This window comes from Streptomyces sp. NPDC060035 (assembly GCF_042736635.1).
Classification (GTDB): domain Bacteria; phylum Actinomycetota; class Actinomycetes; order Streptomycetales; family Streptomycetaceae; genus Streptomyces.
The window spans coordinates 1-55047 of the sequence record NZ_JBHWVO010000030.1; the positions used below are offsets into that span (position 1 = coordinate 1).

The following is a 55047-nucleotide window of genomic DNA, read 5'->3' on the forward strand; positions in this document are numbered from 1 at the left end:
CCCCCCCCCCCCCCCCGGCCCCCCCGGGGGGGGCCCCCCCCCCGGGGGGGGTTTTAGCGGTTCCCGCCGCCCCCGCCCTGGCGGCGGGCGGGGCGCGGCCCGGACACCCACTGGGTGTCCGGCCCTCTCCCGTTCCGGTGTCTCAGAGTCCCTGCCACGCCGGCTTTGCCGCGTATGTGGCCCGGAAGTAGTCGGCGAGCTTCAGCTTCGACGCCGCTGCCTCATCGACGACCACCGTGGCGTGCGGATGCAGTTGCAGGGCGGACGCCGGCACGATCGAGGCGACCGGCCCCTCCACGGTCTGGGCGACCGCATCGGCCTTTCCCTCTCCCGTTGCCAGGAGGATCGGGTGGCGGGACTCCAGGATCGTGCCGATGCCCTGGGTGATGACGTGGCGCGGCACCTGCTCGATGTCGTCGTCGAAGAAGCGCGCGTTGTCGACGCGGGTCTGCTCGGTCAGGGTCTTGATGCGGGTACGCGAGGCGAGCGAGGAGCACGGCTCGTTGAAACCGATGTGCCCGTCGGTGCCGATGCCGAGCAGCTGGAGGTCGACTCCGCCCGCCTCGGCGAGCGCCTTGTCGTAGGCCTCGCAGGCGGCCTGGACGTCCTCGGCGGAGCCGTCCGGGCCCATGAAGGACTCCTCGGACAGGCCGAGCGGTGCGACGACCTCGCGCAGCACCACGGAACGGTAGGACTCGGGATGGCCGACAGGCAGCCCGACGTACTCGTCGAGCTGGCAGACGCGGGCGCGTGAGGCGTTCACCGCACCGGAGCGGACCTCGGCCGCCAGAGCCTGGTAAATGGGCAGCGGGGTCGAGCCGGTGGCAACGCCGAGCAGGGCGTCGGGCTTGCGGCTCAGCAGGGCACCGATGGCCCTCGCGATGAGCTCGCCGCCTGCCGTGGCGTCCGGGACGATGACAACTTCCACGCTGTGCCTGCCGATCTGGAGAGTGGCGTCATGTGGTATAGACCAATCGAAGGCCAATCTAGCAGAAGCGGGTAGTCCGGAGGTGAACCGTCCGCGCGTGGAGATTCCCGCATCGCCCCGCTGGCGGAGGTCCGGTATGTCGTGTTCGACTCGTGCGAGCCAGCACCGACCGGGAGGTACCGTCATGTCCGATCGTCCGGGTGTGATCATGTCCGCAGAGATGGCCGAGCAGCCCGAGGTGCTACGGCGCATTCTGGGTCGGGGGGCCGGCCGAATCGGGGCTGTGGCAGCCGAGATCGCGGCGAGGAAGCCGCGCTTCGTCCTGCTCACCGCACGCGGTACGTCGGACAACGCGGCGCTCTACGCGAAGTACCTCCTGGAGATCCGGCTCGGCCTGCCGTGCGGGCTGGCCTCGATGTCCACCACGACGGCGTACGGCGCGAAGCCGGATCTGACGGACGTCCTGGTGATCACCATCAGCCAGTCGGGGGGCTCGCCGGATCTGGTCGCCTCCACGAAGGCCGCGAGGGAGGCCGGTGCGGTCACTCTCGCCGTCACCAACAATCCGGACTCGGCACTGGCCGCGGTCTCCGAGCACCACATCGACATTCTCGCGGGCCCGGAGCGGGCCCTGCCCGCCACGAAGACCTACACCGCCTCGTTGCTGGCGCTCTATCTCTTCGTGGAGGCCCTGGGCGGTGGGGACGGGGCGGCCGCCGCCGGAGTGCTGCCGGACCTGGCCGACGAGATCCTGGGCCGCAGGGCCGAGGTCACGGCACTGGCCTCGCGCTACCGCTTTGCCGAGCGCATGGTCATCACCTCGCGCGGCTACGGCTATCCCACGGCCAAGGAGGCTGCCCTCAAACTGATGGAGACCAGCTACATTCCCGCTCTGTCCTACTCGGGCGCGGATCTGCTGCACGGTCCGCTGGCCATGGTCGACAACATCTCCCCGGTGATCGCCGTGGTCACCGACGGCCGGGGCGGGAAGGCCCTCCAGCCCGTGCTGGACCGGCTCCGTGGCCGCGGCGCCGACCTCTTCGTCGTCGGCCCCCAGGCTCAGGTCGAGGCGGCGTCCGCGGGCTTCGTGCTGCCGACGGCCGGGGTGGCGGAGGAGCTGCAGCCGGTCCTGGAGATCCTGCCGTTGCAGCTGCTGGCGTACGAAGTGACCATCGCCCGGGGGCAGGATCCGGACGCCCCGCGCGCCCTCGCCAAGATCACCGAGACCCGTTGACGCCAGGAGTCGGTTGCGGGGCGGTTCCGTCGGATATCCCCGGAGACACCCGCGGGCCGCGGCGCCGGGACGGGACCCTCGGCCCGTCCGGCACCGCAGCCCGGAGCTACCTGGCCGGCGGTGTGCGGTGCCTCCGGCCACTGGAGACACCGGCGCAGTCAGGGCAGAGAGCGCCGGGTGCCTCGATCCGCTCTCCTGTGCGGGGAGAGCGGAGGTCTGTCTTGTGCGTGACGTTCATGTTCCATGATGTTCGTACCTGGTGCATTGTGGACTAGACCAATAGTCCGTGTCCATCCGCGGGTGCGGACATTTCCGTGCCCGACCGCTCCACCACAGTGTCACGCATCGGCGGGCGGATCGGTTCGGAACCTGTGCGTATCCACAGGTACGCTCGCCCTGTGCCCTCCATGAACGACCTTGTCCGCCAGCACACAGCCCTGAGTGACACCGACCTCGAGTGGCTCCATTTGCTGGTCTCGGAGTGGCAGCTGCTCTCCGACCTGTCCTTTGCCGACCTGGTCCTGTGGGTGCCTACCCGCGACGGGACCCGCTATGTGTCCGTGGCGCAGATGCGGCCCAACACCGGCCCCACCTCCTACCAGGACGACATGGTCGGGCATCTGGTGCCGCGGGGCCGCCGCCCCCTGCTGGACGCCGCCCTGGACGAGGGGCGGATCGTGCGCGAGGGCGACCCGGAATGGCGCGAGGAGGTCCCCGTACGGGTCGAATCGATCCCCGTACGCCGCGAGGGCCGGGTCCTCGGGGTCATCGCCCGCAATACGAACCTCCTCACCGTGCGTACGCCGTCCCGGCTGGAGCTCACCTACCTCCAGTCCGCATCCGACCTGGCCCAGATGATTGCCGCCGGGTCCTTCCCCTTCCCGGGCCAGCAGGTCGACATGGATGCTTCGCCGCGGGTCGGTGACGGGCTGATCAGGCTCGATGCCGACGGCGTCGTCCAGTACGCCAGCCCCAACGGCCTCTCCGCCTACCATCGCCTCGGCCTCGCCTCCGATCTCGTCGGCCACCACCTCGGCGCGACGACGGCCGAGCTCGCCCCCTCACGCGGCCCGGTCGACGAGGCCCTGGTCAAGGTGGCGAGCGGGTACGCACCCAGGGAGTTCGAGGTCGAGGGCGAAGGCGGTGTGATTCAGCTGCGGGCGATTCCGCTCAAGCCCAAGGGCACCCGCATCGGTTCGCTGGTACTCCTCCGCGATGTCACGGAACTGCGGCGCCGCGAGCGGGAGTTGATCACCAAGGACGCCACCATCCGGGAGATTCACCACCGGGTGAAGAACAACCTCCAGACGGTGGCCGCCCTGTTGCGCCTCCAGGCCCGCCGGATGGACTCCGAGCAGGGCCGCGAGGCGCTCAACGAGGCGGTACGGCGCGTCGGTTCGATCGCCATCGTGCATGAGACGCTGTCCCAGAATCTGGACGAGCGGGTCGAGTTCGACGAGATCGCCGACCGTGTCATCGCGATGGTTTCCGAGATCTCGCCCGGCAAGGTCACCTGCCGGCGCACGGGCCGCTTCGGAGTTCTCGATGCGGAAGTGGCCACTCCGCTCTCGATGGTGCTCACCGAAGTGCTGCAGAACGCACTGGAACACGCTTTCACCCCGACCGAGAGCGGCACGGTGGAAGTGTCCGCGGTACGGGGCGGGTCACCGGCGGAGGGGCGGCTGCTGATCACCGTGGCGGACGACGGGTGCGGCCTGCCCGAGGGATTCGACCCGCAGCGGGCCGGCAATCTGGGTCTGCAGATCGTGCGGACGCTGGTGGAGGGCGAGTTGGGCGGCACCTTCGGCATGGTCCCGGCGCCCGGGCGCGGCACACAGGTTGTCCTCGACCTCCCGGTCCGCCACGACAAATAGCGGCACAGCACAGAGCAGTGGGCCCGGACCGTGGTAACGGTCCGGGCCCACTGCGTGGTGCTCACGGTGCGATGCGCTTCGGGGGTACTGCGCGCTGCGACTCGAAGGCGGGGCTGTGCGTACGCTCTGTACGCGCCGCCTGGCTGAGGCTCGTCGTGCGGGGGGCGTCGGTCAGGCGCTGGCGTTACGCGCCCGGTTGCGAGCGGCGCGGCGCTTCATTGCGCGGCGCTCGTCCTCGCTGAGGCCACCCCAGACGCCGGAGTCCTGACCGGACTCGAGCGCCCACTGCAGGCACTGCTCCATGACGGGGCAGCGACGGCAAACGGCCTTGGCTTCCTCGATCTGCAGCAGCGCAGGACCGGTGTTGCCGATGGGGAAGAACAGCTCCGGGTCTTCCTCACGACAAACGGCGTTGTGACGCCAGTCCATGGCTGCTACCTCTCCTTGGTATTACATGCGGATGCTTGTGAATGTGAACGCTTTCACGAATCCCCCCGCAGACGAAGGTCCGACTCCCAGATGAACTGGTTGTGGTCCTGTTGTGGTGAGGAGGGGTTCTGGCTCTCAGTGGAGGCCGATGTTGCGGGCCGTCCCGATCGCCATGTAGAGATTCGCAAACCTCGGCGGCGGATACAACCCCTTCTGGAAAGTTTTTTTTGATTCCTCGGTGTCGACTAGGTCACAGCCGTACTTCTAAGGGGTGGGGGCCAGCCCAAACGTTCGAGTTAAAGGACTTTGAGCCCTTCCACTCACACAATCACACGCAGTGCACGGCGTACGCCTGTGAACGTCACGCTCGTACGCAGTCCCAGGTGGTCACCGTCCATCTGGAAGGGCAGTGGAGCCTTTGAATGCAAGGTGAAGTCGGTGAGGTCATGGAGGGAGACTGCGTGCTTACCGTGCGGGCCCTTCTCGGGGCTCGAGGTGAGCAGCTGGGTGGCATACCTGGCCACCGCGGGTGTGGTGAGGCGCTTCAGGCCGAGGATGTCCAGGCCGGTGTCGAAGGATGCCTTCGGAGCGGCGTACATCGGACGATTCCCCAGGTAGGTCCAGGGTGCGGTGTTGCAGATTATGGACAGCGCAAGATCCGTGACCGGGTCCCGGCCGGGCACGTCCAAGGTGATCAGGCCCTTGCGCCGGTGCGGTTCCTCGATGAACTGCCGGACCACCTGGCGCACGTACAGCGGATGTGTCGAACGCTTGCCGCGCTCGCGTTTCTGTTCGACCCGGCCGAGGACGCCCGCGTCGAATCCGAGTCCGGCACAGAAAGTGAACCAGCGCTGCGGTACGGCTTCGTCCGCCGTGCCCGGGGTGCCGGCCGCGAGGCCGAGACCCACCGTGCGCTCGCTGCGGTCGGCGAGGGCATCCAGGATGGCGCCGGTCGCTTCAACGGCATCGTTCGGGATGCCCAGGGCGCGTGCGAACACATTGGTGGAACCGCCCGGAACCACGGCGAGGCTCGGCAGGCTGTCCACATCGGGCCCCTTGTGCAGCAGCCCGTTCACGACTTCGTTGACCGTGCCGTCGCCGCCGAGGGCTACCACCAGGTCGATGTCGTCGGAGTCGGCTGCACGTCGCCCCAGGTCCCGGGCGTGGCCGCGGTACTCCGTGGTCACGGCCTCGAGTTTCATCTCGCTCGCGAGGGCGTGGATGAGGACATCACGGGTCCGCGCACTGGTAGTGGTGGCAGTTGGGTTGACCACGAGAAGTGCGCGCATGCCCGCCAGAGTACCTACCGCGCGGTACCGCCCTGAAGTCCTGATCCCATCGGTCCGCATTCCGTGACGGACAGTGATCGACACCGTGCCGGGTTCCGGCACCGGCCCGGCCGGACCCCGGCTCCGGTCGCGGCGCTCGTCCCGGGCTCCGGCGCGGTTCGACCTCGACTCCGGTCGCCGTTCGACCCGGCTCCGGTGGCGGTTCGACCCTGGTTTCGGTCGCGGCGCTCGACCCCGGCTTCGCGTTCGGCGGGCCGGGATGCCAACCTGAATGGCGTGAGCACTCAGCAGAACACGCCCTCCCCGTCGCCCTCGGCCGGCCCGGAGAGGCCGGGCCGGATCGCCGTCGTGGCCGCACTCAGCGCCCTGGAAGGGGCAGCGCTCGCCATCGGCGGGATCTACATGCTGGTCATGGGGCTGCTCGGACGGCCCGAGAGCCCTCAGCAGGCCGAGATGGGCGGACTCACGCTGCTGGCGCTCGGGCTGATTCCGTTGTTCGCCGCCCGCGGACTGCTGCTCCGGCGCAGTTGGAGCCGCGGCCCCGCGCTCATCACCCAGCTCATGGCGCTGCCGGTCGCCTGGACGCTGCTGCGTGCGCAGGGCGCCCTGATTCCTGCCGGGATCGCCCTGGCCGCGGTCGCCGTGACGGCGCTCGTGCTGCTGCTCAACCCGGCGACCACGCGGGCCCTGGGCATCCGGGGGCCGCGGACGACCCCCGAGGCCTGAGCTCCCGGACTGTTTCGCCCTCCGACACCGCCGGCGCCTACTCCTCGACGAGCAGTCGCTCGCGCAGCTGTGCGAGCGTGCGGGCCAGCAGGCGGGAGACGTGCATCTGGGAGATGCCGACCTCCTGTGCGATCTGCGACTGGGTCATGTTGCCGAAGAATCGGAGTAGGAGAATCCGCTTCTCGCGGGGCGGGAGGTCCTCGAGCAGCGGCTTGAGCGATTCCCGGTACTCGACGCCCTCCAGCGCCTCGTCCTCGGAACCCAGCGTGTCCGCGACCGCGGGGGACTCGTCGTCCGTGTCCGGAACGTCCAGTGAGAGCGTGCTGTAGGCATTGGCCGATTCAAGGCCCTCCAGGACCTCTTCCTCGGAGATGCCCAGACGCTCCGCCAGCTCGTGCACCGTCGGGGAGCGGCCGTGCTGCTGGGAGAGCTCCGCGGTGGCCGTGGTCAGCGACAGTCGCAGCTCCTGGAGGCGGCGGGGCACCCGCACCGCCCAGCCCTTGTCGCGGAAGTGCCGCTTGATCTCGCCGACGACCGTGGGAGTCGCGTACGTCGAGAACTCGACACCGCGGTCCGGGTCGAACCGGTCCACGGACTTGATCAGTCCGATCGTCGCGACCTGGGTCAGGTCGTCCAGCGGCTCGCCGCGGTTGCGGAATCTGCGGGCCAGGTGCTCAACGAGCGGCAGGTGCATGCGCACCAGCCGGTTGCGCAGCTCCGCCTTCTCCGGCGAGCCGTCGGCGAGCTCGCGCAGCTCGATGAAGAGTGCCCGCGCTCCGCTGCGGTCACGTGGATCGTGGTGCCCGTGCTCGCTCATCTGGCCCGCCCGCTCTGCCTGCGACTGCTCCACCGCGACCGTACGGCCTTGGGTCCCGTCCGCACCGTCCACCGGATGCGGCCGGGCCTGTTGCTCCGGGATGGCTGCTGGGCGCACCACCCCGGGTCGGATCGTCTCGTCACGCACAGGACCGTCCCCGTTCCCGTTGCTCACGCCGGCCCGGGTCCCGCGCCGCGCTGTTTGTAGAGGCTGATGCTGACCGTACGGTCGTCAGCGACCGTGGAGTCGACCTTGCCGGCCAGTGCGGAGAGCACCGTCCAGGCGAAGGTGTCGCGCTCGGGAGCGCGGCCGTCCGTGGTCGGGGCCGACACGGTCACCTCGAGGGAATCATCGACGAGGCGGAAGACGCAGCTGAGGACGGAACCCGGCACGGCCTGCTGGAGCAGGATCGCGCAGGCCTCGTCGACCGCGATGCGAAGATCCTCGATCTCGTCGAGAGTGAAGTCCAAACGCGCTGCGAGACCGGCCGTGGCCGTACGCAGCACCGACAGGTAGGCACCCGCAGCGGGCAGCCGGACCTCTACGAAGTCCTGATTCCCGGGCTCGCCTGCGATCTGGGACACCCTCACCTCCAAGGTGGCACAAACTCATTCGAGGCTCCGGGACGAGTGCCCGGAACCATGCGGTCTGTCGTCGGTTCTGTGGTGCGGCGACGCTATCGCGATCCATGATGCCGTGTCGCCGAGACCCCATCCCAAGACCGTCACTCATGGTAAGCCCATGAGTACACACAGTGGCTAGGGGTCTGCGGCAGTCAATTGCGAAGAACCGGCGCCGGTTTGACGTACCCAGACGTCAGACGATCGAACCGTCCTCGAAGCACCAGCGCCAGTTGTCGCCGCATTCGTAACTTCGCATCAACGGATGACCTGTCTCCTTGAAGTGCGCCGTGGCGTGCTTCAGGGGCGACGAGTCGCAGCAGCCGACGTGTCCGCAGGCGAGGCAGAGCCGCAGTTGCACCGGATGGCTGCCCGCGGCCAGGCACTCGAGGCAGGTTTCGCTGAGCGGGGCGGGCTCGGGGCGCGGCATTTCGAGAACATGCAGGCACTCACTCATGATGGCCACGTTACGACGGATGCGAGGACGGTGAGATGGACGCGTTGCCGCTGGTGGCACTCGTAGCGGCCAGCGCGGCGGTTGCGGGGGCCGCGCGCCGGACGCCGGTGCCGGCCCCGCTGCTGTTGGTGGCCGCAGGGCTTCTGGCCGCGTACCTGCCGGGTGTGCCGGACTACACCCTGGACGCGCACGTCGTGCTGCCGCTTCTGTTGCCCCCGCTGCTGTACACGGCCGCGGTCGACAGCTCGTACCTCGATCTGCGGGCAAATCTGCGGCCGGTCGCGCTGCTCTCCGTGGGGTACGTGCTCTTCGCCACCGTCGCGGTGGGCTGGCTGGCATATCTGCTCGTGCCCGACCTGCCGCTGACCGCCGCACTTGTGCTCGGAGCGGTGATCGCCCCGCCGGACGCCGTCACGGCCGCCGCGATCGCCCGCCGGGTCGGGCTGCCCACCCGGGTCACGACCATCCTCCAGGGCGAGTCCCTGGTGAACGACGCCACCGCGATCACCGCCTTCAAGGTGGCCCTTGCCGCCGCTGTCGGCGAGGGCGTGGGCTGGGGCGAGGGGATCGGTGAGTTCCTGCTGGCGGCGGTCGGCGGTGTCGGCGTCGGCCTGGTGCTGATGGTGCCGCTGCACTGGCTGCGTACGCACCTCAAGGAGGCATTGCTGCAGAACACCCTGTCGCTGCTGATCCCCTTCGTGGCGTACGCGGCCGCGGAGCGGGTGCATGCCTCCGGGGTGCTGGCCGTGGTCGTCGTCGCGCTCTACCTGGGACATCGCTCCTGGCAGGTCGACTTCGCGACGCGGCTCCAGGAGGCGGCGGTCTGGAAGATGGTCGCGTTCATCCTGGAGTCCGCGGTCTTCGCGCTCATCGGGCTGCAACTGCCCTTCGTGCTGAGGGATCTCGGCACCTACGGCGTCATGGAGTCCCTCTGGTACGCGGCCGCCGTGTTCGTCGTGGTGGTCGTGGTGCGCTTCGTCTGGGTCTACCCGGCGACCTATCTGCCCCTGTGGCTGTCCCGACGCATCAGGGAACGCGAACCCGCCATGCCGTGGACCTCGCCGCTGATCGTGAGCTGGGCAGGGATGCGGGGCGTCGTCTCGCTCGCCATCGCGTTCTCCATCCCGCTGGTCATGAACGACGGGGAGGACTTCCCGGCCCGCAACCTGGTGCTCTTCCTGACCTTCACGACCGTCATCGCGACCCTGGTCATCCAGGGCCTCACCCTGCCGCTCCTCGTGCGTGTGTTGAAGCTCCCGGGGCGTGACGTGCAGACCGAGACGCTGGCCGAGGCCCAGGCGCAGAGCGAGGCGTCCACGGCTGCGGAGACGCGCCTGGACGAGCTGCTGTCCGACCCGCGCAACGCGCTGCCCGACCCCCTCACGGAACGTCTGCGGACCGTCATGGAACGGCGCCGCAACGCCGTGTGGGAACGACTCGGAGCGGCCAATCCGATCACCGGGGAGTCGGCGGACGAGACCTACCGGCGGCTCGCCAGGCAGATGATCGAAGCCGAGCGCGAAGTGTTCGTGCAGCTCAGGGACGAGCGGCGGATCGACGACGAGATGCTGCGCGCCCTGCTGCGCCGGCTCGACCTCGAAGAGGCCGCGGCCTACCGGGAGTCGGACGGGGGCTGAGGGCCCGGCCCCGGGGGCCTGTCAGTCCGGGTGCCCGGTGATCACGGCGGTCACCGTGGATCCCGGGGCGAAGGCGCCCTCTTCGGCCAGTGCGGTCAGTGCGTACAGCAGTTTGGCCACGTAGAGCCGCTCGACGGGCAGACCGTGGCGGTCCTCGAAGTCGTCGGCGAAAGCGTGCAGCTCCGGGGGTGTACGGGCGTAGCCACCGAAGTGGAAGCGGTCGTCCAGGGACCACTGCCCGGCCCGGGCGCCGAACGCCTCGTGCTGCAGGGCCAGCACCGCGTCCCCCAGGAAGCCGCCGCGCAGCACAGGAATGCCCAGGCAACGCTGCCCCGGACCGAGTCCGGCTGACAGTCCTGCCAGGGTGCCGCCGGTTCCGCAGGCCACGGCGACCGTGTCACCCTGCCCGCGCAGCTCGTGGCCGAGCGCTGTGCAGCCCTGTGCGGCAAGCGCGTTGCTGCCGCCCTCCGGGATGACGGTGCACGCCCCGAAGAGGCTCAGCAGCCCGTCCAGGACGTGAGGAGCGGTCTTCGAGCGATACGTCTCCCGGTCCACGAAGTGCAGACGCATGCCGTCGGCCGCGCATCGGGCGAGGGAGGGGTTGAGGGGGCGGCCGGCCAGTTCGTCGCCGCGTACGACCCCGACGGTGGGGAAGCCGAGCAGCCGTCCGGCGGCGGCCGTGGCGCGCAGGTGATTGGAGTAGGCCCCGCCGAAGGTGAGAACGGTGCGTCCGGCGGCGGCCCGCAGATTGGGGGCGAGTTTCCGCCACTTGTTGCCCGGCAGGTCGGGGTGGATCAGATCGTCGCGCTTGAGCAGCAGCGTCACGCCGTGACGCGCGAAGCGCTCGTCCTCGGCCGGCTGCAGGGGCGAGGGGAGAACCGGCTGCAGCCGGGAGAGGTCGAGCGCTTCGTGGTGCATGCATTCATTGTGCGGCCGGTGCGGCCTGCGCGGCTTGCCCGCCCCTGCTTCAGCTGGTGGTGGATCCGGGCGCGCACGCCCGTCGTCGAGACGCCGCGAGGGTCGACCTTGCCCGGCTGCCACTTCCGAGTCGTTCCGGACAATTCCGCGAGCGGCGGGGGCCGTACCCGACGGCGGTCAGCTCCGGGCGAGCCAGAGGTCGGGGCCGAACACCTCGTAGTGGATGTCTGCTGCGCGCACGCCCTTGGCCAGCAGCTGGGAGCGTACGGCGCGCATGAAGGGCAGCGGGCCGCAGAGATAGGCGCGGGTTCCGGAAGCGATCGGAAGGACGGTCAGGTCGACCGTACCGGTGTGCCCCTCGGGGTGGCCCGGCTCCGGGTGCTCGTACCAGAAGTGCGCCGTGGCGTCGTGGAGCTTGCCGGCGAGCAGGGCGTGGTCCGTACGCAGGGCGTGGGAGGTGGCCGAACGGTCGCCGTGCACCACGGTGACGGGGGAGCGGTGGTCCCGGGCCGCAAGGTGTTCCAGCATCGACAGCATGGGGGTGCAGCCGATGCCCGCCGAGGCGAGGAGCAGCGGGGCGGCGCTGTCGTCGAGCACCAGATCGCCGTACGGGGCCGAGACGCGCAGGCGGTCGCCCTCCCGTACATGTGCGTGGAGGTACTGCGAGACCTCGCCGTCGGGGGTGCCTTGGCCGCGCACCCGCTTGACGGTGAGGGAGCGCAGGGCGGAGCCAGGTGCGCAGGAGAGGCTGTACTGGCGTATCTGGCGCGCCCCGTCGGGGAGTTCGATCTGGACGGAGACGTACTGGCCCGGGCGGAATTCCGGAGCCGGAGCGCCGTCGGAGGGCGCGAGACGGAACGTGGCGACGTCCCTTGTCTCATCGGTCCGCGAGGTCACCGTCCACTCACGCCACACGTCACCTGCGACAACGCCCTGCTGGGCGTACAGCCGGCCCTCGATGGCGATCAGGGCGTTGGCCATCAGCCAGTAGACCTCGTCCCAGGCGGCGGCGACCTCGGGCGTGACCGCGTCGCCGAGTACCTCGGCGATGGCCGCGAAGAGATGAGTGTGCACGACCTCGTACTGCGGGGGCGTGATGCCGAGCGATGCGTGCTTGTTGGCGATGCGGCTCAGCATCGCGTCGGGGCGGGTGTCCGGGTGTTCGACCAGATGGGAGGCGAAGGCGGCGACGGAGCCCGCGAGGGCCTGGCGTTGTGTGCCGGACGCCTGGTTGCCGCGGTTGAACAGGTCGCGGAGCAGCTCGGGGTGGTCGTCGAACAGCTTTCGGTAGAAGAGGTCCGCGATCTCGCCGATTCCTGCCCCGACGGCGGGGAGGGTGGCACGAACGGTGGCGGTCGACGTCTCGGAGAGCATCGGCTGACTCCTCAGGTGTGGAGAGGGGCGGGAGGTGGCTCGGGGCGTACGGGCAGGCACCCCGGCCCTGAAGTGGTATATGAGATGTGTATTTTCGGGCGACGAAATCGGCGCGCGGTGGAGTGCGCGCGGAATCAGCCGGGATCGGGACGGCTGCCGCTGATGCCGAGCAGCAGGGGGCCGGTGGGGGAGGAGGTGAGATCGGTGACGGTGATCGGATCGAGCGAGGCGTAGAAGGCCTCTTCCGCCACACGCAGTGCGGAGCGCAGCCGGCAGGCGGAGCGCAGGGGACAGGGGGTGCTGCCCTCGCAGTCGACCACCTCGCCGGGGCCTTCCAGTTGACGCACGAGACCGCCCACCGATGCGGACCGGCCGGCTCCGGTGAGGGTGAGGCCGCCGCCGCGGCCGCGGCGTGCGTCGACCAGGCCGAGGTGCTGGAGCCGGGCGACGACCTTGGCGGCGTGCGTGTACGGCACCTGCATGGTGGCCGCCACCTCCCGGGTGGTCGGCGGGTCCTCGCTCTCCGTCGCGACAGCCAGGCGCATGAGTACGCGGAGTGCCACGTCGGTGAATCTCGTCAGACGCATGAGCTCAGGGTAGGTAAGTTGCATAAGGGATGCAAATTAAACGGGCTGCGTGGCGACAGGGGGCAACGTGCCCCGACATGAGCCCGAATAGTCACACTCTTTTGTGTAATAGCGCGTCGTGTCCCCGGCTGAAAGGCTTCTTCTCGCAGGTCAGTCCATGATCGAGAGGATGTCGGATGTCCGTTGGTGAAGAGGTTCGCGACACGCAGCCGCCGCAGCAGAGTCTCGGCACAGCGGCTGCGCGGAACCTCGCGACGACGACCAAGTCCGCCCCGCAGATGCAGGAGATCACCTCGCGGTGGCTGCTGCGCATGCTGCCCTGGGTGCAGGTCCAGGGCGGGACGTACCGGGTGAACCGCCGGCTCAGCTACTCGGTCGGAGACGGACGGTTGACGTTTATCCAGACCGGCGACCGGGTCACGGTCATTCCCGCCGAGCTCGGCGAGCTGCCCGCCCTGCGGGACTTCGGGGACGAAGAAGTGCTGGCCGAACTGGCGCGCAGGTGCGAGCAGCGCGATGTGGCGGCCGGCGAGGTACTCGCCGCGACGGGGGACGCGGCGGACCGCGTCTTTCTGCTGGCGCACGGCAAGGTCGAGAAGGTCGGCTCCGGACCGTACGGCGACGAGACGGTGCTCGGAGTCCTCGCCGACGGTGCCCACTTCGGCGACCAGGCGCTGATCGACGGCGACGCGGCCTGGGAGTACACAGCCCGGGCCGTCACCGCCTGCACGCTGCTGACGCTGCGCCGTTCGGATGTGCTCAACCTCGCCGCCCGCGCCGACTCGCTGCGCGATCACCTCGCCGGACTGCTCTCCATCCCGCACCAGCGGACAAACCGCTACGGCGAGGCGGAGATCGACCTGTCCGCCGGGCATGTGGGGGAGAGCGTCGTCCCGCACACGTTCGTCGACTACGAGTCGGCGCCACGTGAATACGAGCTGAGCGTCGCCCAGACCGTGCTGAAGGTGCACAGCAGGGTCGCCGATCTCTACAACCAGCCGATGAACCAGACCGAGCAGCAGCTGCGGCTCACTGTCGAGGCACTGAGGGAGCGCCAGGAGCACGAGCTGATCAACAACCGCGAGTTCGGACTGCTCAACAACTGCGACTACGGGCAGCGGCTCCAGCCTCATGACGGGGCTCCCGGCCCCGACGACATGGACGAGCTGCTGTCGCGTCGACGCGGGTCGAAACTCTTCCTGGCCCATCCTCGGGCCATCGCAGCGTTCGGCCGCGAGTGCAACAAGCGGGGTCTGGTGCCGGAGAGCGTGGAGGTCGGTGGGCACCATGTGCCCGCCTGGCGCGGGGTTCCGATCTTCCCGAGCAACAAGATTCCCGTCACCGATGCCCGCACCACATCGATCATCTGCATGAGGACCGGTGAAGCGGACCAGGGCGTCGTCGGACTCCAGCAGAGCGGCATCCCCGACGAGATCGAGCCGAGTCTGTCGGTCCGTTTCATGGGCATCGACGAGCAGGCGATCATCTCGTACCTGGTGACTGCCTACTACTCCGCCGCCATCCTGGTGCCGGACGCCCTCGGTGTCCTGGAGAACGTCGAGGTCAGCCGCTGGCGGTGAACCGCCCCGGGCCCGGGCGCCCGCCCGCCCGGGCCCGTACGCGCGGGGCCGCGACAGAGGTGCCTCCGGGGCACCCGGAAGGAGTGACCGTGACCATGACGAGTACGGATGCCGCGACGGATGGGCACGAGGCTGCCGCGCTCCTGGAGCGCACCCGCAGCGTCGTCGATCCGCACTTGCGAGCTGCCGTGGAATCGCTGCCCGGAGGCATACGCCAGGTCGCGAAGTACCACTTCGGCTGGCAGGACGCGGACGGAAGCCCGGCCTCGGAACAGGCCGGCAAAGCCATCAGGCCCGCTCTGGTCCTGGCCGCCGCACGCGCGCTGGGCGGCGATCCGGATCACGCTGTACGGGCAGCCGTGGCCGTGGAACTGGCACACAACTTCACCCTGCTTCACGACGACGTGATCGACGGGGACGCCACTCGCAGACACCGGCCCACGGCCTGGGCGGTGTTCGGTGTGCCGGACGCCGTCATCACGGGGGACGCCATGCTCGCCCTCGCCCAGCGGCTGCTGGGCGACGACCCGCACCCGGCATCCGCACGAGCGTCGGCCCGGCTGTCCACCTGCGTCATCGAACTGTGTGCGGGGCAACAGGCCGACTGCGCTCTGGAGAAGCGCGGCCCCGACGATGTCACGCTGGACGAGTGCCTCACCATGGCCACGGCCAAGACGGGTGCCCTGCTCGGCTGCGCCTGTGCCCTCGGCGCCCTGTACGCGGGAGCCGGGGAGCGGGCCGTGGGGGCCATGGACGGCTTCGGGAGGGAGGCGGGCCTCGCCTTCCAGCTCATCGACGACCTGATCGGAATCTGGGGGGACACGAGCCGTACGGGCAAGCCGGTCGGGGCGGATCTGGCAGCCCACAAGAAGTCCTTGCCGGTGGTTGCCGCTCTCACCTCGGGAACCCCCGCCGCCGCCGAACTGGCCGCGCTCTACCGGGGAGCCATGAACACTCCGGGCGAGGTGAGCAGAGCGGCCGGCGCGGTGGACCGGGCGGGTGGCCGGGACTGGGCACAGATGTGTGCGGCGGACCGGATGGCCCGGGCGGTCCACCACCTGTCCCGTGCGGTGCCCGATCCGGCCGGCGCCGGGGACCTGCTGGCCCTGGCCGAGTTCGTCACCCGCAGGACGTACTGAGTCCGGGCCTCCGTGACCGGCGCCCCGGTTCAACTCTAGGATCCCGAAGGTCGGTTGGGATCATCACATCGGGGACGAAAGGGCGGAGCCGGTCATGGGCGTACGCATACGGCAGGCGGACGAGCGGGACAGGGATGAGGTCGTACGGATCCTGGACGAGGCCTTCCACAACGACCCGGTGAGCAGCTGGGTCTTTCCGGACGAGGAGCATCGGCGCGCCGTGCACGGGAAGTTCCTCGGTGTCTTCGCCGACATCACGCTCGAGGGCGGCCGGATCGACCTGCTGGAGGACGGTACGGCCGTGGCTCTCTGGCTCTCCGTGCCTGCGGGAGCACCCGAGGGAGACGGCGGCACACCCGCACTCATGAGAGAGACCGCGGACCCCGACAACGAACGGGCCGAACTGATAGGGAGACTGACGGGCGCCGTCCATCCGCACGACCGCGCACACGAGTATCTGCTGATGATCGGCGTCTCGCCGGAGCGTCAGGGCGAGGGGATCGGAGAAGCGCTCATCGCCGAGGTCCTGGAGCGGTGCGACCGCGATGGTGTCCCGGCCTATCTGGAGGCGAGCAGCGAGCGCAGCCGAGGTCTCTACGAGCGACTCGGCTTCACCTTCATGGGGCGGACCGTGGACCTTCCGGACGGTCCCTCCATGTGGCCCATGTGGCGCGATCCGTCCACAGGCTGAACAGCGGTCAGGTTCCGGAGCGGAGGAAGGGGAGGGTGCCACAGGGGCGGCATCGGGCACGGGCTACAGTCCCTGCTCATGACAGAAGAGTCGTGGGCAGGCTGGTACCGGGACCGTCACGGTTCCGAGGCGGTCATCCTCACCACGGACGGACAGCAACTCCGGATCCGCGTCAGGGGCGCCGACTTCGAGGGCGAGAGCTTCGACAGTCTGAGCCCTGTGGCGGGGGTGCCGCCCGAAGGCGGGGTGTTCGACCTGGTGGACGGCGCGCTCAGCGACTGCGTACTCGAGTGGGACCTGCCGCTCCCGGTCCTCGTGTCCGGCACGGTCCGCCAGGTCACGCTCAGTTGCCTGCTGTCGCTGCGCCGCGCCGACCCGGACCTGTACCTCGCCCTCCATCTGGACGGGGCGGTGTACGAATCGAACCGGGCCGAGAGCGACTTCGCGTCCGCCCTGGCGACCATCCAGCGCATTCTCCCGTCCGGGATCCATCTGCAGACGTGCATAGCCTGTGCTTTCTCGGACTACTTCCCCGTACCGGTCCGTGGGCTCTCCGGTGGGCTCGCCTGCTTCCGCGGGGCGAAGGACGCGTACCGCGACGCGGCAGGCGGCGGAGATGTCGCCGACCTGTGGGACAGGCGGACGGGACTGGTCCAGGAGATATGGAGCTGCCAGGAATTCGAGCCGCGTCCGGCCGAGGGGGCGGGCACCGGCCACCGTGGTGCCTTCCCGCTCGAGCTCGCCTGATTCCCGCCGTCCGGCATGCGCGTAGGGGCCGCTCCGGAGCGGCCCCTACGGCACTGGCCTGCCGGTGTCAGGAGGCGACGCGGGCGAGCGCCGCTGCGAAGCCGTTCTGCCACAGGGTGTTCACCCGCGAGCGCTCGTTCCCGTTCGGGTAGGCGTTCGTGCAGGACGTTCCGGGGCCACCGCCCGACATGAGCTCACTGCACGGTCCGGTGTAGTGGTCCGGCAGCCCGAGCACGTGCCCGGTCTCGTGAGCGGTGACACGGGTCGAGTTGTACTGCTGGTTCTGGGCGTAGTCGAGGAAGATGTAGCCACTGCCGTGCCCGTCGGTGCTCGCGTAGGAGCCCCGCGAGTCATTGCCCTCGTAGTAGGTGAAGTCGGCGTTGGAGCCCTCCTGCAGCCTGACGTTGCTGACCGAGCTGTTCCATATGCTGGTGCTGCTCGCTATCTGGCTGCGGAAGCTGGGGGCGTTGGCGGCGCTGTAGACGACGGTGACCGCTTGGGCGCCCGGGTTGGCAGCGCGCTTCTCGGCGACCGACTTCATGACGGCGTCGAAGAAGGCCTTGTTCGCTGCGGTGTTCTCGCTGGATCCGGCGTACGCGGCGTAGCCGGACTGGGCGGCCGTCACGGAGGCGGAGGGCGCGACAGGGGCCGGAGCGGCGACCGCGGGCGTGGTGCCCAGTGCGGCGGCAAGGATGAGGCCGAGACCGGCCACAGCCGACATGACGGCTGTCCTGGGGTGTCTCATGGGGGGTTTCTCCTACCTGTCCGATGAACCCCGTCCGGCGGCCGGACGGGGAACGGGTGGGGGGTACGGAGAGAGTGTCGGCGCAGCCGGGCCGCAGCGGATGATGTCAACCAGCGATAGCGCCGCCTTATCGCCCGCACAGCACCAGCACAGCAACCGCACATGCAGAGCGCCCCAACACTCCCTGAATTGCGGTCGTTTAGTGGGGTTGAGTCGTCTGGTGCACGGCATACGGACAGCCATACGCTCCTCGCCATGGAGCTCGAGGTGAGACACCTCAAGGCGCTCTGCGCCATCGCCGACACGGGCAGCCTGCACCAAGCGGCCCGGCGGCTCGGTGTGAGCCAGCCCTCCTTGACCACCCAGCTGCAGCGGATCGAGAAATCCCTGGGGGCGGAGCTCTTCCGGCGTGAAAGGACCGGCTGCCGGCCGACTTTGCTCGGACGCGCCGTCCTCAGCAGGGCCCGCCCCCTGGTCGACGGAATGACGGCTCTGGTCGGAGCCGCCATGGCAGAGGCCGAAGCGGCCCGCGCGGAAGGCCCCCGGCTCCGCATCGGTTCCACCGCGAGCCGGGTGATCGGCGGCTGGCTGCGCAGACTGCGGGTGCGGCTGCCCGGCACGGACATCTCCCTGCGCGTCGATGTCTCCGCCCGGACTCTGCTGCGTACGGTCGCGGCGGGCCGTCTCGACGTCGCGTTCGTGCACGAGGTGGAGGGCTTTCCACTGGACATTCCGCAGGGTCTGGACCGGCGCGTACTCCTCGACCGGGAACCACAGTTCATCTCGTTGTCCCGCGACCACCCCGCGGCGGGCAGCCCGGTGGTGGACCTCGGCGACCTGGCCGCCGATCGCTGGATGGTCGACCCGTCGGTGGACGGCGAATGGGACGGAGTGCGCCGCGTACTCGGCGCCGCCGGCCTCGACCCGCCCGTCCTGCACGGCGATTACCTCACGGCGGCCTCCCTGGTCGTACTCGGCGAGGCGGTCGCTCCCTGCCAGCCCACCTCGGGCCCGCGCGACGACATGGCGATCCGTCCCCTGCGCGGCGACCCGCTCGCGGTGCGGCTGATGCTGGTCTCCCGGGCGGGTGCCGACACGGACGTGGTGTACGGGGAGCTGGAAGCGGCGTACCGCGACGCGGCCCAGCGGGCGGCGGGCTACCACCAGTGGCTGCTGCGCCACCGCAGCCCGCTCGCGCGCACGCCCTGAGCCGCGGAGTTCCCCGTTCTGCCGACAGCGAGGAACTGTTTCTCGTCAAGGCCCTCACGGGCAAGATCACCCCATGAGAATCCTGATGCTGGGCGGCACCGAATTCGTCGGTCGAGCCGTCACCGACGCGGCACTCACCCGTGGCTGGCAGGTCACGGTGTTCCACCGCGGCCGCCACGCACCACCGCCGGGTGTGCGGGTACTGACCGGCGACCGCACGACGGGCGAGGAGGGCCTCGCCGCCCTGGCCGACGGCACCTGGGACCTGACCGTCGACACCTGGAGCGGCGCCCCATCGGCCGTACGGGACGCGGCCCGTCTGCTGGCCGGCCGGACCGGGCACTACACCTATGTCTCCAGCCGTTCCGTGTACGCATACCCCACTCCGGCCGGACTGCCCGAGGACGGCCCACTGGTGGTCGGCGCATCTCCCGACGCGGGCGCGGACGTCCCTTACGCCCTGGCCAAGCGCGGCGGTGAACTGGCAGCGCTCGACGCCTTCGGCGACAGGGCGCTGCTGGCCCGGGCAGGCCTGATCCTCGGCCCCGGCGAGAACATCGGCCGGCTGCCGTGGTGGCTCGGGCGGACAGCCCGCGGCGGCCCGGTCATCGCCCCGGGACCGCGGGATGCCGCTCTCCAGTACATCGACGCCCGCGACCTTGCGAGCTGGCTCCTGGACGCCGCGGCGAGCGGCCTGGGCGGCGCGTACAACACGGTCAGCCACCCAGGTCACACCACGATGGGTGAGCTGCTCGACGCCTGTGTCCGGGTCACCGGCTCCCGTGCCGAACTGCGCTGGACCGACCCGGAGGTTCTCCTCGCCGCAGGAGTCGAACCCTGGAGCGACCTGCCGGTCTGGCTCCCCGCCGGCGAGCTCTACGACTCCTTGCACCGGGGTGACGTCACCAAGGCGCATGCAGCCGGGCTGCGGTGCAGGCCTGTCGGCGACACGGTGGCCGACACCTGGGAGTGGATGCGTGAGTGGGGCGGCAAGGCCCCGCAGCGGCCGGACAGGCCGCCGGTCGGCCTCGACGCGCGGACCGAGGAGAAGCTGCTGGCGGCAACCGACAGCCCTTAGCGTGGCCCGATGACCGAACAGCTGCTGCACCTCGCCGAAGAGCCCCTGTGGCAAGCGGCCCGCGGGACCGGGACGTACGAGATGTCCACCCGCGGACGCACCCTGCGCGAAGAGGGATTCATCCACTGCTCACTGCCGCACCAGCTCCCCGGTGTCGCGCGGATGCTGTACGGCTCCGGCGACCGGGACCTGGTGGTGCTGGTCATCGACCCGGACCGTCTCCACGTCCCCGTGCGGTACGAAGCCATGAAGCCCGGCGGCGAGGAGTTCCCGCACATCTACGGACCGCTCCCGGTGAGCGCGGTCGTGGAGGTACGCCCCTGGACACACCCCACGCCGCAGAAGGAGGGCGAGGCACTGTGATCGGCCCCCTCATCGCGGTGACCGGTGCGAGCGGAGCAGTGGGCGGCCGGGTCGCCGAGCGGCTCGCCCGTACCGGCGGCCCGGTACGCCTCCTCGGACGTGATCCGTCGCGGCTGCCCCGGCTGCCCGGTGCGGTCCTCGCGCCGCCCGCCCCGTACGGTGACGCGGAGGCCATGCGCCGCGCACTGGACGGCGCGCACACGCTGTTTCTCGTCTCCGCCCATGAGAGCCCCGAGCGGGTCCACGAGCACACCACGGCCGTCGACGCGGCGGTAGCCGTAGGGGTCGAGCGCATCGTGTACGTGTCCTTCCTCGCCGCCGCACCTGCCGCGACCTTCACCTTCGCGCGCGACCACTGGCACACCGAGGCGCACATCCGGATGACCGGGGTGCGATACACCTTCCTGCGCGACAGCTGGTATCTGGCGGGGCTTCCCGCGATGACGGGCACCGACGGGATCCTGCGCGGTCCGGCCGGAGAGGGGAAGGTTTCGGCTGTGGCTCACGAGGACATCGCGGACGCCGCGTCAGCCGTCCTGCTCGGCGAGGACGCCGACCACGACGGTGCGACGTACGACCTCACCGGTCCGGAGGCCTTCACCCTTGCCGAGGCGGCCCAGGAGCTGAGCCGCTGCACGGGCCGCACGATCCGCTACGTCCCCGAGACCAGGGAGGAGGCCTACGCCTCCCGCGCCCGCTACGGGGCCGAGGACTGGGAGGTGGCCGGCTGGGTCACGTCGTACGAGGCCATCGCAACCGGCGAAATGGCAGCGCTCTCGGACGCCGTCCCCACCCTCACGGGGCACCCGGCCAAGAGCCTGGCCACCTACCTCCAGGAGAACCCGGACAGCTACCGCCACCTCCTTCCCGGAGCCTGACCGGGCGGGCGGGCGGTGCCCGCGCCTGCGGCCCACCCCGCGGGCCGTCAGTACCCGTGCCGGGCAAGGCGGTTCGCTGCAGGGCGGGTGGGATGTCGGACCGCCTCGCTACGTTGTCCCCATGGCGAACTTCGTACTGGTGGCGGGAGCATGGCTCGGAGCGTGGGCGTGGGACGAGGTGGTCCCGGAATTGCGTGCTGCCGGGCACAGCACCCACCCGTTGACGCTCTCCGGCCTCGGAGACAGGAAGGGTCTGCCGGCCGGGCAGCAGACCCACGTCAGGGACATCGTCGACGAGGTGGAACGCCACGATCTGCACGACGTCGTCGTTGTCGGGCACAGCTACTCGGGCATTCCGGTGGGCCAGGCCGCCGAGCGGATCGGGGACCGGCTGGCCTGTGTGGTCTTCGTCGACTCCAACATCCCGGCACAGGGCGAGTCCTTCGCCTCCCGCTGGTGGCAGGGCAGCCCGGCCCTGGAATCCGCGATCGACAAGAACGGTGGTTTCTGGGCGCCCCTGGCCGCCGACGACTACGACGGTCAGGGGCTCACCGACGATCAGATCCGACGGATCGTGAGCGGCTCCACGCCGCACCCGGGCGCCACGCTCACCGAGCCGGCCGCTCTGGAAAGGCCGCTCGGTGAGCTTTCCGCGACCTATATCAAGTGCCTGCTCGACGGGCCCGAGCCGACCGACGACGTGGCCGCGCTGTTGACCGGCAAGCGCTGGGAGCTGATCGAGATGAACACCGGGCACTGGCCGATGTTCTCCGAGCCGCGCGAGCTGGCACGGATTCTTCACCGTGCGGCCTCGGAGTCCTGAGCCCGTCGAATCGACCGCACCCGGTCCGCAGGGCCTCCCGTGGGAAGACGTTCGGGCCGGGTACGGGCACAGCGAACTGCGGAACCGGCGACCGCCATTCAGGAAGTTCTCCACGCAGGACGAAGCTCTGGGTCGTGTAGGCACCGGTCGGTTTCGTCGCGGAAGCCGTGCTCGGGCGGCTGCGCCGCCTCGCCCATCGGGTCGGGCATGAGGCCTGGTTCCACGCCTCGGCGGCCCGGCCCTGGATCCGTCCCGGGGCGCCCAGCAGGTCTTCGTCCGTCGACCGGGAGCGGGCCGGTCGACGCGCAGGTAGGCGGTGCGTTCTGCCGGTCGGGGCAGAGAATGAACAGGCCCTGGCCGAGCGACGAGCACGACCAGCCGCTGCTCCGGCGCGTCTGTCGGCAACCGTGGCCGGTTGGGAAAACAACCGCACCCGGTCCGTGACGGACGCCGTTGTTCGGCGGCCTGCGGACCGGGTGCGGACAGCCAGGTGACCTGACCCATGAAAGGGCAGGTCAGGCCACCTAGGCAGAGATCAAGCCTTCTTGGTCTCCCAGAAGATCTTGTCGATCTGGGCGATCAGGTCCAGAGCCTTCTGGCCCGTCGCCGGGTCGTTCGAGCCCTTGGCCGCGGAAAGCGCCTTCAGGGTGTCGTTGACCAGCTGGTGCAGCTCCGGGTACTTCTCGAAGTGCGGGGGCTTGAAGTAGTCGCTCCAGAGCACCGAGACGTGGTGCTTCGCGAGCTCGGCGCGCTGTTCCTTGATCAGAACGGCGCGCGTGCGGAAGTCCGCGTCCTCATTGGCCTGGTACTTCTCCTGGACGGCCTTGACGGACTCCGCCTCGATGCGGGCCTGGGCCGGGTCGTACACGCCGCAGGGCAGGTCGCAGTGGGCGCTGACCTTCACCTTGGGGGCAAACAGGCGGGAAAGCATGGAGCTGTCCTTCCTCGTGATCGTCTTCTCAGGTGGGACATTACTCCGTGGGGGGCTTGTTTTTGCGGCTGCCCCCATGGGCTTAGGTCAAAAGTCCAGGGTGACGACGGGACCAGTGGCCGAATGTACGGAGCGGTGCGCGCAGCGGTGTACTGGAGGATGGACCGGGAGGTGCCACAGATGCCGGAACTGACGCAGGATCCGGGAAACGGGCGGGCGGCGCGGGGCTCGTTCCAGGTGGTGGAGGTGACGGGGCCGTCGATGGTGCCCACCCTCTACCACGGGGACCTGCTGCTCGTGCAGCACGGCGCGCCCGTGCGCCCGGGGGACGTGGTGATTCTGCGTCACCCGTTCCAGCAGGACCTGCTGGTCGTGAAGCGGGCGGCCGAGCGTCGCGGCAGCGGCTGGTGGGTGCTGGGCGACAACTCGTACGCGGGCGGGGACAGTACGGACTACGGGGCGGTGCCCGAAGAGCTTGTGCTGGCCCGGGTGCGGGCCCGCTACCGGCCGTTGAAGAAGGATCAGCGGTCCGTGCTCGGTGTGCTGGGCTGGGCGGTGTCCGCGTTGCGGCCCGTCTCCTCGGACCGTTCCGTCTCCAGGCGTTTGCGGGCCCGGTAGGCCGCCACATTGGCCCGGGTCGCGCAGCGGTCGGAGCAGTAGCGCCGCGAACGGTTGGTGGAGGTGTCGAGGTAGGCGTTGCGGCACGGTGCCGCCTCGCACAGGCCGAGGCGGTCCACGCCGTGCGCGGTGAGATGGAAGGCGAGGCCCATCGCCGCGATGGCGGCGAAGCCGGCTGTCGCGTTCGAGGGGTGGTCGGCCAGGTGCATGTGCCAGTCCGGCTTGCCGTCCTCGTCACGGGTGTCGTGCCCGGAGATCTGCGGGCTCACCGGGAACTCCAGCAGCAGTGAGTTGAGCAGGTCCACCGCGAGGGTCTCGTCGCCGCCGTCGGCCGCCTCGAAGACCGCGCGGAGCCGTGCCCGTACGGACCGGAAGCGGGTCACGTCCGCGTCCGTGGCGCGGCGGGCCGCCTGGGCGTTGGCGCCGAACAGGTCGCGGACGGCCTCGACCGCCGTGAGGGAGTCCTTGTTACGGGCCGGCTCCTCGGTGTTGACCAGACGCACGGCGTAGTCCGAGTAATAGGCCAGTTCCACTTGTAGTCCTTACGGCGTCGGTCTAGAGTCGTTGTATCGGCCAGTGTAATGGGTGGTCGTCAATAGTGGGTATTACGTGGAGGTTCTGGTGACGGAGACGGCGACGGGCACCGGCTGGCAGTCCTGGCAGGAGAGCTGGGACCGGCAGCAGGAGTGGTACATGCCGGACCGCGAGGAGCGGTTCCGGATCATGCTGGACATGGTCGAGGCCGTCGTAGGGCCCGAACCGAGAGTGCTCGACCTGGCGTGCGGTACGGGAAGTATTACGGACCGGCTCCTCAAGCGGTTCCCGAAGGCCACCAGTACCGGTGTCGACCTCGACCCCGCGCTGCTCGCCATCGCCCGCGGCACCTTCGACGGCGACGACCGGGTCACCTTCGTCACCGCCGACCTCAAGGACCCCCACTGGACCGAGCGGCTCCCGCACACCTCGTACGACGCCGTCCTCACCGCCACGGCCCTGCACTGGCTGCACAGCGAGCCGCTCGCCGCGCTGTACGGACAGGTCGGGCAACTGGTCAGGGACGGAGGCGTGTTCATGAACGCCGACCACATGATCGACACCGACACCCCTCGGATCAACGCCGCCGAACGTGCCCACCGGCACGCCGCCATGGACCGCGCCCGGGCGGACGGGGCCGTCGACTGGTCCGAATGGTGGGCCCTGGCTGCCAAGGACCCGGTCCTCGCGGGACCGACTGCGGAGCGCTTCACGATCTACGGCGAGCACGCGGACGGCGACATGCCCTCCGTCCAGTGGCACGCACGCACTCTCCGCGAGGCCGGCTTCGGGGAGGCGCGCGCGGTCTGGTCCTCGCCGTCGGACAGCCTGGTGCTTGCGGTGAAGTAGGACGGCGGAAGCGGAAACAGAAGAGCAGAAGAGGGGCGGCCGCGGCCGCCCCTCTGCGTTCAGTCACCGCTGCAACCTGTCGACCGCCCCGGCGCACTGGAAGGGTGAGACGGTCCGCGCCCGCGGACCGGGAGAGGGGGCGCCGACGATGCGGATCGATGACGACGCCACGCTGTACGCCTTCGTCGAGGACCGACGCACCGCGCTGTTCCGCAGCGCCTACCTGCTGTGCGGCGACCGGCACGAGGCCGAGGACCTGGTCCAGACGACGCTGGTCAGGGTCGTCCTCGGCGGGAGGCGTCACGGGCGGCTCGACAACATCGAGGCGTACGCACGCAAGACCCTGGTCAACACCTTCATAGCGAGCCGCCGCCGGTTCTGGCGGCGCGAGCAGGCATACGGAGAGCTGCCCGACCATGCGGGCGCCGAGGCCGACACGGATACCGGCCTGATGGTCCGGGCGGCGCTCGCCCGGCTCACGGCAAGGCAGCGGGCCGTACTGGTGCTGCGCTACTGGGACGACCTGAGCGTCGAGGCCACGGCCGAACTGCTCGGGATGCGGAAGAACACGGTCAAGAGCCACGCGGCTCGGGGGTTGGCGGCGCTGCGCGCCGAAATGGCGGAGGAACTCGTATGAACAACGTGCACGAACTGCTCGAGCGGGCCGCCGAGGGGGCCGGCCGACCGGACGTCTCCGTCTCCACCGAGGCGGTGTACGCCCGGGCCGCGAGGGTCCGGTTCAGGCGCCGCGCCACCGTGGCGGCCGCAGCGCTCACGGTCCTCGCCGCCGGAGCGGTCACGCTGCCCGGGTTCACGGACGGGACGAGGACGGAGCAGTCCTCGGTGGCTTCGGCGCCGGTGGGGCAGACCGGCAGGACCGGGAAGGCGGAGCGTCTGGCGGCGCTCTTCCCGGCCGGGGTGGGAGACATCGAGCAGGTCTCACTGGCCGTCCTGCTCAAGCAGGAGACACCCGCGCAGGCCAGGACGGAGTACGTGGGTCCGCTGGACGGGCAGTACGCGGTCCGCAGGGACGGCGGCGTCGGCTACCTCGCCCTGTTGTTCATGGACCGCGTTCGGGTGGCCAAGAAGTTCAGCGGGTCCCCCATGACTGACCTCTGCGCGACACGCGGGCAGGAGCCGCCCCGCGACGACTGCCTCCGTGAAGAGCTTCCGGACGGCAGCGTGCTGACGATCTGGAGCGACTCGATGGACTACGGGGACGGTGGTACCCCTCGGTGGGGCCCCGAGTTCGCCGGTCGGCTCGAGCTGAAGGACGGCTCGCTGCTGGCCGTCCGGTCCAGCCCGGGCTACACCGGAGACCACTCCCAGGGGCCGCTGCTCAAGAGCCCCCCGCTCAGCCGCGAGCAGGTGCGCACGCTCCTGCTGAGTCCGGAGGTGCTGCCGAAGAAGTAGGACGCACCCATGCGGAAGGGCGGTACGGGCCCGAGGCCCGTACCGCCCTTCTCCGTGCAACTGAGGGTCTACAGCACCTTGGACAGGAACGACTTCGTCCGGTCGTGCTGCGGGTTCGTCAGTACGTCGCGCGGGTGGCCCGACTCGACGACCACGCCGTCGTCCATGAAGACCAGCGCGTCGCCGACCTCACGGGCGAAGCCCATCTCATGGGTGACGACGATCATCGTCATGCCGTCCTCGGCGAGACCGCGCATCACGTCCAGGACGTCGCCGACCAACTCCGGGTCGAGCGCCGACGTCGGCTCGTCGAAGAGCATCAGCTTCGGCTCCATGGCCAGCGCACGGGCGATGGCCACCCGCTGCTGCTGTCCGCCCGAGAGCTGGGACGGGTAGTTCCTGGCCTTGTCGGACAGGCCGACCCGGTCCAGAAGCCGCTCCGCACGGGCCCTGGCGACGGCCTTGGCCTCGCCCTTGACCTGGATCGGCGCCTCCATGACGTTCTCGAGGGCCGTCATGTGCGGGAACAGGTTGAAGCGCTGGAAGACCATGCCGATGTCCCGGCGCTGCAGCGCGACTTCGCTGTCCTTGAGCTCGTAGAGCTTGTCGCCCTTCTGCCGGTAGCCGACCAGGTCGCCGTCGACGTACAGCCGCCCGGCGTTGACCTGCTCCAGGTGGTTGATGCACCGCAGGAAGGTCGACTTGCCGGAACCGGACGGGCCGATCAGGCAGAAGACCTCACGCGGGGCGACCTCCAGGTCGATGCCCTTGAGGATGTGCGCGGCGCCGAAGGACTTGTGGACACCCTCGGCCTTCACCATGGCGGTCATGCGGAAACACCCCCCGAGGGACGGTTGCTGAAGGAGGCGAGGTTGACCTTGATCCGCTGCAACGGGGTGAGCGGCAGACTGCGCAGGTTGCCCCGGGCGTAGCGACGCTCCAGGTAGTACTGGCCCACGCTGAACACGCTGGTCATGACGATGTACCAGATCGAGGCGACGAAGAGCATCTCCATCACCGCGTAACTGGTCGAGCCGATCTGCGACGTGGAGCGCAGCAGTTCGTTGTAGGTGACCGCGTAGACCAGGGACGAGGTCTTCAGCATGTTGATGAACTCGTTGCCGGTCGGCGGGATGATCACCCGCAGCGCCTGCGGGAGCACCACACGGCGCATGGTCTTCGCCTGGGTCATGCCCAGCGCGTGCGAGGCCTCGGCCTGGCCCTCGTCGACCGACTGGATGCCCGCCCGGACGATCTCCGCCATGTACGCGGCCTCGTTGAGCGCGAGGCCCAGCAGTGCGCACATGAACGGGGTCATCACATCGGTCATCTCGTCCTTGTAGAGGAACGGGATGTTGAGGACCGGGAAGATCAGGGCGAGGTTGAACCAGAGCAGCAGCTGGACGTAGACCGGAGTGCCGCGGAAGAACCAGATGTAGAGCCAGGCGACCCAGCTGGTCACCGGGTTCTTCGAGAGGCGCATGACGGCGAGCACCACGCCCAGGATCACACCGAGGACCATGGCCAGCACGCTGATCAGCAGCGTGCGGCCGGCGCCCGCCACGACGGTGTCGTCGAACACCTTGTCCTGGACTGCCTGCCACTGGATGTTGCCCTGCGAGAAGGCGTACACGAGGGCGGCGAGCAGGCCGACGACGACCACGCCGCTGATCCAGCGGCCGTAGTGCCGGACGGGAATGGCCCTGATGGTCTCCGGTGCGACGGTGGTGGCCTTGGAGACGGGTGCGGTGGCGACCGATGGGCCGCCGGGCACCTTGTCGAACTTCTCAGTCACGGTGACTGCCCTTCGGTGGTGCGACGGTCACTTGCCGCCGTTGACGGCGGCCTTGTCGATCGCTCCGGTGCCGGCGCCCCACTTGTCGAGCACCTTCTTGTAGGAGCCGTCGGCGATGATCGCGTCCACGGCCTCCTTGAGCGCGTCACGCAGTTCGGTGTTCTCCTTGTTGACCGCGATACCGAACGGGCCGGCGTCGACCTGCTCGCCGACGACCTCGAAGTCGTTGCCGCCCCCGGCCTTGCGGGCCAGGTCGACCGCGACGGGGTAGTCGTTGACACCGGCCACGGCGCCGCCCGACTTCACGCGGGTCTGGGCCTCCGTGTCGTTCTCGAAGGACTCGATCTTGATGGCCTTCTTGCCGCCGTCCGTGCAGGCCTTGGACTGCTTCTTCAGGGCCTCCTCGTACGTGGTGCCGCGCTGGACAGCCGCGACCTTGCCGCACAGGTCCTCGATGGACTTGATGCCCTCGGGGTTGCCCTTCTTGGTGTAGACCGCGGTGCCGGCCAGGAAGTAGTCGACGAAGTCGACGCCCTTGCCGAGCTTCTTGCCCTTGTCGTCCAGGCCCTCCTGGCGCTGCTTGTTGTCCGTGATGGACGAGATGGCAACGTCGTGGCGACCGGTGTTCAGGGCGGTGATCAGGCCGTCGAACGAGCCCGAGGTGAACTCGAACTTCACGCCCAGCTGCTTGCCGAGGGCCTCGGCGATGTCGGGGTCGACGCCGACGATCTTGCCGTTCTCGACGGACTCCATCGGGGCGTACTCGGCGTTCGTGCCGACCTTGATGACCCCGGACTTCTGGTACTTCTCCGGGAGCTTGTCGAAGAGGGGGGCACCGTTCTTCGACGCGGCGCCGTCACCGGCCTTCGTCGAGCCGCTGTCGGTCTGGTCGCCGCAGGCGGTCAGCAGCAGGGTGCCCGCGACCGCGACAGCGCAGACCGCGGCAATCCGGGACTTCGCAGTCGTACGACACGTGGTGCTTGCGGTCATGGTCGGAATCCTCCGGCGGTGAGGGGAACGCTGGTCAAGTGGGTTTGCACGCACCATCGGGTGTCGCAACCTTGTGTGATTACGGCATCTTGCCATTCGGGCTAGCCCATTCAGGGGGCCCGGCATGTCAAAATCGGGTAACGGGCGACCCCCGAACCCCAACGGGCCGGTACTGCAAGGCCGGACCATCTGTTGGAATCCCAGCATTCCTCCGGAGAATCTCCGGTGCGTCTCGACCTGCGGACGACCTTTGTGGCCCTTAGTGGACTTGTCCAGATATTCGACTATGAGTCATGTCACCGCGACGATATGGACTCGTCCGGGGCCCCGTCCGTCCGGTAAGAAAGACCTTTACACCCCTCATCCGGGGCTCAGGGCGCGTGTGCGGCGCGCCCGCGCGTACGTATCTCCCCTGCCGGAGCGGGCCAACCGCTCGGTGCCGGGAACGTATGCGGTGCCCGCCCACCCCTCCTCAACCAGGAGTGGCCACCCTCAAATGATGAAGACTTAAGGGGTCAACACAATGGCAGCGGAGATCGTCAATCCTCGCAGCGACCACAGCAAGACGCACGGTGCGGCCAGTGCGGACGACATCAGCAGTGCGGACGAGCCCTTCGATCCGGCCTTCGCCCTCCACCGCGGCGGGAAGATGGCCGTGCAGGCCACCGTGCCCATCCGCGACAAGGACGACCTGTCCCTCGCGTACACGCCCGGCGTGGCCAAGGTGTGCAGCGCCATCGCCGAGAATCCCGAGCTTGTCCACGACTACACCTGGAAGTCGCAGGTCGTGGCCGTCGTGACGGACGGCACCGCCGTGCTCGGTCTCGGGGACATCGGCCCCGAGGCGTCCCTCCCGGTGATGGAGGGCAAGGCGATCCTGTTCAAGCAGTTCGGCGGCGTCGACGCGGTGCCGATCGCGCTCGCGACCACCGACGCGGACGAGATCATCGAAACCGTGGTGAGGCTCGCGCCGTCCTTCGGCGGGGTCAACCTGGAAGACATCTCGGCCCCCCGGTGCTTCGAGATCGAGCGCAAGCTCCAGGAGCGCCTGGACATTCCGGTCTTCCATGACGACCAGCACGGCACGGCCGTCGTGACGCTCGCGGCCCTGCGTAACGCCGCGAAGCTCTCGGGACGGACCCTCGGTGATCTGCGCGCTGTCATCTCCGGCGCCGGTGCGGCCGGGGTGGCCATCGCGAAGTTCCTGCTGGAGGCGGGCATCGGTGACGTTGCCGTCGCCGACCGCAAGGGCATCGTCAGCCGGGACCGCGACGACCTCACGGACGTCAAGCGCGAGCTGGCGGAACTGACGAACAGGGCGGGCCTCTCCGGTCCTCTGGAGACGGCCCTCGCGGGCGCAGACGTCTTCATCGGGGTCTCCGGCGGTACGGTCCCCGAGCCGGCCGTCGCCTCGATGGCGCCCGGCGCGTTCGTCTTCGCCATGGCCAACCCGAACCCCGAGGTCCACCCCGACATCGCGCACAAGTACGCGGCGGTGGTCGCGACCGGGCGGTCGGACTACCCGAACCAGATCAACAACGTGCTGGCGTTCCCCGGCATCTTCGCGGGTGCGCTCCAGGTCCGGGCCTCCCGGATCACCGAGGGCATGAAGATCGCCGCGGCGAATGCCCTGGCCGATGTCGTCGGCGACGAGCTGGCGGCGGACTACGTGATCCCGTCCCCGTTCGACGAGCGGGTCGCCCCGGCGGTCACGGCCGCGGTGGCCGCGGCTGCGCGGGCCGAGGGCGTGGCGCGCCGCTGACGCGGTGAAGTGGGGCAGGGGTGGGTCGGGGTGCGGGTCCGCTGTGCGGGCTGTTCCCCTGCCCGCCCCTTCCCGAACCGGGGCTCCGCCCCGGGTACCCGGCCCTCGAGCGCCGGGCGGGCCGGGAGTGTGCCCTCGAACGCCGTGCGAGCTCTCGGCGTGCCATCGAGTGCCGGTCGCCTCGCGTGCTGGGGCGAGCGTCACATCATTGGGCGGTTACGTCACGGCGCGTCACCGCCTATCGTCGGGGCCATGTTCGCCGCCTACGCCGCACGCATCGACCGTGACCAGCCCCTCAACGGACTTGAGCTGGGCGAACGCCCCGCTCCCGAGGCGCGATCCGGCTGGACCACCGTCTCGGTCAGGGCCGCCTCCCTCAACCACCACGATCTCTGGTCCCTGCGGGGCGTCGGTCTCGCCGAGGACAAGCTGCCCATGATCCTCGGCTGCGACGCCGCTGGGATCGACCAGGACGGCAACGAGGTCGTCCTGCACTCGGTGATCGGCCAGACCGGGCACGGGGTCGGTCCCCGGGAGCCCCGCTCCATCCTCACCGAGCGCTACCAGGGCACGTTCGCCGAGCAGGTGACGGTCCCGAGCTGGAATGTGCTGCCCAAGCCGAAGGAACTCACCTTCGAGCAGGCCGCCTGCCTGCCGACCGCCTGGCTCACCGCGTACCGGATGCTGTTCACCAATGCGGGCGTACGGCCCGGTGATTCCGTCCTCGTCCAGGGAGCCGGTGGCGGCGTTGCCACGGCCGCGATCGTGCTCGGCAGGGCCGCCGGGCTCAGGGTGTACGCCACCAGCCGTGACGAAGCCAGGCGCAAGCGGGCCGTCGAGCTGGGTGCGATCGAGGCGTACGAGCCCGGTGCACGGCTGCCGCAGCGCGTCGACGCCGTCATCGAGACGGTCGGCGCCGCGACCTGGTCGCACTCGGTGAAGTCTCTTCGTCCCGGCGGCACACTGGTCATCTCGGGTGCGACCAGCGGTGACCGCCCCTCGCATGCGGAGCTGACCCGGATCTTCTTCCTGGAGCTCAAGGTTGTCGGCTCGACGATGGGCTCCAAGGACGAGCTGGAGGACCTGCTGTCGTTCTGCGCGGCCACCGGCGTACGGCCCGTCATCGATGAGGTTCTTCCGCTGGACCGAGCCCGTGAGGGGTTCGAGCGACTCGCTGCCGGAGATCAGTTCGGGAAGATCGTACTGACCACCACGTGACCACCGGAACCGGACCGGTCGCCCGGGAGGGGCTGTTGCTGCGCCCCTGGCAGCCGTACGACGCCCCGGCCGTGTTCCATGCGTTCGCCCCGGCCGGGGTGGCGCGTCAGTCGGGCCGGCCGGTCACGTCCCCCCGGCCGAGGCGCTGGACTGGATCGCCGACCGGGGGAAGGGGCGAGCGGCCGGCACCGGGTACGCATGGGCCGTCGTCCGGGAGGACGTGGTGCTGGGGTGCGTCGCCGTGACGGCGGTGAACCATGTCCACGACACCGGCTGGGTCTCGTACTGGACGGTCGAGGCGGCGCGCGGCGAGGGTGTTGCCGCCGCGGGCGTACGGGCGCTCGCCCGCTGGGCCTTCGACGACCTGGGGCTCTACCGGCTGGAGCTCGGACACCGGACGAACAACCCGGCCTCCTGCACGGTGGCGGGGCGGGCGGGTTTCACGGTGGAGGGCCTCGAACGGGGGAAGCTCCGCTACGGCGAGGTCCGGTACGACGTGGAACGTCACGCGCGGCTGGCCACGGATCCTGTCAACTTTGATTGACGTGGTCCGGGTGTCAATGTAAGTTGACGCCATGACCGAAGCAACGGATCTCGCCGCACGTGCCGGTGACCACGACCCGCGCGTGGGGTTGCGGGCCGTCGCCGCGCTGCGGCGGCTGCTTGAACAACTCGAAGCCGTGCAAGTCAGAAGCGCCCGCATCCAAGGCTGGTCGTGGCAGGAAATCGCTGCCGAGCTGGGTGTCAGCCGGCAGGCCGTGCACAAGAAGTACGGGAGGCATTGATGTTCGAGCGATTCACCAAGGGTGCCCGAGCCACGGTGACCGGCGCCGTGGTCCATGCCGAGCGGGCCGACTCGGACTCGGTCACCGAGGAGCATCTGCTGCTCTCCCTGCTGGACCGGACAGGCAGTCGGGCCGCCTTCGCCGTCGCCTCCCTCGGTCTCATCGACCGCCGCTCGTCCCTGGAGTCGGCTCTCGCCGAGGCCAGGCGCCGCGGCGGCCTCACGAAGGCCGATACCGAGGCGCTGGCCGGCATCGGTATCGACGTCACAGAGATCGTTTCCAGGGTCGAGGGAGCCCACGGCGAGGGAGCCCTGGAGGGTGACCGCAGAAGCCGCCGGTGGTGGTCGGGGCAGCGCACGTTCACCGGGGGCGCGAAGAGCATCCTGGAGAAGTCCCTGCGCGTCGCCCTCGGGCGGGGCGACAAATTCATCGGCGAGGAGCACGTCCTGCTGGCGCTGACGGCTCGTCCCGGAGTAGTCGCCGACGTGCTCGCGGAACACGGCGCTACGTACGCCACGGTGGAGCGTGCCCTGTACGGGGCCGAGGGGGAAGGCCGGGCCAAGGCGGGCTGACGCCCGCCGGGCCCGTCGGTCCTGCCCGGGCCCGTCGGTCCTGCCCGGGCCCGTCGGTCCTGCCCGGGCCCGTCGGTCCTGCCCGGGCCCGTCGGTCCTGCCCGGGCCCGCCGGTCCTGCCCGGGCCCGTCGGTCCTGCCCGGACACTGGTCCCGTCCTGCCACCGGTCCTGCCCGGGCCCGCCGGTTCGTCCGGCCAACGGACCACCGGATCGTCCCGCCCGCCGGGTCTGCCCCGGCCAGCGGGTCGAACGGACCGTCCGGCCCGCTGGGCGGAAGGGGCCGAGCGGGTCCGTTCGGCCCCTTCCGCCGCCCGGTCAGACCTTCTTGGTGTCTTCGGCTTTGCCGTCGGCGGTGCCCCGGAGCAGCGTGCCGATGTGCGCCGCGGCTGTTGCGAGGTGGCGGCGGGCCTCCGTCAGCTGGTCCTGGGTGACTCCCCGGTCCCGCGCCGCGTCGCGGATGTCGTCGCGGAAGCGGTCCAGCAGGCGGTCCAGGTCGCGGGACGGGTCGCCCGTGCCCGTCGCGTCGGCGGCCCACTCGACGTCCGGGGCGGCGGGGTCAGGCCTCGTGTACGAGGGCCAGCTGCCGGTCTTGGCGAAGCTGCCGAGCTGACCGGTGATCTCGGCCAGGCCTTCCCGTACGCCCGTGGGCCAGTCGCCCCGAGCGAAATGCTCCTGCACCTGGCGTGCGGCGTTCTGCATTTGCTCGCGTGCCTTCTCGTGGGCCTCCCGGGCCTGCCGACGGGCCTGCTCGGCGTCCTCGCGGGCGCGGCGGGACTCGTCCTTCGCCCGGCGGGCCTGTTCCTTCCACTCCTGCTTGGCCTTGCGCAGCTCTTCCTTCGTCGTGCGCCACGCCTCGCTGTCCCCGAGGTCGGCGTCCCAGCCGCTCCGGCCACCGTCCGTCGCCTGCCGCGAGGCGGAGGCCGCCGCCCGCATCTCGCTGCGTACCTTGCCCGCCGCGCCGCGTACGTCGTCGCGGATCTCGGCGGCCAGCTCGGATACCGATTCGCGGATCTCCAGCTCCAGGTCGACCAGCTCGCCGCTGCGGCCCGCCAGCTCGGCGCGTCCGGCGTCGGTGATCGAATAGACCTTGCGGCCGCCTTCGGTGGCGTGGGTGACCAGGCCTTCGGCCTCCAGCTTGGCCAGGCGTGGATACACGGTGCCGGCCGACGGTGCGTACAGCCCCTGGAAGCGCTCCTCCAGCAGGCGGATCACCTCGTAGCCGTGACGCGGAGCCTCGTCCAGCAGCTTGAGGAGATAGAGGCGCAGGCGGCCATGGGCGAATACGGGGGGCATGTCAGAGCACCTTTCCGGTCGGCTCGGCTTCGTACGGGTCGTCCTCGGCCGCGGGGCGGCGCAGCAGGGCGATCGAGCCGGATACGGTCGTCGCCTTCAGCTTCCCCGTGCCGGCCCCGAGCGTGCCGGTGATCTTCTTCGCCCCCCACTGGCCGCCGACCCGTAGGTCCTCGAAGGCATTGGAGACCGCGCCGCTCGCGGTGTTCGCCTCGACCTTCGCGTCCGCCGGGTGCGGCAGTCGGATGGCGATCTCGCCGGAGACTGTGGTCAGCCTGATGTCCGTGGGCTTCGGGGACGTATCGAGGTCCAGCACCATGTGGCCGCTGACCGATTCCGCCCGCACCGACGTCCCGGCGCCCTCGACGACCGTCAGGTCTCCCATGACGGACTGGAAGCGGAGGTCGCCGGTGACGGCCTGGGCTTCCAGGCTGCCGGAGACGGTCTCCGCGCGGACCACGCCGGAGAGCCCCACCAGGGTGGTGTCACCGGTGATGCCGCGCAGCTCGGTGCGGCCCCGGATTCCGGAGACGACCGCTCCGGCGCCGATCACGCCGACCTCCACCGCCGAGCCGGCGGGCACAGTGAGCGAGACGACGGCGTGGCGCCGCGGCGTCTTCCGGTCGAGCCAGCCGAGGAACCCCTTCCACGGCAGATCCTCGTAGGTCACGGTCAGAGTGCCGTCCCGCTGGGTCACGATCAGCGGTGGGCCCTCGATACCGGAGACCTCCAGACGTGCGGTGGCCTCCTCGGTGCCGACGACGTTGACCGCGCCGTTGACGATGCGCACATTGAGCGTCACGGGGGCGTCGAAGGTGAGCTTCTGAGGCTCGGCGACAGACCACGTCGACTCAGGCATGGATGTGACCTCCCGGAGAGAGCGTGATGTGACGCAACATATCGCGTCTCTTGAGAACACGATATATCGCGGATTGTGGAAGTCAAGGGGCCACCAATGGGCGGCAGGGGCAGGCAGAGTGCGTCATATGGGGGCGAATTGCCCTAGCGTATGGACCATGACGGCGACATCCGTGGGCGCTCTGCTGCTGTGCCGGGCCGACCCCGAGACCGTACGGCCCCTGGCGCACCTCCTGCGTGAGCCGATGCTGCTCACCCCGGCCGGGGACGGGTGGAGCGCCCTCGTCCCCGAAGGGAAGCCATGGCGCAGCGAGGGCGGCGAGCCGGTCGACCGGGTCCTCGGCGGCTGGGCAACCGCGCTCGCGGTGGGTTCCTCCTGGCCGGTGCTCGCCCTGTGGTGGGACGGCGACCGCTCCGGCTACACCCTTGCCTCGGGCTTCCGCCGCCCCGTCGGCTACACCTGGCTGGCCGACGGCACTCCGGCAGGTGAGGACGAGGCCATGCGGACGTTCGCGGTCCGGCTGGGCCTCGATCCGGTCCTGGACGTCCAGGCGCTGGAGGCGCTGACCCTTCCGGAACCCGAGGCGGACGCCGACGCCCGGCTGCGCGGACTTCTTGCCGTCCTCACCCGCACAGGAGTCTCCCTCCCGCCCGGCCTCACCACCGGCGAAACGGCCGACCGGCTGCGCAGCGTGGCCGGGGCGCACCCACAAGCGGAACAGATCGAGTGGGCCGGCTGGCGCGATGCCGTACGGGTGGAGCTCGACGCGGTCGAGAGCGGGAGCCTCGGGCCATGGGTGCTCGGTCCCCGGGCCCGCGCGGCAGCCACAGCGCAGGTCGCAGTGGGAGTTCCGCTCACTCTGTGGGGTGCCCGACGGCGCAGCGGGGGCTGGGTCGCGGCGGGCCTGATCCTGCTGGTGCAGGGTGCCCTGGGACTCGCGTACAACCGGTTCAGACGTGAAGCGGAGGGCGCGGGAACGCCCCGGCGGTGACTACTCGTCCTCGTCCTCGTCGTCCAGCCGGGCCAGCCAGGTCGCCAGTCGCTCGACGGGAATCTCGAAGTCGGGGTTGAGGTCGACGAACGTACGCAACTGCTCGGCGAGCCACTCGAAGGTGATCTCCTCCTCGCCGCGCCGCTTCTCAAGTTCCTCGATGCCACGGTCCGTGAAGTACATACGACCAGAATAACGAGGCCGAAAAGCCGGAGTGCCCGGCCCCGCGATCATCTCGCGGGGCCGGGCACCGACGTGCGTACAGCAGCTGATCAGGCCTCGAAGACCTCGTTGACCAGCTGGGCCTGCTCGGCCTGGTGGCGCTTGGCCGAGCCGACCGCCGGGGACGAGCCGTGCCGGCGCGAGATACGGCGCAGGCGCTCACCGTGCGGAACGTCGGCGCCGACCGCCAGGTCCAGGTGGTCGATCAGATTGAGCGCGATGAACGGCCACGCACCCTGGTTGGCCGGCTCCTCCTGGGCCCAGAGGTACTTCGCCGCGTTCGGGTACTTGGCGATCTCGGCCTGGATCTCCGCACCCGGCAGCGGGTACAGGCGCTCCAGACGGATGATCGCCGTCTCCGTGTCACCACGCTTCTCGCGCTCGGCGTCCAGGTCGTAGTAGAGCTTGCCGGCGCAGAAGACGACCTTGCGGACCGCTTCCGCCTTGACCGACTCGTCGCCGATCACCGGACGGAAGCCGCCGGTGGTGAACTCCTCCGCCTTCGACGCCGCCGCCTTGAGACGGAGCATCGACTTCGGCGTGAAGACGATCAGCGGCTTGTGGTGCGGGTTGTGCACCTGCCACCGCAGAAGGTGGAAGTAGTTCGACGGGAGCGTCGGCATCGCGACCGTCATGTTGTCCTGCGCGCACATCTGCAGGAAGCGCTCCGGGCGGGCGGACGAATGGTCCGGGCCCTGGCCCTCGTAACCGTGCGGCAGCAGCAGCGTGACGCCGGACGTCTGGCCCCACTTCTGCTCGGCCGAGGAGATGAACTCGTCCACGACCGTCTGCGCGCCGTTGACGAAGTCGCCGAACTGGGCTTCCCAGATGACCAGCGACTCCGGGCGGGCCAGTGAGTAGCCGTACTCGAAGCCCATCGCCGCGTACTCGCTGAGCAGCGAGTCGTAGACGTTGTACCGGGCCTGGTCCTCGGAGAGGTAGAGCAGCGGGGTGTAGTCCTCGCCGGTCTTCTGGTCGACGAGAACCGCGTGACGCTGGCCGAACGTGCCGCGGCGGGTGTCCTGTCCGGCGAGCCGGACGGGGGTGCCCTCCATCAGCAGCGATCCGATGGCCAGGGTCTCGCCCATGCCCCAGTCGATCGTGCCGTTGTCCACCGAGGCCGCGCGGCGCTGCATCTGCGGCATCAGACGCGGGTGGACGGTGATCCCGTCGGGGATGTTGACCTGGGACTCGGCGATCAGCTTCACGACCTCCGAGGACACCGCGGTGCTCACCGCCACCGGGAACTCGGCCTGGACGTCCGGGACGTGCGGCTGGGACGGCGCGGAGGTGGCTTCGCGGACCTCCGCGAAGACCTTCTCCAGCTGGCCCTGGAAGTCCTGGAGCGCCTGCTCGGCCTCTTCCAGCGTGATGTCGCCGCGACCGATGAGGGACTCGGTGTAGAGCTTGCGCACCGAGCGCTTCTTGTCGATCAGGGTGTACATCTGCGGGTTGGTGAACTCCGGGTTGTCGCCCTCGTTGTGACCGCGGCGGCGGTAGCAGATGAGGTCGATGACGACGTCCTTGTTGAACGTCTGCCGGTACTCGAAGGCGAGCCGCGCGACGCGGACCACGGCCTCCGGGTCGTCACCGTTGACGTGGATGATCGGCGCCTCGATCATGCGTGCCACGTCCGTGGCGTACATCGAGGAGCGCGACGCCTCCGGGGCGGCCGTGAAGCCGACCTGGTTGTTGATGACGACGTGGACCGTACCGCCGGTGCGGTAGCCGCGCAGCTGCGACATGTTGAGCGTCTCGGCGACGACGCCCTGGCCCGCGAAGGCCGCGTCGCCGTGCAGCGCGACGGGCAGGACCGTGAAGTCCGTGCCGGCCTTGTTGATGATGTCCTGCTTGGCGCGGGCGATGCCCTCGAGGACCGGGTCGACGGCCTCCAGGTGCGAGGGGTTGGCGGCCAGCGAGACCTTGATCTGCTCGCCGTCCAGACCGGTGAAGGTGCCCTCGGCGCCCAGGTGGTACTTGACGTCACCGGAGCCGTGCATCGACCGCGGGTCGAGGTTGCCCTCGAACTCCCGGAAGATCTGCGCGTACGACTTGCCGACGATGTTCGCCAGGACGTTCAGCCGGCCGCGGTGGGCCATGCCGATGACGACCTCGTCGAGGCGCGCCTCGGCAGCGGAGTCGATGACCGCGTCGAGCAGCGGGATGACGGACTCGCCGCCCTCCAGCGAGAACCGCTTCTGGCCGACGTACTTGGTCTGCAGGAACGTCTCGAACGCCTCCGCGGCGTTCAGCCGGCGCAGGATCCGCAGCTGCTCCTCGCGCTCCGGCGCGGGGCGCGGACGCTCCACCCGGTCCTGGAGCCACTTGCGCTCCTTCGGGTCCTGGATGTGCATGAACTCGATGCCGGTCGTGCGGCAGTACGACTCACGCAGCACACCGAGGATGTCGCGGAGCTTCATCAGGGTCTGTCCGGCGAAACCGCCGACCGCGAAGTCCCGCTCCAGGTCCCACAGGGTGAGGCCGTGCTCGTTGATGTCCAGGTCGGGGTGCTTGCGCTGGCGGTACTCCAGCGGGTCGGTGTCGGCCATGACGTGGCCGCGGACCCGGTAGGAGTGGATCAGCTCGAAGACCCGTGCGGCCTTGGTGACGTCGTCGTCGTGCGAGGCGTCGATGTCCTTGAGCCAGCGCACCGGCTCGTAGGGGATGCGCAGCGCCTTGAAGATCTCGTCGTAGAAGTCGTTCTCGCCGAGCAGGAGCTGGGACAGGACGCGCAGGAACTCGCCGGAGGCGGCGCCCTGGATGACCCGGTGGTCGTACGTCGAGGTCAGCGTCATGACCTTCGAGATGCCCAGCTTGTTCAGGGTGTCCTGCGAGGTGCCCTGGAACTCCGCCGGGTAGTCCATCGCGCCGACGCCCATGATGAGGCCCTGTCCGGGCATCAGGCGGGGCACCGAGTGGACGGTGCCGATGCCGCCGGGGTTGGTCAGCGAAGCGGTGACCCCGGTGAAGTCGTCCATGCCGAGCTTGCCGACACGGGCGCGGCGGACGATGTCCTCGTACGCCTGCCAGAACTCGAAGAAGTTGAGCGTCTCGGCCTTCTTGATGGCCGCGACGACCAGCTGGCGGTCGCCGTTCGGCTTCACGAGGTCGATGGCCAGACCGAGGTTGATGTGCTCCGGCTTGACCAGGGTCGGCTTGCCGTCCTTCACCACGAAGGAGTGGTTCATCGACGGCATGGCCTTGAGGGCCTGCACCATCGCGTAGCCGATGAGGTGGGTGAAGGAGATCTTCCCGCCACGGGCACGCTTGAGGTGGTTGTTGATGACGATGCGGTTGTCGAAGAGCAGCTTCACGGGAACGGCGCGGACGGACGTGGCCGTCGGCAGCTCCAGCGAGGCGTTCATGTTCTTCGCGACGGCGGCCGAGGGGCCGCGCAGCGTCACATACTCCGGGCCGGCCGGGGCCTCGGTCGCACCGGCGGCCTTGGCGGGCGCCGGTGCGGCCTGCGCAGGTGCCGCCTTCGCCGGGGCGGGCGCTGCCTGCGCAGGAGCCGCCGCCTTGGGCGCCGGAGCGGCGGCTGCGGGCGCCGCGGCGGGAGCCGGGGCCTGCGCCACCGGCTGGGCCGGAGCAGCGTTGGTGACGGTGGTCGCAGCGGTGGCGGCGGCCGGGGCCGGGGTCACCGCAGCCCCCGCGGCTGCGGGGCCGGGCTTGTCCGCCGTGCCGGACGTACCCGGCTTGTAGTCGGCGAAGAAGTCCCACCAGGCGCGATCGACCGAACTGGGGTCCTGGAGGTACTGCTGGTAGATCTCGTCGACAAGCCACTCATTGGGGCCGAATGCGGCGGCGGGGTTGGACCCGGAGCCTGCTTCTTGATCGGTCGAGATGCTCGAGTTACTGGGGGACTGAGACGACACGGCGGCAACCGCCCTCTTCCGCTTCACAAGGTGATGGACAGCGGAAATCAAGGCTACGCCTCCCCAGCCGTTACGTGCAGGCCGGGCCGGTCTTCGTCGTGCACATCACATCGGAAGCCGGGTTTCGGCGCATGAAATGGCGGGAAACAAGCGGGGTTCCGCTGCACTTCGGGTACGCGAGGCCATGGACATGGCCCCTTGGACCGTATCTCTTTCGGGGCCGCAGCGTAGAACGCGGCCTTCCGGTTCGAACACCAGGTCAACCGTGGAACTGAGCTGTCCCCGGAAGGGTGACCTGGATCCTGCAGCCGCGGGCTGATTCGGCCACGCCTATGTGACCGCCGTGCAGATCCACCGCCCAGCGGGCGATCGCCAGCCCCAGTCCCGTACCGCCGTCGCTGCCGGGCCCGTGCGGGTAGGGCGCCTGACCGCGGTTGAAGCGCTCGAAGACCCGGTGACGCTCCGCCTCCGGAATGCCGGGGCCCTCGTCGACGACCTCCAGTTCGAGCGACTCGGGGTGGGCCCCGCGCCGCGCCAGCACGGTGACCCGTCCGTGCGGAGGGCTGTGCTTGACCGCGTTGTCGATGAGATTGGCGACCACCTGGTGCAGCCGTTCCGCGTCCGCGTGCGCCGTCAGCTCGGGCGGCGACACGTCGAGATGCAGATGGACGTCCGTACGGGAGTGGTTGCCGGAACCCGAGGAGAGCCTGCGGTGCGAGGCCGCGAGGTTCGCTTCCTTCAGTACGCCCGACAGATAGGGCCACACCTCGAAGCGACGGGCCTTCAGGGTCACCACGCCGTTGTCCAGCCGGGAGAGGTCCAGCAGCGTCTCCACCAGTCTGCCGAGGCGTTCGGTCTGCTTCAGAGCCGTACGCATCGTCTCGGGATCGGCGGCGGACACCCCGTCCACCACGTTCTCCAGCACGGCTCTCAGCGCCGCGATGGGAGTACGCAACTCGTGCGAGACGTTGGCCACCAGCTCCTTGCGGTGCCGGTCCTCGGCCTCCAGATCGTCCGCCATGCGGTTGATCGTCTGCGCCAGGTCGCCGAGCTCGTCGCGGCGTCCGGCGCCGCTCACGCGCCTCGTGTAGTCGCCGTGCGAGATCGACCTGGCGACGGCTCTCATCTCGTCCAGCGGCGCGGTCAGACCGTGGGCCACGAACTGGGTGATCAGCAGCGTGGCGATCACGGAGAAGACCGTGATGAACCTGAATTCGGTCCTGGTCCGCAGAGCGACGATCAGCAGACCCGTCGTGATGAACACCGACACCACGACGAGCGTGCCCAGCTTGGCCTTGATCGAGAAGGGCCGCAGTCCGGAGCCGGGCCGCGTCATGGCGCGGGAGTCTCCAGGGCATAACCGACGCCGTGCACCGTGCGGATCCGCTCGGCACCGATCTTCCGGCGCAGTGCCTTGATGTGGCTGTCGACCGTGCGTGTGCCCGAGGCGTCCGCCCAGTCCCAGACCTCCGCCAGCAGCTGCTCCCGGGACAGCACCGCGCGCGGTGTGTTGGCCAGGCAGACCAGCAGGTCGAACTCGGTCGGAGTGAGGTGGACGTCGTCGGCGCGAACCCGGACACGGCGCTGCGCGTGGTCGATCTCCAGCTCACCGAGGCGCAGGATGCCGCTGCGCGGCGTCACGGCGGCCAGTGCGGCCCGCTCGACCCGGCGCAGCAGGACGTGCACCCGCGCCGCCAGCTCACGCATGGAGAACGGCTTGGTCATGTAGTCGTCGGCGCCGACCCCGAGCCCGACCAGCATGTCGGTCTCGTCGTCGCGTGCGGTGAGCATCAGTACCGGTACGGGGCGCTGTGCCTGCACACGGCGGCAGACCTCCAGGCCGTCGAAGCCGGGAAGCATGATGTCGAGCACCATCAGATCGGGCTGCCAGGCCTCGGCCGCGTCAACGGCCGCCGGCCCGTCCAGTGCGGTCTGCACCAGAAAGCCCTCGGCCCGCAGCCGGGCGGAAATGGCGTCGACGATTGTCGGGTCGTCCTCGACCACCAGAACCCGGCGCTGGGCCCCGGGGGTGGCCGCGACGCCGTTGTGGGTGGTGTGTGTCTGTTCCATCGCCCCGCCCCTGCCCGTTCTCGCGGAGGCCATTCCCCCGGGAGGCACGGTTATCGCTTGTGGATTTCGTGGGTGATCCCTCTTGTACCGGTCAGCAGCGTAAAGGCAGAAGACGGCTCCCGGCTACGCAGGGTGTTGTCCGAGGTGAAGGTGTTACCTCGGCGGGAGCGGCGGATCGTCGGCCTTGTGCCGCTTGGCCCGTGGCAGACCGGGGCTGCGGATACCGGGTGGGGGTTCAGACACTCCGGAGTGCGAGATGGACCACGTCGGGCACACCTCGGGCAACGGCTACTTCTTCGGTTCGTACCGCGTGGAATCCGGCATTCCGCAAGGCTCTCCCGAAGCGCGCGGACGGCTGTGCGGACCATACTGCGAGGACCCCGCCGGGCGTCAGACGCGCGTGGCAGGCCGCGAGACCGGCGGGCGTATAGAGGCTTCGGTTGTCCTCGGTGACGGTCCAGTCGGGGCCGTTGTCGATGTCCAGGCATAACGCGTCGTAACGCTCCGTGGTCGAGTGGAGGTGTTCGACGAGGTCCGTACGGAGGACCTCGGTCCGCGGATCGGTGAGGGCCGCACCCGAGATCCGGCCGAGCGGCCCCTCCAGATGCCAGTCCACGATCGCCTGTTCCCGTTCGACGACGACGATCCGTCCCCACCGCTCGCCGGACGCCGCGCGAACCAGCGAGAAGCCGACGCCGAGCCCGCCGATGAGCACGGCCGGGTCCGGCCGGCCGTCGGGCAGTGCGTCGAGCGCCGCGTCGATCAGCAGCCGCTCGGAGCGCCCGTCGGAGGTGTCCATCAGGAAGCAGCCGTTGGCGATGATCTCGAAGTCGTCGCCGCGCTCCCGCAGGACGACTTCACCGTACGGCCCTTCGCGCCGGTCGAGAGTGACGGGGCGGTGGGTGTCTGTGGCGGGCATGGGCGCGGTCTCCGGCATCCGGTCGGCGGCGGGGCGGTCAGCCGGCTCATCATCCCGAGGCGCCGCTGCCGGGACCAGTCATTTCCCGCAGGGTCACCCCTCCGGGTCCGCGTTGCCGTGGTGCGGGAGCTCGCAGCTCGCCCCGGACGCGCCGGGAATGGCCGTGCCCCGCGGAGTGCTGCCGTAGAAGCAGGCGCTGTCCTCGCGGGACATCGAGGTGGGGCGGGTGCCGGAGGGTGATCGCTGAGAGCGAACGCAGGACAGGGAACATTCGGTAGGTCAGGAGCATTGAGTCCACATAACTCAACTTGCCTGCCGAAGGGGAGATCATGACTGCTGAGTCCAATGCGTCCGAGGCGTTCACGCCGATCGACCTGCCCGTGCTGCCCCTCGACGACGAGGTCGTGCTTCCTGGAATGGTGGTTCCGCTCGATCTGTCGGACGCGGAAGTGCGTGCTGCCGTGGAGGCGGCCCAGTCCGTCGCGCGGCCCGGTGGCGGCAAGCCCGAGGTGCTGCTCGTGCCGCGTATCGACGGGAACTACACAGGGACCGGTGTCCTGGGGACCGTCGAGCAGGTCGGACGGCTCTCGGACGGGGATCCGGGCGCGCTGATCCGCGCCCGTGACCGGGTACGGATCGGTGCCGGGACCAGTGGGCCCGGCGGGGCGCTGTGGGTGGAGGGCACACGGATCGACGTGTCCCTGCCCGACCCGCTGCCCGGCTCCGCCGCCGAGCTCGCCAAGGAGTACAAGGCGCTCGCCACCAGCTGGCTGAAGAAGCGCGGCGCCTGGCAGGTCGTGGACCGGGTGCAGCAGATCGAGGACATCTCGGCGCTCGCCGACAATTCCGGGTACTCACCCTTCCTCACCACAGCCCAGAAGGTGCAGCTGCTGGAGACCGTGGACGCGGTCGCCCGGCTCAAGCTCGCCGTCCAGTGGCTCGGTGAGCACCTCGCCGAGCAGGATGTCGCCGAGTCCATCGCCAAGGACGTCCAGGAGGGCGTCGACAAGCAGCAGCGCGAATTCCTGCTGCGGCGCCAGCTCGACGCCGTACGAAAGGAGCTCTCCGAGCTCAACGGCGATCCTGAGGACGAGTCCGACGACTACCGGGCGCGTGTCGAAGCCGCCCAGCTTCCCGAGAACGTCCGCGAGGCCGCCCTCAAGGAGGTCGAGAAGCTGGAGCGCGCGTCCGACCAGAGCCCCGAGGGCTCCTGGATCCGCACCTGGCTGGACACCGTCCTGGAACTGCCGTGGACCGAGCGGACCGAGGACGCGTACGACATCAGGGGCGCCCAGGAGATCCTGGACGCGGAGCACGCGGGGCTGCAGGACGTGAAGGAGCGCATCACCGAGTACCTCGCGGTGCGCAAGCGGCGCGCCGACCGCGGACTCGGTGTGGTCGGCGGGCGGCGCGGTGGTGCCGTGCTGGCGCTGGTCGGGCCGCCCGGCGTGGGCAAGACCTCGCTCGGTGAGTCCGTCGCGCACGCCATGGGCCGCAAGTTCGTCCGCGTCGCCCTCGGTGGTGTCCGGGACGAGGCGGAGATCCGCGGCCACCGGCGTACGTACGTCGGCGCGCTCCCGGGACGCATCGTCCGCGCCATCAAGGAGGCCGGTTCGATGAACCCGGTCGTCCTGCTCGACGAGATCGACAAGGTCGGCTCGGACTTCCGGGGCGACCCGGCCGCCGCCCTGCTCGAGGTACTCGACCCGGCGCAGAACCACACCTTCCGCGACCATTACCTGGAGGTCGAACTCGACCTCAGCGACGTGGTGTTCCTGGCCACGGCGAATGTGCTCGAAGCCATCCCGGAAGCCCTGCTCGACCGCATGGAGCTGGTCAGGCTGGACGGCTACACCGAGGACGAGAAGGTCGTCATCGCCCGGGACCACCTGCTCCCGCGTCAGCTGGAGCGGGCAGGCCTGGAGAAGGACGAGGTGAGCCTCGACGAGTCGGCGCTGCGCAAGCTGGCCGGTGAGTACACGAGGGAGGCCGGCGTACGGAATCTGGAGCGGGCCGTCGCCCGGTTGCTCCGCAAGATTGCGGCCCAGCACGAGCTGGGCGACCGCGACCTCCCGTTCACGGTGACCGAGGAGGACCTGCGGGGACTGATCGGACGCCCCCACCACGTTCCCGAGTCCGCCCAGGACCCGGCCGAGCGCCGTACCGCGGTGCCGGGCGTGGCCACCGGGCTCGCGGTGACCGGAGCGGGCGGTGACGTGCTGTTCGTCGAGGCGTCGCTGGCCGACCCGGAGACCGGGGCGTCCGGACTGACCCTCACCGGTCAGCTCGGCGACGTGATGAAGGAGTCCGCCCAGATCGCGCTGAGCTTCCTGCGGTCGCACGGAGCGGAGCTGGAACTGCCGGTCGCGGATCTGAAGGACCGCGGCGCGCACATCCACTTCCCGGCGGGCGCCGTTCCCAAGGACGGCCCGAGTGCCGGTATCACGATGACGACGGCACTGGCCTCGCTGCTGTCCGGGCGGCTCGTCCGTACGGATGTGGCGATGACCGGTGAGGTGTCGCTGACCGGACGGGTGCTGCCGATCGGCGGCCTGAAGCAGAAGCTGCTGGCCGCGCACCGGGCGGGCATCACCACGGTGGTGATTCCCAAGCGCAACGAGGCCGACCTGGACGACGTCCCGGCAGAGGTCCTCGACACCCTGGAGGTCCACCCGGTCACCGATGTCCGCCAGGTGCTGGAGATCGCGCTCGCCCCGGCGTCCGTCGGGGCCGCGGAGAGGATCCCGGCTGCGGCGTAGGCGTCACGCAGTGACGGGCGTGGCACCACGGACGCGGCCGGTACGGACGGCCCGCTCCTCCCGCGAGGGAGGAGCGGGCCGTTCCGCGTATCCGGCCGGGTCGGGTCACGGGCGATAGACCGTGCCGGGCTCCGGCTCTGCGGGGGCCATCAGCTGGGGGACGGTCACGAAGGTGTAGCCGCGCTTCCTCAGTGTGTCGATGATGCCCGGCACCGCGGGGACCGTCCCCTTGTAGATGTCGTGCAGCAGGATGACCCCGTCCTTGCCGGCCTGGTCGAGGATGCGCTTCCGTATCAGCGCGGAGTCGTTCGTGGAGTAGTCCTTGGCGGTCGCGCTCCACAGGATCTGCGAGAGCCCGAGCTCCTTGCAGATCCCGGAGACCGTGTCGTCCGTACGGCCCTGCGGCGGGCGCATCAGCCGCGGCTTCTTCCCCGTGATCTTCTCGATCGCGAGCTGGGTCTTCTCCAGTTCGGCGCGTATCTCCCCGGGCTTCCTGTCCGTCAGGATCTCGTGCGTCCACGTGTGGTTGGCGACTTCGTGCCCCTCGGCCTCGATGCGCCGCACGGTGTCGGGGTGCTTCAGGACGTGGTCCCTGCCCAGCAGGAAGAACGTGGCAGGCACCTTCTTCTCCTTGAGGATGTCCAGGAGACGCGGGGTGTCCTTCGCCGGTCCCGCGTCGAACGTCAGCGCGATGCACTTCGCCTTGCGGCAGTCCACCTGGCCGAACGAACCCTTGGCGTCGGAGGCGGCGTCCCGGCGTGCGGACCCCGGCGCCGTGGTCTGCATCGAGCAGCCGCTGAGCGTCAGCGTGAGCGCAGTCACAAGGGCGGCAGCCAACCCCGTACCGAACGGCGACATCTTTCTGGGCATGACAGGTCACTCCTTCGCGGCTGTGTCGCACACCTGCGGTGCGGGACGCCGTGACTATACATAGTGTGTATACACGTCATGCATAGTGGGTCCCCGGCAGCACGGAGCCCCGGTGACGTGGGGCTCGTCACCGGGGCTCCGTCGTGCGGTGGGGCTTGATCAGCCGTTCGCGAGCGCCTGTACGCGGTCGAGGGCGCCGTTGAAGTGGTTGTGGTCACCGACCGTGGGGCCGGACGACGTGTACTGCCAGATCGTGTAGTAGCCCCAGCCGGCCGGAAGCTCGCCGACCGTGGTGTTGTAGCGGGCCACCCAGAGCGGGTTGGTGGCGCCGAAGCTCGCGTTGTTGCCCGTGCAGTCCTTCCACCAGCTGGTCGCGGTGTAGATCACCGGGTCGCGCCCGGTGCGCGCCTTGTAGGTATTCGCGAAGTCGCGGATCCAGGAGACCATCGCGGCCTGGGTCTTTCCGTAGCACTGCGCGCCGTACGGATTCCACTCGATGTCGAGCACGCCGGGCAGCGTTCTGCCGTCCCTGGACCAGCCGCCCCCGTTGTCGACGAAGTAGTTGGCCTGGGCGGCGCCGCTGGTCGTGTCGGGGGTGGCGAAGTGGTACGTGCCGCGGATCATGCCGACGTTGTAGGAGCCGTTGTACTGCTGCGTGAAGGACGTGTTCTTGTAGTACGTCCCCTCGGTGGCCTTGACGTAGGCCCACTTCACGCCGCTGTTCCACAAGGTCTGCCAGGCGACGTCGCCCTGATGGCCGCTGACGTCCACGCCTTCGGTCTGGACGGCTTCCGTGCCGGTGGGGCTGCCGCCCCGCTGCCCGTCGTGGGCGATGACGCCCTGCCCCATCCTGGCTGTACCGCGCTGGGGAATGTCGGCGGCGGTGGCCGCGCCGGGCAGCGCGAGCAGGAGAGTGAGGGCGGCGAGGAGGGTTCCCGCTGCGGCGAGGTGCGAGCGGCGGGTCGTTCCGGATCCGGATCTGTGCACGGGCATCTGCGTGCCTCCGAGGGCTCGGTGGGGGGAGCTGCTGGCCCAGGAGCGCGTGCGGGAACACTCCTGCAGTGCGTGCCGTCATGGTGTGGACATGCCATCCATGACACCCATGAAGCTACGCACGTAGACCTGCCCGGCGGAAGGGGGCCCGGCCGCTTCCGATGGTCTACGCCTGCGAAATACTGGCCCAGCTGCGGCTATGGCCGGAGCTGAAAGAAACTTTCATCGGCGGGAAAGCGTATGAGGGGTGCTGACGTGCACGGGAATGGAAGCGCAAGTGAACCCGGCGCGGCGGTCGGGAGTGGTGTGGACCACGAATTCCTTGCGCTGGAGCGCGAGTTGGCGGTCTTTCTGCGACGGGCACGGGCCAGCTCGGGGGAGATGGCCCGGGAGGTTCACCCGGATCTGGAGTCGGCGGCCTACGGGCTCTTCGTGCGGCTGGAGTCGGCCGGCCGGCAGCGTGCCACCGAGCTCGCCGCCTACTTCGGTGTGGGCAAGGCGACCATGAGCCGTCAACTGCGCGCGCTGGAGGCACTCGGTCTGGTGGCGCGTGAGAGCGACCCGGCGGACGGCCGCGCCTCACTCGTCCGGCTCACCGACGAGGGCCTCGCCCGCTTCCGGAGCGTCCGAGATGCCCGCCGCGGACGTTATGCCCGCAAACTGGCGGACTGGGACCGCGCCGAGGTCGCGGAACTGGCGCGGCTGCTGCACCACTTGAACGAGCGTGCCGAGGACTGAGATCCGGCCGGGAGCGCAGTGCGAAGGGGCCGCGGTGCGGCGACCGGCCCGCAGCACGCCGGCCCGCGGCACGCCGGCCCGCAGCTCTACGACGGTCCGCAGTTCGGCGACGGCGGTCCGCAGTTCGGTGCGTGAACGCGCCCGCGCCGCGCCTGCCTACAGCTCGACCAGGACGGCTGTCGCGTCGTCATGCGTCTTGCTGCGGCGCAGGTACGTGCGGTCCGTGTCGGCCCTCTCCAGCTCCCTGACGCGATCGATCAGCCCCTGCGGCCCCGCCTTGCGCAGCAGCCCCAGCGTGGCCTTCCAGTCGCCCTCGCGGAACGTCTCCGTCCAGCGGCTCGCGCCGTCGGTCAGCGCCGCCAGCGCCCGGGCCTCCGCGCGCGCGGTGCGTCCCGTCACCGCGCGTGACGCCACCTCGGGGTCGGCGGCCGCCGTGAAGAAGCCGCCCTCCTTGTTCCGTACGCGCGCGTCGGCGATCGCCTCGGAGGCGAGAGAGCCCGGTGGCAGCCGGTCGAGACGGTCGTCGAGGACCGCCCGCACCGTGCCGTCGGGCGCTTCGACGAGCAGGGCGGAGTCGGAGAGCACCAGGTGCTCGATCTCCTGTTCGTCCCAGCGCGCCAGGACCACTGTCGCCTGAGGTGTTCGTACGTGAGAAAGGTCACACAGGGAACGATGCGTGTCGGCGGTGCGCCGAATGGACATGGAGAGGATCTCGGTCAGCGTCAGATCCCGTCGCGAAGCGGACAGTTCGACCAATGAGCCGCCCAGTCTCGCGGTGAACCAGGGCACCGAGTGCACACATCCGTCGTCACTCCGGGGCGGCGTGACGCCGTCGAGCAGGACGAGCACCCCGCCCTGGCCGGCTGCCGGGAGGGCCGTCGATACCCAGTCCTCGTTGGGGCGTTCGGGGCTGCCCGGCTCGGTGGCGAGTTCGATACGCATGCGGCCAGTCTGCACGATGCCTTCACGAGGGCTACACGTTCCCGGGGTTGGACCGTACCGGCAGGTCAGAGTGGCCTCCCGGGGTGGAAGGCGAGGCTCCGTGCATATGCGGGCGGGCATCCTGCCAAAGCCTGGGCCGAAGTTCCACCCAGGGGGCCGTGCATGGCTGGAGGCGCCTCCGGGGAGACTTGTTCGCCAACTCAGGAGTGATGTTCACTCGTTCGAGTGGCGGAGCGGTTGATGCGCGCCCCCCTCTCAAAAGCACTGGAATGGTCAGAAGCCGTACCAGGGGTGGGGGCGCCTATTCACATGACCGTGCGTCACCTCTGCTTCAAGGGTGGACGAGTCAAGATTGCGAGCACCGGTGCAGAAGAAGCGGCCTCGGAGCAAGGACAGCACGCGCGACGGTTCCGGGGCGATGCCTCCGGCAGCGGGTGCCGACAAGCGGACCGTACGGGTACGCAGTCGGCTCGTCGCCGGCGTTGCCGTCGTCGGGATCACCGTCATCGCCGCGGGCGCCCCAGCGGCTCTGGGCGCTTCCTCCGACCTCAACGAGTCCCAGCGACTGGTCACGCTCGCCGAGCTGAACCAGCAGGCCATCACGCTCGCTCACTCGCTCGCCGACGAACGTGACGACGTCACCGCCCACATCGCCGCCGGCCGTGACGAGGACGACGCCAAGGTCGCCCGGAGCGCGCCCGCAGCCCGCGTCGACCAACAGGTGGACGAGATCAGGGCAGCCGCCCCCGCAGCCCTGCGACGCGATCTCTCCACCATCCCCTCGCTGCGCCGCGACGCCCTGACGGGCAAGGGTTCGGCGCTGGAGGCCCACCAGGCGTACTCCGAGGTCATCGCCAAGCTCCACGACCTCGCCGACGAGCTGGCCGAGAAGACCCCGCCGCGCGCCGCCGACGCCACGCGCGCCCCGCTCGCCCTCGGCGGCGCCGTCGAGCAGGCCTCCGCCACCCGGGGGCTGCTCCTGGCCGCGCTCTCCGTTCCCGGCACGGAGCCGGCAAAACCGCAGATCGACCCGTTCACCGGGCTTCCCGTCCAGACCCAGGACGAGGGCGACAGCGAGAACGACCGCAACCGCGACGAGCTGAGCGCCGCCGCCCAGCAGGCCCGGGTGCGCGAACTCGCCTCGCTCGCCGAATTCGACCAGGCCGCAGGACCCGCCGCCCGGGACAAGCTCGCGTCCACCGTGACCGGCCCCGAGGTCAACAGCGCGGAGAAGTACCTCACCCGGCTCACCGACCGCCCCGAGCTGTCCGAGGCGGACCGCAGGACCGACCGCAAGAAGGCCCGTACCGCGCTCTCCGCCCGCATCGACCGGATGCGGGGCGTCGAGTCCGCGCTGGGCACCGCCCGGGTCAAGAGCCTGGAGCAACTGCGCGACGACGACGTCACCGCGCTCGAACTGCGGATCGCGCTGCTCGGCGGCTGTCTGCTGATCGCCGTCGGCGTCTCCACCGCGGTCGCGCGCACCCTCACCCAGCCGCTCGCCGTCCTGCGGATCGGCGCAGGCCGGCTCGCCGCCGAACCCGAGACGGCCGAGCCGGTCCGCTACACCGGACGCAACGACGAGTTCGCCCAGGTCGTACGGTCCATCAACACCCTGCACGGCAAGCTGCACGGGCTGCACCACGAGACGGCAGGCCGCTTCGAGAGCCTGCAGACCGAGCGCGGCGAACTGATCGCGGGCCGTGAGGCCCTCACTCTCCAGCGGGCCGAGCTCCAGGTCCAGGTCGCCGAGCTCACCACGGCGCTGGAGCAGTTGAAGAACACCGTCCACCACACCTTCGTCAACCTCTCCCTGCGCACCCTTGGTCTCGTCGAGCGCCAGCTCGGTGTCATCGAGGGGCTGGAGGAGCGCGAGCAGGATCCGGAGCGCCTCGCCACGCTCTTCAAGCTGGACCACATGGCCACCGTCATGCGGCGCCACAGCGAGAACATGCTGGTCCTCGCCGGTACCGAACACGGGCACGGGCACGCGGGGTCGATCCCGCTGGTCGACGTGCTGCGTGCGGCCGTCAGTGAGATCGAGCGGTACGAGCGGGTCACCATCCAGTCCCTGCCGCCGCACTCCCAGATCGCCGGCTTCGCCGCCGACGACCTGAGCCACCTGGTCGCCGAACTCCTGGAGAACGCGACGTCCTTCTCGCCCCCCGACTCCCATGTCGAGCTCTCCGGCTGGCTGCTGGAGTCCGGTGAGGTGATGCTCTCCGTGCAGGACGAGGGCATCGGCATGTCGGCGGTCCGGATGGGCGAGCTCAATGCCAGGCTGGCCGACCCGGCATCGTTCCAGGCGGGTGGACAGTCTGCGGACGGGGCCGGACTCGGACTTCAGGTGACCTCGATGCTGGCCGCACGCCACGGCGTACGGGTGCAGCTGCGCGAGCAGAAGGGGGGCGGGGTGACCGCGGTCGTCGTGCTTCCGCAGGCCCTGCTGCCGAAGGCGCCGCCGGCCTCGTCGCCGCCGCCGGTGCAGATGCCCGGGGACGCGCCCACGCTGAATCTGCCGGGTTCCGTCGCCGAGGCCAACTCCAATGCGTTGCCCGCCCGTTCGGCCGGCGCGTCCGAGGATCCGCTGATCGCCGCCGCGGAGCGGACGATCCTGGAGTCGGGCACGGCCCCCGACCCGGCTGCGCCCGCCGCGTACGAAGAGCCGTCGCACGTGGAAGCCGCGCACCAAGAGCCCGTGCACGCAGAGCCCGTGCACCAAGAGCCCGTGCACGCAGAGCCCGTGCACGCAGAGCCCGTGCACGCAGAGCCCGTGCACGCAGAGCCCGTGCACGCAGAGCCCGTGCACGCAGAGCCCGTGCACGAAGAGCCCGTGCACGAAGAGCCCGTGCACGCAGAGCCCGTGCACGCAGAGCCCGTGCACGCAGAGCCCGCGCACGCAGAATCCGTGCACGCAGAGCCCGCGCACGTAGAACCCGCTCACCAAGAGCCCGCGCACGACAGGTCCGAGGACGACAGGCCCGAGGAGGACGCGCCCGTCCCCGGGCCCGCCGAGTCCGAGGCCGAGACGACGATGCAGGTCCGGCTGCCCGTTCCGCAGGACGCGCCGGACCCCTACACCATCGGCCCCGACCGCCACGAGCGCGCCGCCGACACGAGCCCCGCCCCGGCCGCCCCTGCCCCCGTTTCCGTCGCCGACGCCCTTCCGGGCCCGCGGCAGCCGGTGACCGAGCGCGTCACCGACAAGGGGCTGCCCAAGCGCACTCCCAAGGCTGTCGCCCCCGCCGCGGCGCCCGCCACCGAGCGCAAGGGCAGCCTGGACAAGGACGCACTGCGCCGCAGGCTCGGCGGCTTCCACCAGGGAGCGAAGGACGGCCGACGCGATTTCGAGGCCGCGATCGCAGGGAGCGACGGCGCCGAGAGCGCCCCACAGACCGACCACAGTGAGCTGAACGACCGTACCGATGGTCGATTCGATGAGACGGGGGACACAGTCGAGGAGGCACGCAGTTGACTGCGCCCAGCACATTCGGGCTGAGTACCGAGGCCCGTAACCTTCACTGGTTGCTGAGCAATCTCGTGGAGGAGGTGCCAGGGGTGCACTCGGTCACCGTCGTCTCGTCCGACGGGCTGATGCTGCTCTCCTCCGACCCCGGTCTCGCGGCGCCCAAGGCGGCCGGACGGCCGGAGGGCCCCAAGGGCTCCAGCGCCGACCTCGCCACCATTGTCTCCGGCATCGGATCCCTCACCGTCGGCGCCGCGAAGCTGATGGACGGCGGCGGTGTCAAACAGACGATGGTCGCCATGGAAGAGGGCAGCGTCTTCGTCATGTCGATCAGCGACGGCTCCCTGCTCGGTGTGCACGCCACCCCCGACTGCGACATGAGCGTCGTCGCCTACCACATGGCGCTCTTCGTCGGCCGTGCCGGACACGTACTCACCCCCGAACTCCGCAGTGAACTGCGCAAATCGATGGAGAGCGCCCAGTGACCTCTGCTGCTGAACCCGTACGCAGGCTCCCCGTCCGCGGGTCCGATCGCAGGCCCGCACGGGTCCGCCCGTACTCTCTCACCGGTGGCCGTACCCGCTTCGGCCACGTCCTGCTCGTCGAGACGTTCGTCGCCGCGCTGGAAGCCCCCGAGGAGCGCCGCGAGCTCACGAACGGCAACCTCGCCTCACGCGTCATGCCGGAGCTCCGTGCCATCGTCGAACTCTGCCGTCGTATGCGTACGGTCGCGGAGATCTCGGCCCTGTTGAAGATGCCGCTCGGTGTGGTCCGGGTGCTGCTCAGCGACTTGGCCGACCAGGGAAAGATCCGCGTGTACGGAACCGGTCACGGAACCGGTCAGCCCGACCGCGCACTGCTCGAAAGGGTGCTCAATGGACTCCGCCGTCTCTGAGGCTCCGCTCTTCACCCCGCGCCGGCCGGGGCCTCGGGACCACCAGCCCGACGAGTCGGTGCAGGCCTGGCAGCTGGACCATACGCGTGCTCCGATCGCCACCAAGATAGTGGTCGCGGGCGGGTTCGGTGTGGGCAAGACGACCTTCGTGGGCTCGGTCTCGGAGATAACGCCTCTGCAGACCGAAGCGATGATGACGCAGGCCAGCGAGGAGACCGACGATCTCACCGCCACGCCCGACAAGGTCACCACGACCGTCGCGATGGACTTCGGCCGTCTCACGCTCGACGACGACCTCGTGCTGTACGTCTTCGGCACACCCGGCCAGCAGCGCTTCTGGTTCATGTGGGACGACCTCGTGCGCGGCGCGATCGGTGCGGTCGTGCTCGCCGACACCCGGCGTCTCGCCGACTGCTTCCCGGCGCTCGACTACTTCGAGAGCTGCGGACTTCCGTACATCGTCGCCGTCAACCACTTCGAGGGATCCCCCGGTTACGAGGAGAGCGACGTCAGGGAGGCCCTGACCGTACCGCCGCACGTGCCTGTT

General features: G+C 69.8%; 53 protein-coding genes and 1 pseudogene (1 of these 54 only partly in view). 29 read left to right on the forward strand and 25 right to left on the reverse strand.

Annotated elements, in window-relative coordinates; genetic code table 11:
- Positions 1-142: 142 nt before the first annotated feature.
- On the reverse strand, positions 143-928 hold the full coding sequence (gene nagB, locus ACFWBQ_RS32620; RefSeq protein WP_385505435.1) for a glucosamine-6-phosphate deaminase: 786 nt from the start codon (positions 926-928) through the stop codon (positions 143-145).
- A gap of 184 nt (positions 929-1112) precedes the next feature.
- Between nagB and ACFWBQ_RS32625 the strand changes: the two genes are divergently transcribed.
- Both ACFWBQ_RS32625 and ACFWBQ_RS32630 read left to right on the forward strand, forming a co-directional pair.
- Positions 1113-2162, forward strand: a complete 1050-nt coding sequence (locus ACFWBQ_RS32625) for an SIS domain-containing protein (protein WP_385505442.1) — start codon at positions 1113-1115, stop codon at positions 2160-2162.
- 407 nt (positions 2163-2569) lie between these two features.
- On the forward strand, positions 2570-4036 hold the full coding sequence (locus ACFWBQ_RS32630) for a sensor histidine kinase (protein WP_385505673.1): 1467 nt from the start codon (positions 2570-2572) through the stop codon (positions 4034-4036).
- Between the two features lie 171 nt (positions 4037-4207).
- Here ACFWBQ_RS32630 and ACFWBQ_RS32635 read toward each other — a convergent pair whose 3' ends face one another.
- Together ACFWBQ_RS32635 and ACFWBQ_RS32640 are read right to left on the reverse strand one after the other, a co-directional pair.
- Positions 4208-4465, reverse strand: coding sequence for a WhiB family transcriptional regulator (locus ACFWBQ_RS32635; protein ID WP_003953983.1), 258 nt, complete (start codon positions 4463-4465; stop codon positions 4208-4210).
- A 320-nt stretch (positions 4466-4785) separates the two neighbouring features.
- Positions 4786-5754, reverse strand: a complete 969-nt coding sequence (locus ACFWBQ_RS32640; RefSeq protein WP_385505446.1) for a diacylglycerol/lipid kinase family protein — start codon at positions 5752-5754, stop codon at positions 4786-4788.
- A gap of 276 nt (positions 5755-6030) precedes the next feature.
- On the opposite strand from ACFWBQ_RS32640, the gene ACFWBQ_RS32645 reads away from it, so the two are divergent.
- A complete protein-coding gene (locus ACFWBQ_RS32645; protein ID WP_385505450.1) occupies positions 6031-6480 on the forward strand; it encodes a hypothetical protein in 450 nt (149 codons plus the stop codon).
- 37 nt (positions 6481-6517) lie between these two features.
- Here ACFWBQ_RS32645 and ACFWBQ_RS32650 read toward each other — a convergent pair whose 3' ends face one another.
- The 3 genes from ACFWBQ_RS32650 to ACFWBQ_RS32660 form a co-directional block, all read right to left on the reverse strand.
- Positions 6518-7444 (reverse strand): RNA polymerase sigma factor SigF, encoded by a 927-nt coding sequence (locus ACFWBQ_RS32650; RefSeq protein ID WP_385505455.1) that lies wholly within the window; start codon positions 7442-7444, stop codon positions 6518-6520.
- 23 nt (positions 7445-7467) lie between these two features.
- Positions 7468-7881 carry an anti-sigma regulatory factor gene (locus tag ACFWBQ_RS32655; protein ID WP_003966375.1) on the reverse strand — a complete coding sequence of 138 codons (414 nt, stop codon included), beginning with the start codon at positions 7879-7881 and terminating at the stop codon, positions 7468-7470.
- A gap of 232 nt (positions 7882-8113) precedes the next feature.
- Complete coding sequence (locus ACFWBQ_RS32660) at positions 8114-8374, reverse strand: UBP-type zinc finger domain-containing protein (RefSeq protein ID WP_385505463.1); 261 nt, start codon at positions 8372-8374, stop codon at positions 8114-8116.
- A gap of 35 nt (positions 8375-8409) precedes the next feature.
- Between ACFWBQ_RS32660 and ACFWBQ_RS32665 the strand changes: the two genes are divergently transcribed.
- Positions 8410-10011: a Na+/H+ antiporter gene (locus ACFWBQ_RS32665; RefSeq protein ID WP_385505467.1), complete on the forward strand. Its 1602-nt coding sequence runs from the start codon at positions 8410-8412 to the stop codon at positions 10009-10011.
- A 21-nt stretch (positions 10012-10032) separates the two neighbouring features.
- Here ACFWBQ_RS32665 and ACFWBQ_RS32670 read toward each other — a convergent pair whose 3' ends face one another.
- From ACFWBQ_RS32670 to ACFWBQ_RS32680, 3 genes are all read right to left on the reverse strand, one after another.
- Positions 10033-10929 carry a 1-aminocyclopropane-1-carboxylate deaminase/D-cysteine desulfhydrase gene (locus tag ACFWBQ_RS32670; protein ID WP_385505470.1) on the reverse strand — a complete coding sequence of 299 codons (897 nt, stop codon included), beginning with the start codon at positions 10927-10929 and terminating at the stop codon, positions 10033-10035.
- A 177-nt stretch (positions 10930-11106) separates the two neighbouring features.
- Complete coding sequence (locus ACFWBQ_RS32675; RefSeq protein ID WP_385505474.1) at positions 11107-12303, reverse strand: globin domain-containing protein; 1197 nt, start codon at positions 12301-12303, stop codon at positions 11107-11109.
- A 134-nt stretch (positions 12304-12437) separates the two neighbouring features.
- Positions 12438-12890 carry an RrF2 family transcriptional regulator gene (locus ACFWBQ_RS32680; RefSeq protein ID WP_385505479.1) on the reverse strand — a complete coding sequence of 151 codons (453 nt, stop codon included), beginning with the start codon at positions 12888-12890 and terminating at the stop codon, positions 12438-12440.
- Between the two features lie 176 nt (positions 12891-13066).
- Between ACFWBQ_RS32680 and ACFWBQ_RS32685 the strand changes: the two genes are divergently transcribed.
- The 4 genes from ACFWBQ_RS32685 (at position 13067) to ACFWBQ_RS32700 (ending at position 17047) form a co-directional block, all read left to right on the forward strand.
- Positions 13067-14470 carry a family 2B encapsulin nanocompartment shell protein gene (locus ACFWBQ_RS32685; RefSeq protein WP_385505485.1) on the forward strand — a complete coding sequence of 468 codons (1404 nt, stop codon included), beginning with the start codon at positions 13067-13069 and terminating at the stop codon, positions 14468-14470.
- A 95-nt stretch (positions 14471-14565) separates the two neighbouring features.
- A complete protein-coding gene (locus tag ACFWBQ_RS32690) occupies positions 14566-15609 on the forward strand; it encodes a family 2 encapsulin nanocompartment cargo protein polyprenyl transferase (protein WP_385505675.1) in 1044 nt (347 codons plus the stop codon).
- 94 nt (positions 15610-15703) lie between these two features.
- Positions 15704-16300: a GNAT family N-acetyltransferase gene (locus tag ACFWBQ_RS32695; RefSeq protein ID WP_385505489.1), complete on the forward strand. Its 597-nt coding sequence runs from the start codon at positions 15704-15706 to the stop codon at positions 16298-16300.
- A 78-nt stretch (positions 16301-16378) separates the two neighbouring features.
- Positions 16379-17047, forward strand: a complete 669-nt coding sequence (locus ACFWBQ_RS32700; protein WP_385505496.1) for a DUF6304 family protein — start codon at positions 16379-16381, stop codon at positions 17045-17047.
- Between the two features lie 67 nt (positions 17048-17114).
- Here ACFWBQ_RS32700 and snpA read toward each other — a convergent pair whose 3' ends face one another.
- Entirely contained in the window at positions 17115-17792 is a 678-nt protein-coding gene (snpA, locus tag ACFWBQ_RS32705) for a snapalysin (protein ID WP_385505501.1), read from the reverse strand.
- A gap of 255 nt (positions 17793-18047) precedes the next feature.
- Here snpA and ACFWBQ_RS32710 point away from each other — a divergent pair, with 255 nt between their 5' ends.
- The 5 genes from ACFWBQ_RS32710 (at position 18048) to ACFWBQ_RS32730 (ending at position 22143) form a co-directional block, all read left to right on the forward strand.
- Positions 18048-19001 (forward strand): LysR family transcriptional regulator, encoded by a 954-nt coding sequence (locus ACFWBQ_RS32710; protein WP_385505505.1) that lies wholly within the window; start codon positions 18048-18050, stop codon positions 18999-19001.
- Positions 19002-19074: 73 nt separating this feature from the next.
- A complete protein-coding gene (locus ACFWBQ_RS32715) occupies positions 19075-20079 on the forward strand; it encodes an NAD-dependent epimerase/dehydratase family protein (RefSeq protein ID WP_385505508.1) in 1005 nt (334 codons plus the stop codon).
- 9 nt (positions 20080-20088) lie between these two features.
- Positions 20089-20442 (forward strand): DUF952 domain-containing protein, encoded by a 354-nt coding sequence (locus ACFWBQ_RS32720; protein ID WP_385505511.1) that lies wholly within the window; start codon positions 20089-20091, stop codon positions 20440-20442.
- Positions 20439-21320 carry an NAD(P)H-binding protein gene (locus ACFWBQ_RS32725; protein ID WP_385505515.1) on the forward strand — a complete coding sequence of 294 codons (882 nt, stop codon included), beginning with the start codon at positions 20439-20441 and terminating at the stop codon, positions 21318-21320. Before ACFWBQ_RS32720 ends, ACFWBQ_RS32725 begins: the two co-directional genes overlap by 4 nt.
- A 121-nt stretch (positions 21321-21441) precedes the next feature.
- Positions 21442-22143, forward strand: a complete 702-nt coding sequence (locus tag ACFWBQ_RS32730; RefSeq protein ID WP_385505517.1) for an alpha/beta fold hydrolase — start codon at positions 21442-21444, stop codon at positions 22141-22143.
- A gap of 535 nt (positions 22144-22678) precedes the next feature.
- On the opposite strand, the gene sodN is transcribed toward ACFWBQ_RS32730, so the two are convergent.
- A complete protein-coding gene (sodN, locus tag ACFWBQ_RS32735) occupies positions 22679-23074 on the reverse strand; it encodes a superoxide dismutase, Ni (RefSeq protein ID WP_033298259.1) in 396 nt (131 codons plus the stop codon).
- A 180-nt stretch (positions 23075-23254) separates the two neighbouring features.
- Here sodN and sodX point away from each other — a divergent pair, with 180 nt between their 5' ends.
- Positions 23255-23692 (forward strand): nickel-type superoxide dismutase maturation protease, encoded by a 438-nt coding sequence (sodX, locus tag ACFWBQ_RS32740; protein WP_385505524.1) that lies wholly within the window; start codon positions 23255-23257, stop codon positions 23690-23692.
- Here the strand turns inward: sodX and ACFWBQ_RS32745 are convergent.
- Positions 23596-24225: a CGNR zinc finger domain-containing protein gene (locus ACFWBQ_RS32745; protein WP_385505526.1), complete on the reverse strand. Its 630-nt coding sequence runs from the start codon at positions 24223-24225 to the stop codon at positions 23596-23598. The two genes, sodX and ACFWBQ_RS32745, sit on opposite strands and share 97 nt — an antisense overlap.
- Before the next feature lie 88 nt (positions 24226-24313).
- On the opposite strand from ACFWBQ_RS32745, the gene ACFWBQ_RS32750 reads away from it, so the two are divergent.
- The 3 genes from ACFWBQ_RS32750 to ACFWBQ_RS32760 all read left to right on the forward strand — a co-directional run bounded on the left by ACFWBQ_RS32750 (position 24314) and on the right by ACFWBQ_RS32760 (position 26488).
- Positions 24314-25075, forward strand: coding sequence for a class I SAM-dependent methyltransferase (locus ACFWBQ_RS32750; RefSeq protein ID WP_385505529.1), 762 nt, complete (start codon positions 24314-24316; stop codon positions 25073-25075).
- A gap of 148 nt (positions 25076-25223) precedes the next feature.
- On the forward strand, positions 25224-25712 hold the full coding sequence (locus ACFWBQ_RS32755; protein ID WP_385505531.1) for a SigE family RNA polymerase sigma factor: 489 nt from the start codon (positions 25224-25226) through the stop codon (positions 25710-25712).
- Entirely contained in the window at positions 25709-26488 is a 780-nt protein-coding gene (locus tag ACFWBQ_RS32760; protein WP_385505534.1) for a hypothetical protein, read from the forward strand. The genes ACFWBQ_RS32755 and ACFWBQ_RS32760 overlap by 4 nt, the downstream gene beginning before the upstream one ends.
- Before the next feature lie 68 nt (positions 26489-26556).
- Here ACFWBQ_RS32760 and ACFWBQ_RS32765 read toward each other — a convergent pair whose 3' ends face one another.
- The 3 genes from ACFWBQ_RS32765 to ACFWBQ_RS32775 are packed head-to-tail and all read right to left on the reverse strand — an operon-like array spanning position 26557 to position 29273.
- Complete coding sequence (locus ACFWBQ_RS32765) at positions 26557-27318, reverse strand: amino acid ABC transporter ATP-binding protein (protein WP_385505538.1); 762 nt, start codon at positions 27316-27318, stop codon at positions 26557-26559.
- Positions 27315-28283, reverse strand: coding sequence for an amino acid ABC transporter permease (locus ACFWBQ_RS32770; protein ID WP_385505542.1), 969 nt, complete (start codon positions 28281-28283; stop codon positions 27315-27317). The genes ACFWBQ_RS32765 and ACFWBQ_RS32770 overlap by 4 nt, the downstream gene beginning before the upstream one ends.
- Before the next feature lie 27 nt (positions 28284-28310).
- A complete protein-coding gene (locus ACFWBQ_RS32775; RefSeq protein ID WP_385505544.1) occupies positions 28311-29273 on the reverse strand; it encodes an ABC transporter substrate-binding protein in 963 nt (320 codons plus the stop codon).
- 523 nt (positions 29274-29796) lie between these two features.
- Here ACFWBQ_RS32775 and ACFWBQ_RS32780 point away from each other — a divergent pair.
- From ACFWBQ_RS32780 to ACFWBQ_RS32800, 5 genes and pseudogenes are all read left to right on the forward strand, one after another.
- The gene (locus tag ACFWBQ_RS32780; protein ID WP_385505546.1) at positions 29797-31035 is read left to right on the forward strand and encodes an NADP-dependent malic enzyme; all 1239 of its coding nucleotides are present in this window, start codon (positions 29797-29799) and stop codon (positions 31033-31035) included.
- A gap of 252 nt (positions 31036-31287) precedes the next feature.
- The gene (locus tag ACFWBQ_RS32785) at positions 31288-32253 is read left to right on the forward strand and encodes a zinc-binding dehydrogenase (protein WP_385505549.1); all 966 of its coding nucleotides are present in this window, start codon (positions 31288-31290) and stop codon (positions 32251-32253) included.
- A pseudogene (locus ACFWBQ_RS32790) lies at positions 32250-32797 on the forward strand (GNAT family N-acetyltransferase). The gene ACFWBQ_RS32785 and the pseudogene ACFWBQ_RS32790 overlap by 4 nt, the downstream one beginning before the upstream one ends.
- Before the next feature lie 31 nt (positions 32798-32828).
- Entirely contained in the window at positions 32829-33038 is a 210-nt protein-coding gene (locus ACFWBQ_RS32795; protein WP_385505553.1) for a sigma factor-like helix-turn-helix DNA-binding protein, read from the forward strand.
- Positions 33038-33610, forward strand: a complete 573-nt coding sequence (locus tag ACFWBQ_RS32800; RefSeq protein ID WP_385505557.1) for a Clp protease N-terminal domain-containing protein — start codon at positions 33038-33040, stop codon at positions 33608-33610. The genes ACFWBQ_RS32795 and ACFWBQ_RS32800 overlap by 1 nt, the downstream gene beginning before the upstream one ends.
- 316 nt (positions 33611-33926) lie before the next feature.
- Here the strand turns inward: ACFWBQ_RS32800 and ACFWBQ_RS32805 are convergent, their stop codons facing one another.
- Entirely contained in the window at positions 33927-34904 is a 978-nt protein-coding gene (locus ACFWBQ_RS32805; protein ID WP_385505561.1) for a helix-turn-helix transcriptional regulator, read from the reverse strand.
- 1 nt (position 34905) lies between these two features.
- A complete protein-coding gene (locus ACFWBQ_RS32810; RefSeq protein ID WP_385505563.1) occupies positions 34906-35760 on the reverse strand; it encodes a DUF4097 domain-containing protein in 855 nt (284 codons plus the stop codon).
- 157 nt (positions 35761-35917) lie between these two features.
- On the opposite strand from ACFWBQ_RS32810, the gene ACFWBQ_RS32815 reads away from it, so the two are divergent.
- On the forward strand, positions 35918-36751 hold the full coding sequence (locus tag ACFWBQ_RS32815; protein ID WP_385505565.1) for a hypothetical protein: 834 nt from the start codon (positions 35918-35920) through the stop codon (positions 36749-36751).
- Here the strand turns inward: ACFWBQ_RS32815 and ACFWBQ_RS32820 are convergent, their stop codons facing one another.
- The 5 genes from ACFWBQ_RS32820 to ACFWBQ_RS32840 form a co-directional block, all read right to left on the reverse strand.
- Positions 36752-36934, reverse strand: a complete 183-nt coding sequence (locus ACFWBQ_RS32820; RefSeq protein WP_385505567.1) for a DUF6104 family protein — start codon at positions 36932-36934, stop codon at positions 36752-36754.
- 89 nt (positions 36935-37023) lie between these two features.
- Positions 37024-40848, reverse strand: a complete 3825-nt coding sequence (locus ACFWBQ_RS32825) for a multifunctional oxoglutarate decarboxylase/oxoglutarate dehydrogenase thiamine pyrophosphate-binding subunit/dihydrolipoyllysine-residue succinyltransferase subunit (RefSeq protein WP_385505569.1) — start codon at positions 40846-40848, stop codon at positions 37024-37026.
- A gap of 259 nt (positions 40849-41107) precedes the next feature.
- Positions 41108-42184, reverse strand: a complete 1077-nt coding sequence (locus ACFWBQ_RS32830; RefSeq protein WP_385505575.1) for an ATP-binding protein — start codon at positions 42182-42184, stop codon at positions 41108-41110.
- Complete coding sequence (locus tag ACFWBQ_RS32835) at positions 42181-42918, reverse strand: response regulator transcription factor (protein ID WP_056794186.1); 738 nt, start codon at positions 42916-42918, stop codon at positions 42181-42183. Before ACFWBQ_RS32835 ends, ACFWBQ_RS32830 begins: the two co-directional genes overlap by 4 nt.
- A 235-nt stretch (positions 42919-43153) precedes the next feature.
- Positions 43154-43837: a spermidine synthase gene (locus ACFWBQ_RS32840; RefSeq protein ID WP_385505579.1), complete on the reverse strand. Its 684-nt coding sequence runs from the start codon at positions 43835-43837 to the stop codon at positions 43154-43156.
- Positions 43838-44166: 329 nt separating this feature from the next.
- On the opposite strand from ACFWBQ_RS32840, the gene lon reads away from it, so the two are divergent.
- On the forward strand, positions 44167-46596 hold the full coding sequence (gene lon / locus ACFWBQ_RS32845; protein ID WP_385505581.1) for an endopeptidase La: 2430 nt from the start codon (positions 44167-44169) through the stop codon (positions 46594-46596).
- A gap of 105 nt (positions 46597-46701) precedes the next feature.
- Here the strand turns inward: lon and ACFWBQ_RS32850 are convergent, their stop codons facing one another.
- Both ACFWBQ_RS32850 and ACFWBQ_RS32855 read right to left on the reverse strand, forming a co-directional pair.
- A complete protein-coding gene (locus ACFWBQ_RS32850) occupies positions 46702-47466 on the reverse strand; it encodes a polysaccharide deacetylase family protein (protein WP_385505585.1) in 765 nt (254 codons plus the stop codon).
- A 159-nt stretch (positions 47467-47625) separates the two neighbouring features.
- A complete protein-coding gene (locus ACFWBQ_RS32855; RefSeq protein WP_385505587.1) occupies positions 47626-48459 on the reverse strand; it encodes a lysozyme in 834 nt (277 codons plus the stop codon).
- Positions 48460-48714: 255 nt separating this feature from the next.
- Between ACFWBQ_RS32855 and ACFWBQ_RS32860 the strand changes: the two genes are divergently transcribed.
- Positions 48715-49197: a MarR family winged helix-turn-helix transcriptional regulator gene (locus ACFWBQ_RS32860; RefSeq protein WP_385505591.1), complete on the forward strand. Its 483-nt coding sequence runs from the start codon at positions 48715-48717 to the stop codon at positions 49195-49197.
- 156 nt (positions 49198-49353) lie between these two features.
- On the opposite strand, the gene ACFWBQ_RS32865 is transcribed toward ACFWBQ_RS32860, so the two are convergent.
- Complete coding sequence (locus ACFWBQ_RS32865) at positions 49354-50139, reverse strand: hypothetical protein (RefSeq protein WP_385505594.1); 786 nt, start codon at positions 50137-50139, stop codon at positions 49354-49356.
- A gap of 364 nt (positions 50140-50503) precedes the next feature.
- Here ACFWBQ_RS32865 and ACFWBQ_RS32870 point away from each other — a divergent pair, with 364 nt between their 5' ends.
- The 4 genes in view from ACFWBQ_RS32870 to ACFWBQ_RS32885 are tightly spaced (each overlapping or abutting the next) and all read left to right on the forward strand, a layout consistent with a single transcriptional unit that may run on beyond the window.
- On the forward strand, positions 50504-53614 hold the full coding sequence (locus ACFWBQ_RS32870) for a nitrate- and nitrite sensing domain-containing protein (protein ID WP_385505677.1): 3111 nt from the start codon (positions 50504-50506) through the stop codon (positions 53612-53614).
- A complete protein-coding gene (locus tag ACFWBQ_RS32875; protein WP_385505598.1) occupies positions 53611-54090 on the forward strand; it encodes a roadblock/LC7 domain-containing protein in 480 nt (159 codons plus the stop codon). Before ACFWBQ_RS32870 ends, ACFWBQ_RS32875 begins: the two co-directional genes overlap by 4 nt.
- A complete protein-coding gene (locus ACFWBQ_RS32880) occupies positions 54087-54500 on the forward strand; it encodes a DUF742 domain-containing protein (protein WP_385505601.1) in 414 nt (137 codons plus the stop codon). The genes ACFWBQ_RS32875 and ACFWBQ_RS32880 overlap by 4 nt, the downstream gene beginning before the upstream one ends.
- A protein-coding gene (locus ACFWBQ_RS32885) for an ATP/GTP-binding protein (protein ID WP_385505602.1) crosses the window boundary here: on the forward strand, positions 54481-55047 show its 5' portion. The gene runs 87 nt beyond the window's last position; only the first 567 of its 654 coding nucleotides appear in the window; the start codon lies at positions 54481-54483; the stop codon falls past the right edge of the window. Before ACFWBQ_RS32880 ends, ACFWBQ_RS32885 begins: the two co-directional genes overlap by 20 nt.

What these genes read in the sequence shown, in the direction of transcription:
- ACFWBQ_RS32715 (WP_385505508.1), top strand. Translation starts at nt 19,075, where the DNA reads ATGAGAATCCTGATGCTGGGCGGCACCGAATTCGTCGGTCGAGCCGTC.
- ACFWBQ_RS32865 (WP_385505594.1), bottom strand. Translation starts at nt 50,139, where the DNA reads ATGCGTATCGAACTCGCCACCGAGCCGGGCAGCCCCGAACGCCCCAAC.
- ACFWBQ_RS32635 (WP_003953983.1), bottom strand. Translation starts at nt 4,465, where the DNA reads ATGGACTGGCGTCACAACGCCGTTTGTCGTGAGGAAGACCCGGAGCTG.
- ACFWBQ_RS32710 (WP_385505505.1), top strand. Translation starts at nt 18,048, where the DNA reads ATGGAGCTCGAGGTGAGACACCTCAAGGCGCTCTGCGCCATCGCCGAC.
- ACFWBQ_RS32700 (WP_385505496.1), top strand. Translation starts at nt 16,379, where the DNA reads ATGACAGAAGAGTCGTGGGCAGGCTGGTACCGGGACCGTCACGGTTCC.
- sodN (WP_033298259.1), bottom strand. Translation starts at nt 23,074, where the DNA reads ATGCTTTCCCGCCTGTTTGCCCCCAAGGTGAAGGTCAGCGCCCACTGC.
- ACFWBQ_RS32800 (WP_385505557.1), top strand. Translation starts at nt 33,038, where the DNA reads ATGTTCGAGCGATTCACCAAGGGTGCCCGAGCCACGGTGACCGGCGCC.
- ACFWBQ_RS32720 (WP_385505511.1), top strand. Translation starts at nt 20,089, where the DNA reads ATGACCGAACAGCTGCTGCACCTCGCCGAAGAGCCCCTGTGGCAAGCG.
- ACFWBQ_RS32625 (WP_385505442.1), top strand. Translation starts at nt 1,113, where the DNA reads ATGTCCGATCGTCCGGGTGTGATCATGTCCGCAGAGATGGCCGAGCAG.
- ACFWBQ_RS32730 (WP_385505517.1), top strand. Translation starts at nt 21,442, where the DNA reads ATGGCGAACTTCGTACTGGTGGCGGGAGCATGGCTCGGAGCGTGGGCG.
- ACFWBQ_RS32670 (WP_385505470.1), bottom strand. Translation starts at nt 10,929, where the DNA reads ATGCACCACGAAGCGCTCGACCTCTCCCGGCTGCAGCCGGTTCTCCCC.
- ACFWBQ_RS32630 (WP_385505673.1), top strand. Translation starts at nt 2,570, where the DNA reads ATGAACGACCTTGTCCGCCAGCACACAGCCCTGAGTGACACCGACCTC.
- ACFWBQ_RS32675 (WP_385505474.1), bottom strand. Translation starts at nt 12,303, where the DNA reads ATGCTCTCCGAGACGTCGACCGCCACCGTTCGTGCCACCCTCCCCGCC.
- snpA (WP_385505501.1), bottom strand. Translation starts at nt 17,792, where the DNA reads ATGAGACACCCCAGGACAGCCGTCATGTCGGCTGTGGCCGGTCTCGGC.
- ACFWBQ_RS32835 (WP_056794186.1), bottom strand. Translation starts at nt 42,918, where the DNA reads ATGGAACAGACACACACCACCCACAACGGCGTCGCGGCCACCCCCGGG.
- ACFWBQ_RS32775 (WP_385505544.1), bottom strand. Translation starts at nt 29,273, where the DNA reads ATGACCGCAAGCACCACGTGTCGTACGACTGCGAAGTCCCGGATTGCC.
- ACFWBQ_RS32685 (WP_385505485.1), top strand. Translation starts at nt 13,067, where the DNA reads ATGTCCGTTGGTGAAGAGGTTCGCGACACGCAGCCGCCGCAGCAGAGT.
- ACFWBQ_RS32820 (WP_385505567.1), bottom strand. Translation starts at nt 36,934, where the DNA reads ATGTACTTCACGGACCGTGGCATCGAGGAACTTGAGAAGCGGCGCGGC.
- ACFWBQ_RS32665 (WP_385505467.1), top strand. Translation starts at nt 8,410, where the DNA reads ATGGACGCGTTGCCGCTGGTGGCACTCGTAGCGGCCAGCGCGGCGGTT.
- ACFWBQ_RS32765 (WP_385505538.1), bottom strand. Translation starts at nt 27,318, where the DNA reads ATGACCGCCATGGTGAAGGCCGAGGGTGTCCACAAGTCCTTCGGCGCC.
- ACFWBQ_RS32840 (WP_385505579.1), bottom strand. Translation starts at nt 43,837, where the DNA reads ATGCCCGCCACAGACACCCACCGCCCCGTCACTCTCGACCGGCGCGAA.
- ACFWBQ_RS32695 (WP_385505489.1), top strand. Translation starts at nt 15,704, where the DNA reads ATGGGCGTACGCATACGGCAGGCGGACGAGCGGGACAGGGATGAGGTC.
- ACFWBQ_RS32680 (WP_385505479.1), bottom strand. Translation starts at nt 12,890, where the DNA reads ATGCGTCTGACGAGATTCACCGACGTGGCACTCCGCGTACTCATGCGC.
- lon (WP_385505581.1), top strand. Translation starts at nt 44,167, where the DNA reads ATGACTGCTGAGTCCAATGCGTCCGAGGCGTTCACGCCGATCGACCTG.
- ACFWBQ_RS32815 (WP_385505565.1), top strand. Translation starts at nt 35,918, where the DNA reads ATGACGGCGACATCCGTGGGCGCTCTGCTGCTGTGCCGGGCCGACCCC.
- ACFWBQ_RS32855 (WP_385505587.1), bottom strand. Translation starts at nt 48,459, where the DNA reads ATGCCCGTGCACAGATCCGGATCCGGAACGACCCGCCGCTCGCACCTC.
- ACFWBQ_RS32830 (WP_385505575.1), bottom strand. Translation starts at nt 42,184, where the DNA reads ATGACGCGGCCCGGCTCCGGACTGCGGCCCTTCTCGATCAAGGCCAAG.
- ACFWBQ_RS32660 (WP_385505463.1), bottom strand. Translation starts at nt 8,374, where the DNA reads ATGAGTGAGTGCCTGCATGTTCTCGAAATGCCGCGCCCCGAGCCCGCC.
- ACFWBQ_RS32755 (WP_385505531.1), top strand. Translation starts at nt 25,224, where the DNA reads ATGCGGATCGATGACGACGCCACGCTGTACGCCTTCGTCGAGGACCGA.
- ACFWBQ_RS32640 (WP_385505446.1), bottom strand. Translation starts at nt 5,754, where the DNA reads ATGCGCGCACTTCTCGTGGTCAACCCAACTGCCACCACTACCAGTGCG.
- ACFWBQ_RS32850 (WP_385505585.1), bottom strand. Translation starts at nt 47,466, where the DNA reads ATGCCCAGAAAGATGTCGCCGTTCGGTACGGGGTTGGCTGCCGCCCTT.
- ACFWBQ_RS32785 (WP_385505549.1), top strand. Translation starts at nt 31,288, where the DNA reads ATGTTCGCCGCCTACGCCGCACGCATCGACCGTGACCAGCCCCTCAAC.
- ACFWBQ_RS32780 (WP_385505546.1), top strand. Translation starts at nt 29,797, where the DNA reads ATGGCAGCGGAGATCGTCAATCCTCGCAGCGACCACAGCAAGACGCAC.
- ACFWBQ_RS32760 (WP_385505534.1), top strand. Translation starts at nt 25,709, where the DNA reads ATGAACAACGTGCACGAACTGCTCGAGCGGGCCGCCGAGGGGGCCGGC.
- ACFWBQ_RS32810 (WP_385505563.1), bottom strand. Translation starts at nt 35,760, where the DNA reads ATGCCTGAGTCGACGTGGTCTGTCGCCGAGCCTCAGAAGCTCACCTTC.
- ACFWBQ_RS32805 (WP_385505561.1), bottom strand. Translation starts at nt 34,904, where the DNA reads ATGCCCCCCGTATTCGCCCATGGCCGCCTGCGCCTCTATCTCCTCAAG.
- sodX (WP_385505524.1), top strand. Translation starts at nt 23,255, where the DNA reads ATGCCGGAACTGACGCAGGATCCGGGAAACGGGCGGGCGGCGCGGGGC.
- ACFWBQ_RS32690 (WP_385505675.1), top strand. Translation starts at nt 14,566, where the DNA reads ATGACGAGTACGGATGCCGCGACGGATGGGCACGAGGCTGCCGCGCTC.
- ACFWBQ_RS32795 (WP_385505553.1), top strand. Translation starts at nt 32,829, where the DNA reads ATGACCGAAGCAACGGATCTCGCCGCACGTGCCGGTGACCACGACCCG.